The 57,320-nt window shown below is 56.7% G+C and carries 54 protein-coding genes (2 of these 54 only partly in view); 41 read left to right on the forward strand and 13 right to left on the reverse strand.

Annotated features, from left to right (window positions below):
* The 5 genes in view from fliS to P4L78_RS16630 are tightly spaced (at most 41 nt apart) and all read left to right on the forward strand, a layout consistent with a single transcriptional unit that may run on beyond the window.
* On the forward strand, window positions 1-262 hold the 3' portion of the coding sequence (fliS, locus tag P4L78_RS16610; protein WP_283149236.1) for a flagellar export chaperone FliS. It extends 221 nt beyond the left edge of the window; the window shows 262 of its 483 coding nt (coding positions 222-483); its start codon lies off the left edge, out of view; it ends in the stop codon at window positions 260-262.
* Window positions 210-569, forward strand: a complete 360-nt coding sequence (locus tag P4L78_RS16615; RefSeq protein ID WP_283149237.1) for a hypothetical protein — start codon at window positions 210-212, stop codon at window positions 567-569. The genes fliS and P4L78_RS16615 overlap by 53 nt, the downstream gene beginning before the upstream one ends.
* A 41-nt stretch (window positions 570-610) precedes the next feature.
* Window positions 611-1,027 (forward strand): DUF2802 domain-containing protein, encoded by a 417-nt coding sequence (locus P4L78_RS16620; protein ID WP_283149238.1) that lies wholly within the window; start codon window positions 611-613, stop codon window positions 1,025-1,027.
* 3 nt (window positions 1,028-1,030) lie between these two features.
* Window positions 1,031-2,152: a flagellar hook-length control protein FliK gene (locus P4L78_RS16625; protein WP_309329142.1), complete on the forward strand. Its 1,122-nt coding sequence runs from the start codon at window positions 1,031-1,033 to the stop codon at window positions 2,150-2,152.
* Window positions 2,142-2,486: an EscU/YscU/HrcU family type III secretion system export apparatus switch protein gene (locus P4L78_RS16630; RefSeq protein WP_309329145.1), complete on the forward strand. Its 345-nt coding sequence runs from the start codon at window positions 2,142-2,144 to the stop codon at window positions 2,484-2,486. The genes P4L78_RS16625 and P4L78_RS16630 overlap by 11 nt, the downstream gene beginning before the upstream one ends.
* A 17-nt stretch (window positions 2,487-2,503) precedes the next feature.
* Here the strand turns inward: P4L78_RS16630 and P4L78_RS16635 are convergent, their stop codons facing one another.
* A complete protein-coding gene (locus P4L78_RS16635) occupies window positions 2,504-3,886 on the reverse strand; it encodes a sodium-dependent transporter (protein ID WP_309329148.1) in 1,383 nt (460 codons plus the stop codon).
* A gap of 199 nt (window positions 3,887-4,085) precedes the next feature.
* Here P4L78_RS16635 and uvrC point away from each other — a divergent pair, with 199 nt between their 5' ends.
* Window positions 4,086-5,936: an excinuclease ABC subunit UvrC gene (uvrC, locus tag P4L78_RS16640; protein WP_309329150.1), complete on the forward strand. Its 1,851-nt coding sequence runs from the start codon at window positions 4,086-4,088 to the stop codon at window positions 5,934-5,936.
* Between the two features lie 130 nt (window positions 5,937-6,066).
* Window positions 6,067-6,636 carry a CDP-diacylglycerol--glycerol-3-phosphate 3-phosphatidyltransferase gene (gene pgsA / locus P4L78_RS16645; protein ID WP_283149243.1) on the forward strand — a complete coding sequence of 190 codons (570 nt, stop codon included), beginning with the start codon at window positions 6,067-6,069 and terminating at the stop codon, window positions 6,634-6,636.
* A gap of 17 nt (window positions 6,637-6,653) precedes the next feature.
* Here pgsA and P4L78_RS16650 read toward each other — a convergent pair whose 3' ends face one another.
* Window positions 6,654-7,508 carry an HD-GYP domain-containing protein gene (locus tag P4L78_RS16650; protein ID WP_309329154.1) on the reverse strand — a complete coding sequence of 285 codons (855 nt, stop codon included), beginning with the start codon at window positions 7,506-7,508 and terminating at the stop codon, window positions 6,654-6,656.
* A gap of 172 nt (window positions 7,509-7,680) precedes the next feature.
* On the opposite strand from P4L78_RS16650, the gene aroF reads away from it, so the two are divergent.
* From aroF to rfaE1, 12 genes are all read left to right on the forward strand, one after another.
* A complete protein-coding gene (gene aroF / locus P4L78_RS16655; RefSeq protein WP_309329157.1) occupies window positions 7,681-8,697 on the forward strand; it encodes a 3-deoxy-7-phosphoheptulonate synthase in 1,017 nt (338 codons plus the stop codon).
* A 149-nt stretch (window positions 8,698-8,846) separates the two neighbouring features.
* Window positions 8,847-9,554: an META and DUF4377 domain-containing protein gene (locus P4L78_RS16660; RefSeq protein WP_309329159.1), complete on the forward strand. Its 708-nt coding sequence runs from the start codon at window positions 8,847-8,849 to the stop codon at window positions 9,552-9,554.
* Between the two features lie 52 nt (window positions 9,555-9,606).
* The gene (locus tag P4L78_RS16665; protein ID WP_283149247.1) at window positions 9,607-10,479 is read left to right on the forward strand and encodes a prephenate dehydrogenase/arogenate dehydrogenase family protein; all 873 of its coding nucleotides are present in this window, start codon (window positions 9,607-9,609) and stop codon (window positions 10,477-10,479) included.
* 98 nt (window positions 10,480-10,577) lie between these two features.
* Window positions 10,578-11,567 carry an L-glyceraldehyde 3-phosphate reductase gene (gene mgrA, locus P4L78_RS16670; protein ID WP_309329163.1) on the forward strand — a complete coding sequence of 330 codons (990 nt, stop codon included), beginning with the start codon at window positions 10,578-10,580 and terminating at the stop codon, window positions 11,565-11,567.
* On the forward strand, window positions 11,567-12,238 hold the full coding sequence (gene cmk, locus P4L78_RS16675; RefSeq protein ID WP_309329166.1) for a (d)CMP kinase: 672 nt from the start codon (window positions 11,567-11,569) through the stop codon (window positions 12,236-12,238). The genes mgrA and cmk overlap by 1 nt, the downstream gene beginning before the upstream one ends.
* Before the next feature lie 217 nt (window positions 12,239-12,455).
* Entirely contained in the window at window positions 12,456-14,138 is a 1,683-nt protein-coding gene (rpsA, locus tag P4L78_RS16680) for a 30S ribosomal protein S1 (protein WP_283151455.1), read from the forward strand.
* 14 nt (window positions 14,139-14,152) lie between these two features.
* On the forward strand, window positions 14,153-14,437 hold the full coding sequence (locus tag P4L78_RS16685) for an integration host factor subunit beta (protein WP_283149250.1): 285 nt from the start codon (window positions 14,153-14,155) through the stop codon (window positions 14,435-14,437).
* A gap of 238 nt (window positions 14,438-14,675) precedes the next feature.
* Window positions 14,676-14,981: a lipopolysaccharide assembly LapA domain-containing protein gene (locus P4L78_RS16690; protein ID WP_283149251.1), complete on the forward strand. Its 306-nt coding sequence runs from the start codon at window positions 14,676-14,678 to the stop codon at window positions 14,979-14,981.
* 63 nt (window positions 14,982-15,044) lie between these two features.
* Window positions 15,045-16,220 carry a lipopolysaccharide assembly protein LapB gene (gene lapB / locus P4L78_RS16695; RefSeq protein ID WP_309329169.1) on the forward strand — a complete coding sequence of 392 codons (1,176 nt, stop codon included), beginning with the start codon at window positions 15,045-15,047 and terminating at the stop codon, window positions 16,218-16,220.
* 62 nt (window positions 16,221-16,282) lie between these two features.
* Entirely contained in the window at window positions 16,283-16,981 is a 699-nt protein-coding gene (gene pyrF, locus P4L78_RS16700) for an orotidine-5'-phosphate decarboxylase (RefSeq protein ID WP_283149253.1), read from the forward strand.
* Between the two features lie 3 nt (window positions 16,982-16,984).
* A complete protein-coding gene (locus P4L78_RS16705; RefSeq protein ID WP_283149254.1) occupies window positions 16,985-18,301 on the forward strand; it encodes a UDP-glucose/GDP-mannose dehydrogenase family protein in 1,317 nt (438 codons plus the stop codon).
* Window positions 18,279-19,250, forward strand: coding sequence for a D-glycero-beta-D-manno-heptose-7-phosphate kinase (gene rfaE1 / locus P4L78_RS16710; RefSeq protein ID WP_283149255.1), 972 nt, complete (start codon window positions 18,279-18,281; stop codon window positions 19,248-19,250). The genes P4L78_RS16705 and rfaE1 overlap by 23 nt, the downstream gene beginning before the upstream one ends.
* A gap of 71 nt (window positions 19,251-19,321) precedes the next feature.
* Here the strand turns inward: rfaE1 and P4L78_RS16715 are convergent, their stop codons facing one another.
* The 6 genes from P4L78_RS16715 to fdxA form a co-directional block, all read right to left on the reverse strand.
* Window positions 19,322-21,133 (reverse strand): diguanylate cyclase domain-containing protein, encoded by a 1,812-nt coding sequence (locus tag P4L78_RS16715; protein WP_309329172.1) that lies wholly within the window; start codon window positions 21,131-21,133, stop codon window positions 19,322-19,324.
* 185 nt (window positions 21,134-21,318) lie between these two features.
* On the reverse strand, window positions 21,319-21,768 hold the full coding sequence (gene rplI / locus P4L78_RS16720; RefSeq protein ID WP_309329174.1) for a 50S ribosomal protein L9: 450 nt from the start codon (window positions 21,766-21,768) through the stop codon (window positions 21,319-21,321).
* Window positions 21,769-21,785: 17 nt separating this feature from the next.
* Window positions 21,786-22,013, reverse strand: a complete 228-nt coding sequence (gene rpsR, locus P4L78_RS16725) for a 30S ribosomal protein S18 (protein ID WP_283149258.1) — start codon at window positions 22,011-22,013, stop codon at window positions 21,786-21,788.
* Window positions 22,014-22,025: 12 nt separating this feature from the next.
* The gene (gene priB, locus P4L78_RS16730; RefSeq protein ID WP_283149259.1) at window positions 22,026-22,331 is read right to left on the reverse strand and encodes a primosomal replication protein N; all 306 of its coding nucleotides are present in this window, start codon (window positions 22,329-22,331) and stop codon (window positions 22,026-22,028) included.
* Between the two features lie 28 nt (window positions 22,332-22,359).
* Entirely contained in the window at window positions 22,360-22,725 is a 366-nt protein-coding gene (gene rpsF, locus P4L78_RS16735) for a 30S ribosomal protein S6 (RefSeq protein ID WP_283149260.1), read from the reverse strand.
* A gap of 145 nt (window positions 22,726-22,870) precedes the next feature.
* Entirely contained in the window at window positions 22,871-23,194 is a 324-nt protein-coding gene (gene fdxA, locus P4L78_RS16740) for a ferredoxin FdxA (RefSeq protein ID WP_283149261.1), read from the reverse strand.
* 171 nt (window positions 23,195-23,365) lie between these two features.
* On the opposite strand from fdxA, the gene gluQRS reads away from it, so the two are divergent.
* The 14 genes from gluQRS (at window position 23,366) to P4L78_RS16810 (ending at window position 38,819) form a co-directional block, all read left to right on the forward strand.
* Window positions 23,366-24,343, forward strand: a complete 978-nt coding sequence (gene gluQRS, locus P4L78_RS16745; RefSeq protein WP_309329177.1) for a tRNA glutamyl-Q(34) synthetase GluQRS — start codon at window positions 23,366-23,368, stop codon at window positions 24,341-24,343.
* Between the two features lie 244 nt (window positions 24,344-24,587).
* Complete coding sequence (locus P4L78_RS16750) at window positions 24,588-27,365, forward strand: FimV/HubP family polar landmark protein (RefSeq protein WP_309329180.1); 2,778 nt, start codon at window positions 24,588-24,590, stop codon at window positions 27,363-27,365.
* Between the two features lie 70 nt (window positions 27,366-27,435).
* Entirely contained in the window at window positions 27,436-28,017 is a 582-nt protein-coding gene (locus P4L78_RS16755; RefSeq protein WP_309329183.1) for a CbiQ family ECF transporter T component, read from the forward strand.
* A gap of 39 nt (window positions 28,018-28,056) precedes the next feature.
* On the forward strand, window positions 28,057-28,839 hold the full coding sequence (truA, locus tag P4L78_RS16760) for a tRNA pseudouridine(38-40) synthase TruA (RefSeq protein ID WP_283149265.1): 783 nt from the start codon (window positions 28,057-28,059) through the stop codon (window positions 28,837-28,839).
* A gap of 104 nt (window positions 28,840-28,943) precedes the next feature.
* Complete coding sequence (locus P4L78_RS16765; protein ID WP_309329186.1) at window positions 28,944-29,564, forward strand: phosphoribosylanthranilate isomerase; 621 nt, start codon at window positions 28,944-28,946, stop codon at window positions 29,562-29,564.
* The gene (gene trpB, locus P4L78_RS16770; RefSeq protein ID WP_283149267.1) at window positions 29,561-30,772 is read left to right on the forward strand and encodes a tryptophan synthase subunit beta; all 1,212 of its coding nucleotides are present in this window, start codon (window positions 29,561-29,563) and stop codon (window positions 30,770-30,772) included. Before P4L78_RS16765 ends, trpB begins: the two co-directional genes overlap by 4 nt.
* Before the next feature lie 223 nt (window positions 30,773-30,995).
* Window positions 30,996-31,799 (forward strand): tryptophan synthase subunit alpha, encoded by an 804-nt coding sequence (trpA, locus tag P4L78_RS16775; protein WP_283149268.1) that lies wholly within the window; start codon window positions 30,996-30,998, stop codon window positions 31,797-31,799.
* Between the two features lie 17 nt (window positions 31,800-31,816).
* On the forward strand, window positions 31,817-32,692 hold the full coding sequence (gene accD, locus P4L78_RS16780) for an acetyl-CoA carboxylase, carboxyltransferase subunit beta (RefSeq protein ID WP_283149269.1): 876 nt from the start codon (window positions 31,817-31,819) through the stop codon (window positions 32,690-32,692).
* Window positions 32,692-33,975 (forward strand): bifunctional tetrahydrofolate synthase/dihydrofolate synthase, encoded by a 1,284-nt coding sequence (gene folC, locus P4L78_RS16785; protein ID WP_309329191.1) that lies wholly within the window; start codon window positions 32,692-32,694, stop codon window positions 33,973-33,975. Before accD ends, folC begins: the two co-directional genes overlap by 1 nt.
* Window positions 33,962-34,795 carry an SPOR domain-containing protein gene (locus tag P4L78_RS16790; protein WP_309329194.1) on the forward strand — a complete coding sequence of 278 codons (834 nt, stop codon included), beginning with the start codon at window positions 33,962-33,964 and terminating at the stop codon, window positions 34,793-34,795. Before folC ends, P4L78_RS16790 begins: the two co-directional genes overlap by 14 nt.
* Window positions 34,796-34,854: 59 nt before the next feature.
* Window positions 34,855-35,346 carry a CvpA family protein gene (locus P4L78_RS16795; RefSeq protein WP_283149272.1) on the forward strand — a complete coding sequence of 164 codons (492 nt, stop codon included), beginning with the start codon at window positions 34,855-34,857 and terminating at the stop codon, window positions 35,344-35,346.
* 69 nt (window positions 35,347-35,415) lie between these two features.
* Window positions 35,416-36,948 (forward strand): amidophosphoribosyltransferase, encoded by a 1,533-nt coding sequence (gene purF / locus P4L78_RS16800; protein WP_283149273.1) that lies wholly within the window; start codon window positions 35,416-35,418, stop codon window positions 36,946-36,948.
* A gap of 149 nt (window positions 36,949-37,097) precedes the next feature.
* Entirely contained in the window at window positions 37,098-38,282 is a 1,185-nt protein-coding gene (locus P4L78_RS16805; RefSeq protein WP_309329198.1) for an O-succinylhomoserine sulfhydrylase, read from the forward strand.
* A 207-nt stretch (window positions 38,283-38,489) separates the two neighbouring features.
* A complete protein-coding gene (locus tag P4L78_RS16810) occupies window positions 38,490-38,819 on the forward strand; it encodes a multidrug efflux SMR transporter (RefSeq protein WP_309329201.1) in 330 nt (109 codons plus the stop codon).
* 65 nt (window positions 38,820-38,884) lie between these two features.
* On the opposite strand, the gene ppk2 is transcribed toward P4L78_RS16810, so the two are convergent.
* A complete protein-coding gene (gene ppk2 / locus P4L78_RS16815) occupies window positions 38,885-39,712 on the reverse strand; it encodes a polyphosphate kinase 2 (protein ID WP_283149276.1) in 828 nt (275 codons plus the stop codon).
* A gap of 14 nt (window positions 39,713-39,726) precedes the next feature.
* The gene (locus tag P4L78_RS16820; RefSeq protein WP_309329206.1) at window positions 39,727-41,472 is read right to left on the reverse strand and encodes a sulfate permease; all 1,746 of its coding nucleotides are present in this window, start codon (window positions 41,470-41,472) and stop codon (window positions 39,727-39,729) included.
* 272 nt (window positions 41,473-41,744) lie between these two features.
* On the opposite strand from P4L78_RS16820, the gene P4L78_RS16825 reads away from it, so the two are divergent.
* The 8 genes from P4L78_RS16825 to nirD all read left to right on the forward strand — a co-directional run bounded on the left by P4L78_RS16825 (window position 41,745) and on the right by nirD (window position 52,627).
* Complete coding sequence (locus P4L78_RS16825; RefSeq protein WP_309329420.1) at window positions 41,745-43,814, forward strand: carbon starvation CstA family protein; 2,070 nt, start codon at window positions 41,745-41,747, stop codon at window positions 43,812-43,814.
* Entirely contained in the window at window positions 43,807-44,178 is a 372-nt protein-coding gene (locus P4L78_RS16830) for a CstA-like transporter-associated (seleno)protein (RefSeq protein ID WP_309329209.1), read from the forward strand. The genes P4L78_RS16825 and P4L78_RS16830 overlap by 8 nt, the downstream gene beginning before the upstream one ends.
* A gap of 355 nt (window positions 44,179-44,533) precedes the next feature.
* Window positions 44,534-46,522, forward strand: coding sequence for an arylsulfatase (locus P4L78_RS16835; RefSeq protein ID WP_283149280.1), 1,989 nt, complete (start codon window positions 44,534-44,536; stop codon window positions 46,520-46,522).
* A 2-nt stretch (window positions 46,523-46,524) separates the two neighbouring features.
* Window positions 46,525-47,556, forward strand: a complete 1,032-nt coding sequence (locus tag P4L78_RS16840) for a formylglycine-generating enzyme family protein (protein ID WP_309329212.1) — start codon at window positions 46,525-46,527, stop codon at window positions 47,554-47,556.
* Window positions 47,557-47,559: 3 nt separating this feature from the next.
* Entirely contained in the window at window positions 47,560-48,330 is a 771-nt protein-coding gene (locus tag P4L78_RS16845) for a MetQ/NlpA family ABC transporter substrate-binding protein (RefSeq protein WP_309329215.1), read from the forward strand.
* Window positions 48,324-49,235, forward strand: coding sequence for a YkgJ family cysteine cluster protein (locus P4L78_RS16850; RefSeq protein WP_309329218.1), 912 nt, complete (start codon window positions 48,324-48,326; stop codon window positions 49,233-49,235). The genes P4L78_RS16845 and P4L78_RS16850 overlap by 7 nt, the downstream gene beginning before the upstream one ends.
* Window positions 49,236-49,798: 563 nt before the next feature.
* Window positions 49,799-52,222: a nitrite reductase large subunit NirB gene (gene nirB / locus P4L78_RS16855; RefSeq protein ID WP_309329220.1), complete on the forward strand. Its 2,424-nt coding sequence runs from the start codon at window positions 49,799-49,801 to the stop codon at window positions 52,220-52,222.
* An 87-nt stretch (window positions 52,223-52,309) separates the two neighbouring features.
* Complete coding sequence (gene nirD, locus P4L78_RS16860) at window positions 52,310-52,627, forward strand: nitrite reductase small subunit NirD (RefSeq protein ID WP_309329223.1); 318 nt, start codon at window positions 52,310-52,312, stop codon at window positions 52,625-52,627.
* A 107-nt stretch (window positions 52,628-52,734) separates the two neighbouring features.
* Here the strand turns inward: nirD and P4L78_RS16865 are convergent, their stop codons facing one another.
* From P4L78_RS16865 to P4L78_RS16875, 3 genes are all read right to left on the reverse strand, one after another.
* The gene (locus P4L78_RS16865; protein ID WP_309329228.1) at window positions 52,735-54,627 is read right to left on the reverse strand and encodes an MFS transporter; all 1,893 of its coding nucleotides are present in this window, start codon (window positions 54,625-54,627) and stop codon (window positions 52,735-52,737) included.
* Window positions 54,628-54,737: 110 nt separating this feature from the next.
* Window positions 54,738-56,777 (reverse strand): methyl-accepting chemotaxis protein, encoded by a 2,040-nt coding sequence (locus P4L78_RS16870; protein ID WP_283149287.1) that lies wholly within the window; start codon window positions 56,775-56,777, stop codon window positions 54,738-54,740.
* Window positions 56,778-57,039: 262 nt separating this feature from the next.
* Window positions 57,040-57,320: the end of an anhydro-N-acetylmuramic acid kinase gene (locus P4L78_RS16875; protein ID WP_309329232.1), read on the reverse strand. Its footprint extends 823 nt past the window's final position; the window shows 281 of its 1,104 coding nt (coding positions 824-1,104); its start codon lies beyond the right edge, outside the window — the gene reads right to left on this strand; its stop codon occupies window positions 57,040-57,042.

Here is a 57,320-nt window from a genome sequence, read left to right on the forward strand (position 1 = left end):
GCTTGATGTGGAAAAGGGTGGAGAACTGGGGCAGAATCTGGATGCGCTTTATCAACATATGACAGAGCAGTTGCTGCAGGCCAATCTGGAAAACCGGGTCGACATGCTTGATCATGTTGCCAAATTGTTGACCGACCTTAAATCGGCTTGGGATACCATCGAAGCCAATAGCCGCACGGTTGCGCCAGTCGCGCCGCCGGTTCAGGCCGATGCTGCTGCCACCGCCGCCAATCGTGATGCGCTCAGTTATGGTCGCGCCTGATATGCAAGCGGTCTATGGTGAGATGGAAAGCTGCTGTCGGGAGATGGCATCTAGCGCCGGGCAAGAAAATTGGGAGGCGTTTTTGCTGAATGCCGCGCGCTTTACTCAATTGAGCAGTAATCTAGGCGATATTAACTGGAGCGCCATACCTGAGCGCCAGCGCGGTGAGCTGGCTGAGGTAATGCGTTCAGCCCAAGGCCAGATCGATGCTGTTTTGCCATTGGCAGAAGCACGACGTCTGGAGTTGATCGGCTCGATCCGTGAGCTGAAAAACGGGGAAAAAATGCGGCGCGTATACGGAACCTGAACCGGACGTCGCTGAAGTTTCAACTGTCACCGAGGCGGCACGTGAACGGAATCCTGATTACCTGGCCACAATTGCTTTATGCAGGACTCGCGCTGCTGGTGTTTTATGTGGCGGAGCTATTGCTGTTCCTGCGCAAAGCAAATTCTCCGCATCACGTTTCTCGCCAGACCCAGCACCGCGTTGAAGCAATGACGGCAGAGATGTCCGCATTGCGCCAGGAACTGGAGTTGCTGAAAGTGCGGTTGGCAGCAAACAGCATGCAACAAGTCTGGGCAATTGAGCATCATGGCGATGCCGATATCGCAAGTCCGCCATCTTCTACCGAAACCCCATATGCCCACGCCATCCGTATGGCGCGCACTGGTGCCGACTCTGCCGTGGTCGCGCAGGAGTGCGGTATCTCCCGCGGCGAAGCTGACTTGATCGTTGCTTTGTATCGCGCGGAAGGATTGCGCTGATCCATGTTGCCCGGCAATGCCATCCTCACGCTGCAGGCGCTTTATCTCAACAACACCACGAATCCGCCTGATGGCCAGCCCGACATCAGCGCCTTGTTCACGGCTGGCGAGCAGGTATCCGCCACTGTGGTCGGGGCTTTGGGCAATGGCCGCTTTGCCGTGCAGGTAAACAACCAGTTGCTGGATTTGAACTTGCCGACAGGCGCGACCGCGGGTGAGAAGCTGGATCTGACCGTTGTCGCCAACCGACCTACGCTGACTTTTGCATTGGCAAACTCCGCCTCGCCGGATTTTCATCCAGGCGTACAAACCGAGTTCTCCGGCGGCGCTCGCTATTTGTCCGATTTGCTCAGCAATAACGGCAAGGCGGCAACTACTGGAGCACAAAATGCCGCTGCGGCCGCTCCCTTGTTTGACGGCACGCCCAATACCGGGGACCTGGCCACCAAACTGGCGCAAACGCTCGGTCAGTCGGGCTTGTTCTATGAGTCGCATCAAGCGCAATGGGTGGACGGCCAGCGTAGCTTGCAGTCCCTGCAGCAAGAACCTCAAGCCAAACTGCAACTGACGTCCACTTCCGCCAGTGTTGCGGATGCCAAGCCGGATACGACCAATCCCGCCGTTCTGCCCGCCAAAGATGCCAGCCCGCAAGACGCAGCCATGCTCAAGCAAGTGGCTTCCGCCGCAGTGGATGTCACTTCAGCCAGTATCAGCCGTCTGGCCAGTGGGCAGGATCAGCAAGCGGTATTGGCGGGACTGGTACAGCGGCAACTGGATGCCATCGATAGGCAGGCCATCATGTGGCAGGGCCTGGCGTGGCCGGGGCAGCCCATGCAATGGTCGGTTCAGGCCGATGATCACAATCAGAATCAGGCTTATGCCGACCCCGAAGACCGGCAATGGCGAACCACCTTGAACCTGCAGTTGCCACGGCTGGGCCAGATATCCATTAATGCCGTGCTGTCGCAAGGTCAGTTCAATCTGTCATTCAAGGCCGCGCCGGAGACTGTGCAACAACTGCAATCGGCACAATCGGCGCTCGGGACGCAATTTGAAGGCGCCGGACTGGCATTGGCCGCGGTCAGTTTCTCGGCCGCAAGTGCGGAGGCCACGGATGGCGAGTAAGCCCGATGCCCGTCAGCGCGCCGTTGCTCTGGCTTATACCGAGGGTTCTACGCCACGGGTAGTTGCCAGCGGCAAGGGACTGGTGGCGCAGGCCATTATTGAAAAAGCGCGTGAAGCCGGTGTGTTTGTCCACCAATCACCTGAACTGGTCTCGCTGCTGATGCAGCTGGATCTGGACGCACATATTCCGGCGCCGTTGTATCGGGCCGTCGCTGAATTGCTGGCCTTTGTCTATCTGGTTGAGCAGGGGAGTGATATCGCCCCGCCCCAGTTGTCGCTACCCCCAGCTACTGCTGATGCCAGCGATGAGCAACAGCCGGATGCGCTCGTCTGAGCGTATTTGTGTCTTTGTCAGAACACCTTCAAGCCGCGTAACAACACAATCACAATCAGCACTGGCGACACGTAGCGCAGCAGCATGAACACGCCTGTTACTACCGCTTGATTGGCTAGCAGACCACGATTGCTCAACTGGCTTTGCACCCAGTCCCGCCCAATAATCCAGCCCACAAAGACACACAACAGCAAGCCACCGACCGGTAATAGCAGGTTGGAACTGACAAAGTCGTAGAAATCAAAGAAGGTCAGGCCGAATATCGTCCAGTGGGCTGCCGCGCCATTAGAGAGTGCCGCTGGTGCCCCCAATATGGCGATCAACAACACGGTCAGGGCTGTGGCTTTGCGGCGAGACCAATGCAGTCGCTCAGTTAGCGCCGCAACGGGCACTTCCAGTAGCGACAGAATTGCGCCTATCGACGCCAGTGCCGTCAGCACGAAAAACAGCACCATAAAAATCTGGCCACCAGGCATACTGGCAAATACCGCTGGAATGGTCAGGAACACCAGTGCCGGGCCATCCGTGGGTGCGAAATGAAAGGTGAAGACGGCCGGAAAGATGGCAATGCCCGCCAACAAAGAGATGCTTAAATCGGCCAGCATGACGCGGCCAGCGGTGACTGGAATGTTCTGGTCATCGCGAAAATAACTGCCATAGGTGAGCATGGTGCCCATGCCGATCGACAGTTTGAAAAAGGCCAGACCGACCGCAGTGAGAATAACCCCGGCAGATACCTTGGAAAAATCTGGTGCAAACAGAAATTTCAATCCCGCCCCGGCGCCAGATAACGTCAGGCTGCGAATGCACAACACTACCAGCAGCAAGAACAGCACTGGCATCAAGCGTTTGGCGACGGCCTCAATCCCTTTGGAAACGCCCAGCATGATGATGCCGCCAGTCAGCAGTAACACCGCCCATTGCCAGGCCAGGGCAGAAAGCGGATTGGCGATGGTGGCTTTGAATTGCGCTTGGGCTGCGCTGGCATCGCCATGCAACAAGCTGCCCGAAAGGGCTTTGAAGATATACGCAAACACCCAGCCTGCGACCTCGGTGTAAAACCCCAGGATGAGCACGGCGGCCAGCATGCCCATATAGCCAATGATCTTCCAGAACGGCTGGGCAGGGCGCAGTTTTTCAAAGATGCTCACGGCGTTGGCCCGGGTTGCGCGTCCGAGCATGGTTTCGCCAATCATGACCGGCAAACCCAGCAACAACGTGGCTAATAGATAAACCAGCAAAAATCCGGCTCCACCATTGGTACCGGTCAGATAAGGGAATTTCCAGATATTGCCCAGCCCGACTGCGGAGCCCAAAGTGGCCACCAGCACGCCGAAGGTAGAAGTAAAGCCATCACGTTGTGTCATATTGGTCTTGTTCTTGATTTCGATTGGCGTCATTAAATGAGCCTGAGAAGGCTGGATTTGTATCTCAATCATGGTCGGCCAACACGGGCAACGCCATGTATTCATGATCTGAAACAAATCGGGCAAGACAGGCGGCAGTCCTGCGTAATAAGCTACCGCGCCCAAAGATAGGCTTAGCCCTGATCCCGGCCAATTGCTAGAATTGGCGCTTGCTTAAATCAATATGGTTGGTATGTCCGAACAAGCCCCAGTCCAGGAAGACCCGCAAGCGCGTGCCGAGCGCCTGAACGCGTTTGTCAAAGCGCTGCCGCATCTGCCGGGCGTTTATCGCATGCTGTCGCAAGATGGCACCGTGCTGTACGTCGGCAAAGCCATCAGTCTGAAACGGCGGGTCGGGTCGTATTTTCAGAAAAACGATCACAGCCCGCGCATCCGCTTGATGCTGTCGCAAGTAGACCGGATCGAAACCACCGTGGTGCGTTCCGAAGCCGAAGCGCTGGTGCTGGAAAACAACCTGATCAAGGCGCTGGGGCCGCGTTACAACATTCTGTTTCGGGACGATAAAAGTTATCCCTATCTGGTGGTGACCGGCCACAAATCGCCACGGCTAGCTTACTACCGCGGCACGCTGGATAAACGCAACCAGTACTTCGGGCCATTTCCAAACGGTTTTGTGGTCAAAGAAAGCATCCAGCTGCTGCAGAAGGTGTTCAAGCTGCGCACCTGTGAAGACAGCGTTTACGCCAATCGCTCGCGGCCATGTTTGTTGCATCAAATCAAACGCTGTTCCGCACCGTGCGTGAACGCCATTTCGCCTGAGGATTACCGTCGCGACGTGCATAACGCGGTGCTGTTCCTGAACGGGCAGGGCAATGAGCTGCTAGTGGAACTGGAAAGCCGCATGGCTGCAGCCTCGGAAGCCTGGCGCTTTGAGGAAGCGGCGGCGATTCGTGATCAGGTGCAGGCGCTGGCAAAAATCCAGGAAAAGCAGTTTGTTTCCAGCAATACCAGTGAACTCGATGCCGATATCATTGCGGCGGTGGTCAAGGACGGCACGGTTTGCCTGAACCTGGCGATGGTGCGCGGTGGGCGGCACGTGGGCGACAAAAACCTGTTCCCCAGCAACGCCAACGATTACGACGCGGCCGAGGCGCTGGAGGCGTTCCTGGCGCAACATTATCTGGATCGCAACGTGCCCGGCGTGGTGATCTGCACGCCGCCACCGACCAATGTTGAAGTGCTGGTCCAGTTATTGAGCGATCAGGCTAGCCGCAAAGTCATCATCAACAGCAATCCCAATGGCGAACGCCGTGTGTGGCTGGAGATGGCACGCAAGAACGCCGAACTGGCGATTTTGCAGCGTGCGAGCCATTCTGCCAGCCAGGCCGGTCGTTTGCAGGCCTTGATCGAGGCTTTGGATTTGCCCGAAGAAACGGCGCGCATTGAATGTTTTGATATCTCGCACACCATGGGCGAGGCCACGGTAGCTTCTTGCGTGGTGTTTGATGATGGCGATATCCAGACCAGCCAGTATCGCCGGTACAACATTTCCGGGATCACGCCCGGTGATGACTACGCCGCCATGCGCCAGGTGCTGACGCGGCGCTACGAGAAGATCGCGGGCGGCGAGGGCAAAGTACCCGATCTGATCCTGATTGATGGCGGCAAAGGCCAGTTGGCCATGGCCGAACAAGTCATGGCTGAAGTCGGGCTGGCGCAACCGATCTTGATTGGCGTGGCCAAGGGCGAAACGCGCAAGGCCGGGCTGGAACAACTGATCTTCGCCACCACCCACGAAGCCGTGCAATTGCCGCGAGATCACCCCGGCTTGCATCTGGTGCAGCAAATCCGCGACGAATCGCACCGTTTCGCCATTACTGGCCACCGCGCCCGCCGTGCCAAAGCCCGCGTGGCGTCCAGTCTGGAAGAAATCGAAGGCATCGGCCCCAAACGGCGGCAAAAACTGCTGGCCCGCTTTGGCGGATTGCAAGGCGTGAAGGGTGCCAGCGTAGATGACCTGATCCAGGTTGAAGGCATTAACCGCGATCTGGCGGAGAAGATATATTCGGCCTTGCGAGGTTGAACTGGTTGGGTAGCATGTCCTGAGAGGACGTTGTTTCAACGATTCGCGTAAGTTGAAGGCTTAGGCTTTATCCAGATACTGCGCGCACCTGTTAGAATGCTCACTTTTAAGCGACCTGGCTAACTTTGCGATGCCATTTAACCTGCCGATTTTTCTGACGTGGCTACGCGTAGCAGCAATTCCGGTTTTTGTTGGCTTGTTCTATTTGCCCGATTCGGTGATCTCGCTGCCGATGAAAAACATGACAGGTGCCACCATCTTTGCCGTGGCGGCATTGACGGACTGGTTTGATGGTTTTCTGGCCCGACGCTGGAATCAGACATCCTCGTTCGGCGCATTTCTGGACCCGGTTGCTGACAAGTTGATGGTCGCCGCCGCACTGATTTTGCTGGTAGAACTCACCCGCGCGCCGTCCTGGCTGGCCGTGATCATTATCGGTCGCGAAATCACCATTTCTGCGTTGCGTGAATGGATGGCCCAACTGGGCAAGTCCAAAAGTGTGGCTGTGGCTTATATCGGCAAGCTCAAAACTACGGCGCAAATGGTCGCGATTTTGCTGCTGTTATGGCAAAGCAATTTCATTCCGGGCATCTCTACCCAGTGGGTGGGTACATTGGCGCTGTATATCGCTGGCCTACTGACCATCTTGTCCATGTTCTATTACCTGCGCGTGGCAACAGAACAGTTTCGCAGCGCTTGATCGCAGCTAAAGATCGCTCAGGCGGCAACGGCAACTGATTCGCCCAAGCCATTGCGGATCGTCACCGCCATGGCGCGGACCAGGTCTGGATCAAGCTGCAAGGGTGGTGCGGTTTCTTTCTCGTTCAGCGGCGTCAGTAGCCAGTCTTCATGATTGCCAAATACCTTGAGGCGGCTACGACAGGCCGGGCAGGCAATCACTGCGCCGCTGCGAGTCTTCCTCGGGATGGCGATAATCGGCCCGCAACTTGGACACGCCTGCAGTCGCACCCCAGGCTCGGAATGGCCGACCACCTCATCAAATACCCCGGTTTTACCCATACGGATAAATCGCTCTCCCAATTCGGTATCGAATTGCGTGCCGAGCTTTTCCGCGATGATATCCAGCGCCTTGGCAATGGGCATGCCTTGCCGGTAAGGGCGGGTGGAGGTCATGGCGTCAAATGCATCGGCGATGCCGACAATTTTTGCGGCAAGTGGAATATCCGCTGCGATCAACCCGTGTGGATACCCTTTGCCATCGGGCGTTTCATGATGCAAAGACACGGCGTCCATGGCCAGAAAGGCGAGCGGATGGTTGCCCAGCAATTTGGCGCCTATCTCCGGATGAGTACGAATCACCGTGTATTCTTCGTCTGTAAGCGGGCCAGCCTTGTGCAAGATGGCATCCGGGACGCCAATCTTGCCAAGATCATGCAAAAACCCGCCCAGCGTGATCTGGGAGACAGCTTCTGCGGGTAATTCCATGTCCTGCGCCATCAGATACGACAACTGTGAAACGCGCCAGAGATGGCCGCCCGTGTATGGGTCGCGCGCTTCAACCAGCGAAGCCATCACAAAAAGACTGTTGAGCAGGTGTGAGACGAGATCCATACTGGGTTTTCAGCCTTGTCGGGTTAGTGGGCAAGTACGCGTTTCCACAGCATTGGTCGGACGAATTCCGGATTTGTTACGCGCAGCAAAGGCAATTGCCGTTTTACAATTACGGTCTATTTGAGATTCACTTGCACTATGGCATCCGGCGTGCCGGAATACGGAAAAATTTATGATTATCGTAATGCAGACGGGTGCAACTGAAGCCCAAATCAATGGTGTGGTCGGTGAAATCCATAAAGCCGGTTTGCGTGAACATCTTTCGCGCGGCGCGGAATTGACCATCATTGGCGCCATTGGCGATGAAGACAAACTGGATGCGGCGCATCTGGAAATACTGCCCGGTGTAGCGCGGGTAAATCGCATTACCAAACCCTACAAAATCGTTTCGCGTGATACCCATCCGGACGGATCAATCATCCGCGTGCGCGGGATTCCCATCGGGGGCGAGCAGATTCAGGTCATTGGCGGGCCATGCTCGGTAGAAACCGAAGAACAAATGGAACTGGCTGCGCAAGGTGTAGCCGATGCCGGTTGCCGCTTGATGCGCGGCGGCGCGTTCAAACCACGCACTAGCCCGTATGCTTTTCAGGGCTTGGGCGTACAAGGGCTGGAGTACTTTCAGCACGCTGCGCGCAAGCATAATTTCCCCATCGTTACCGAGCTGATGGATGTGCGCATGCTCGACACCTTTATGGAATACGACGTCGACGTCATCCAGATCGGTGCGCGCAATATGCAGAATTTTGATTTGCTGAAAGAAGTGGGGCGCGTCAACAAGCCGATTATTCTGAAACGCGGTTTGTCGGCCACCATTTCAGAATGGCTAATGTCGGCCGAATACATTGCGGCCGGTGGCAATCACAATATTATTTTTTGCGAGCGTGGCATTCGTACCTTTGAAACGGCCTATCGCAATGTGCTGGATGTGACGGCGATTCCGGTTCTGAAACGCGAAACGCATCTGCCAGTGATTGTTGACCCAAGCCATGCCGGTGGCAAAGCGTGGATGGTACCGGCACTGGCTCAAGCCGCTGTAGCGGCAGGCGCTGACGGCTTGCTGATCGAAATGCACCCCAATCCATGTGAAGCGTGGTGCGATGCCGATCAGGCGCTGACACCGGAAGAGTTGAAGAAATTGATGAAGACGCTGGGAGCGATTGCACAAGCGGTGGGCAGAAGTCTGTAAGAGGCAGACTTGGCTGCAATGGGGTGGCACAAGAGTGATTTGGATTACCGATTTGGCATATACGGGTAAAATTCCCGCGATTGGTACAAAACCGATGCCCGTTATGGTGGTCGCATTAGCTCACTTTAATGAAAACAGGAGCAAACTCCATGCGCATTCTTCAAGCCACCGTACTTGCCGCACTGCTCGGTGCTGCCAGTATTGGCGCCCAGGCTCGCTCGTTGCTGGACGGGGATTATCAGCTTGAGTCATGGCGGGTAGCCGGTCAGCTTCAGCAGGAAAAGTCACAGCAGCCGGTGACACTCAAGATTGATGGCAATCATGTAAGCGGGTTTTCGGGATGCAACCGTTTCATGGGGCAAATCCAGACACTGAATGGTTTGAAGATTGGTCCGTTGGCAGGCACGCGAATGGCGTGTGTGCAGCCAGAGGTTGGCGTTAAAGAGAGTGACGTCTTGAAGTTGCTCGATACCAGCAACCAGTACCAGCTGGATCAGCAAGGCCATCTGGTATTCATGACCGCCAATGACGACCGCCTGGTATTTGCTCGCAAAGGCGCTGCCGCCGCCAAATCGGTAACGCAAGCGGCGGCTGCCAACGATGAACGTGTAATCCAGATCGCGCCAGAAACCCGGACTTGCTCGGCGGGCGCGGGCAAAATGGACTGCCTGCAGGTGCGTGAATCGGCCGATCAACCGTGGACCATGCTGTATGGCGGGATCGACGGTTTCAACTACCAGCCGGGTACGCTTTACACCTTGCGGATCAAAGAAACCAAAGTGGACAATCCACCGGCAGATGGGTCTTCCATCAAGCGCAGTCTGGTCAGTGTGTTGACCACGCTGGTCGAGCAATAAACCGTTGCCGGTGGGTCGGCATCAATATCGTTAAAAACCAAGGGCAATTTGAATGAGTGGCGTGCGCAAGCTGGTATTGCTGGGAACGGGTTTGATTGGTGGCTCGTTTGCCCTCGCGCTCAAGCGCGCACGCCTGGTTGAGCGGGTGGTTGGCGTCGGTCGTAATTCGGCCAACCTGACCCGTGCCCTGGAACTGAATGTCATCGATGAAGCCTCGCACGATGCCGCTACTGCTGTGCAGGGTGCCGATCTGGTGTTGCTGGGAACGCCAGTAGGCCAGATGGGTGCCCTGATGCAAGCCATCGCTCCGCATCTGGCTGATGATTGCATTGTGACCGACGGTGGTTCGACCAAACAGGATGTCGCCGGCCTGTTTCGCGCCTTTCTGCCCGGGCATTTGCATCATTGCGTGCCCGGCCATCCAATTGCCGGTTCTGACCTTTCCGGAGCGGCTGCTGCCCAGTACGGATTGTTTGAAGGCCGCCGTGTGGTGCTCACACCTTTTGCCGAGACTGCCCAAAATGCCCTACAGCAGGTAGAAACCTTATGGCAGCAATGCGGGGCACGGGTGTATACCATGACCCCTGAGCAACACGACGGCATTTTTTCTGCGGTCAGCCACGTGCCGCATCTGCTGGCCTTTGCCTATATGAACGCGGTTCTGGCCAAGACCGATGCCCAATCCTGCCTCGATTTTGCTGCCACTGGTTTTCGCGATTTCACCCGCATCGCCGGTTCGCATCCGGATATGTGGCGCGATATTGCATTGGCTAACCGCAGCGCAATCCTCGGTGATCTGCGTTCGTGTGCCACACAATTACAGCAGGTGATTGCGCTGGTAGAGGCGGGCGATGAGGCCGGAATGGCCGAATATTTTTCGACCGCAAGCCAGGCGCGCGTCGCTTGGGGCCAGCGTAATAAATAAGTTTTTTGGGTGCTTTAAACTAAAAGCCGCCTGCTCTTTGCGGGCGGTTCTCGTTGGGGCTTGATGTATGGACCAACAAAAATAACAGGACAAGAACGATGACTTATCTTGCAAGCAAAACCCGTTATGACCGCATGCCTTATCGCCGTTGCGGCAAAAGCGGCCTGAAATTGCCAGCACTGGCACTCGGGTTGTGGCATAACTTTGGCGACAACAAGCCCTACGAAACCTCGCGCCAGATGGTGCTGGAGTCGTTTGATGCCGGCATCACGCACTTTGACCTGGCCAACAACTATGGCCCACCTCCCGGTTCGGCTGAGTCGACTTTTGGCCGCGTGCTGACTACTGATCTGAAGGCGTATCGCGATGAGCTGATCATTTCGACCAAGGCGGGTTGGGAAATGTGGCCAGGCCCTTACGGTGACTTCGGTAGCCGTAAATACCTGATGGCCAGCCTGGACCAAAGCCTGCAGCGCATGGGCCTGGACTACGTGGATATTTTCTATTCGCATCGTCCTGATCCAGATACACCGCTGGAAGAAACCATGGGCGCGCTGGATGCCATCGTGCGTCAAGGTAAGGCGTTGTACGTCGGTATCTCTTCGTACTCGGCTGACCAGACTCGTGAAGCATCGCGCATCCTCAAAGAACTGGGTACACCGTGCCTGATTCATCAGCCATCGTTCTCGATGTTTGATCGCTGGATCGAAAACGGTTTGACCAAGGTACTGGATGAAGAGGGCATTGGTTCCATCGCCTTCTGCCCACTGGCACAAGGCCTGCTGACCAGCCGTTATCTGAATGGCGTCCCCAAGGATTCGCGCGCTGCCGATACAGGCAACCCTTTCCTGACTGCAGACAAGGTTGATGCTCGCCTGGCGCAAGTCAAACTGCTGAATGATCTGGCAGTGGCACGCGGTCAGACGCTGGCGCAAATGTCGCTGGCATGGGCACTGCGTCAGGTCACCACCGTGATCATTGGTGCCAGCCGTGTCGAGCAAATCCATGAAAATCTGGGTGCGGTCGACAATCTGGAATTCAGTGCTGATGAACTCGCACGTATCGAAAGCATCCTGGCAGGCAAGTAATGCATAGTTTGTTGGTACCTGTTATTGCTATTGATGGCCCGTCTGCGTCCGGTAAAGGTACCGTGGCGCAGCGGGTGGCTGCCGCGCTGGGGTTTCATTATCTGGATTCCGGCGCGCTGTACCGGTTGGCTGCGTTGGCAGCAGGCCGGGCTGGCGCGGCGTGGGATGACGAAAACGCGGTGGCTAATGTGGCGCAAACGCTGGATGTGCGCTTCGTGGGTGAGCACATTCTCTTGAACGACATTGATGTGAGCACGGCGATCCGCACCGAGGCAATTGGCGTGGGCGCGTCCAAAGTGGCAGCGTTTGCCCAGGTGCGGGCCGCCTTGCTGGAGCGTCAGCGCGCCTTTGCTCAAGTACCCGGCCTGGTGGCTGATGGCCGCGATATGGGCTCGGTGGTATTTCCGCAGGCTGCGCTCAAGGTTTTTCTCACCGCCAGTGCGCATGTTCGGGCCGAACGCCGCTACAAACAATTGATCGCGCGCGGTGAAACGGCTGATCTGGAAGCCATTACCGCCGATCTGGAAGCACGCGACGCCCGTGATCGCGCCAGAACCGTCGCGCCACTCATGCAATTGCCCGATGCCCACTTGCTGGAAACGTCCGATCTGGGTGTAGAAGAGGCGGTTGCGCAAGTTTTAACATGGTGGCAAGCGGCAAATCATCGCTAAACACTTGAACAAGTTGAGAGATTTCTCTAGAATCTCTAGTTTCCCGGATTGGATGGTATGACCATATCATTTCGTCCGGCATCCCGCGCAAGCGGAAAACTGGTGGCTGGCGGCGCGCAAAGCACTGTTGGCCTGGTTTAACGAACCCCCCTCTGGGCGTCAGTCCGGAGATGCTGGAACCTTTCATTTCATGACTACTGCAACTTTTAACGACTCCATGGAAAGCTTTGCTGCGCTTTTCGAGGAAAGCCTCACACGCCAGGAAATGCGCGCTGGTGAAGTGATTACCGCCGAAGTCGTCGGCATCGATAATAACTTCGTGACCGTGAATGCCGGTCTGAAGTCGGAATCCCTGATTCCGCTGGAAGAATTCAAGAACGATAACGGCGAAGTCGAAGTCAAGGTTGGTGACTTTGTTCCCGTCGCTATCGACAGCCTGGAAAACGGCTACGGTGAAACCAAGCTCTCCCGCGAAAAGGCCAAGCGTCTGGCTGCGTGGATCGAGCTGGAAGACACTCTGGAGAAGGGCCTGGTCATGACAGGCGTGATCTCTGGCAAGGTCAAGGGCGGTCTGACTGTGATGGTCAACGGTCTGCGTGCTTTCCTGCCGGGTTCGCTGGTCGACATCCGTCCGGTGAAAGACACCACTCCGTTCGAAGGCAAGCAAATCGAATTCAAGGTGATCAAGCTCGATCGCAAGCGCAACAACGTTGTTGTTTCGCGTCGCGCCGTGCTGGAAGAATCCCTGGGCGAAGAGCGTCAGAAGCTGCTCGAAACCCTGCGTGAAGGCGCGGTGGTCAAGGGTATCGTCAAGAACATCACCGACTACGGTGCGTTCGTTGACCTGGGCGGCATCGACGGTCTGCTGCACATCACCGACCTGGCATGGCGTCGTGTGAAGCACCCGTCCGAAGTTCTGGCAGTTGGCGATGAAGTTGAAGCCAAGGTCCTGAAGTTCGATCAAGAGAAGAACCGCGTTTCGCTGGGTCTGAAGCAACTGGGCGAAGATCCGTGGGTGGGTCTGTCCCGTCGTTACCCGCAAGGCACCCGTCTGTTCGGCAAGGTTACCAACCTGACCGACTACGGCGCGTTCGTTGAAATCGAACAAGGCATCGAAGGTCTGGTGCACGTGTCTGAAATGGATTGGACCAACAAGAACGTTCATCCGTCCAAGGTTGTTGCTCTGGGCGACGAAGTTGAAGTCATGATCCTTGATATCGACGAAGAAAAGCGTCGTATCAGCCTGGGCATGAAGCAATGCATGGCTAATCCTTGGGATGAGTTTGCAGAAAACTTCAAGAAGGGTGACAAGCTGAAGGGCGCGATCAAGTCGATTACTGACTTCGGCGTTTTCGTTGGTCTGCCAGGTGGCATCGATGGCCTGGTTCACCTGTCCGACCTGTCCTGGAATGTGACTGGCGAAGAAGCCGTTCGCAACTTCAAGAAGGGTGACGAAGTTGAAGCACTGGTTCTGTCGATCGACGTGGACAAAGAACGCATCTCCCTGGGCATCAAGCAACTGGAAGGTGATCCGTTCAACAACTACGTGGGCACTAGCGACAAGGGCGCCATCGTCAAGGGTACTGTGAAGTCCCTGGATGCCAAGGGTGCCGTGATTGCTCTGACCGAAGAAGTTGAAGGCTACCTGCGTTCGACCGAAGTTTCCCGTGACCGCGTGGAAGACATTCGTTCCGTACTGAAGGAAGGCGATGCTGTTGAAGCCATGATCATCAACGTTGATCGCAAGAACCGTTCGATCAACCTGTCGATCAAAGCCAAGGACATGGGCGATGAGAAAGATGCAATGACTCGCCTGTCCACGACTGCTGACAGCAGCACTGCTGGTACAACCAACCTCGGCGCATTGCTGAAGGCCAAGCTGTCCGGCTCCAACGAATAAGGGAACGAGGCAGCATGACGAAGTCCGAACTCATATCGAAACTCACCTCCCGCTACCCGCAACTGGTGACAAAAGATGCTGAGTTGGCCGTCAAGACCATTCTCGATGCGATGGGCAAGAGCCTGGCTCAAGGTCAGCGCATCGAGATCCGTGGCTTTGGCAGCTTTGACCTCAACTATCGCCCGCCGCGAGTGGGGCGCAATCCGAAATCAGGCTCTCGAGTCGAAGTTCCGGAAAAATTTGTGCCACATTTCAAAGCAGGCAAGGAATTGCGCGAGCGCGTAGACGAGCTCCTGTGATATCCCTGTTGTCATCCGACAGCACACAAAAACGGCCCCTTCGCGGGCCGTTTTTTTTATGTGCAAGCGAAACCGTTTTTAACAGCTTTGGCTGATATGGCCGCCCGTAACGGTTTAATGAGTAACAGTGAGCGGCTCATCGATACAGCATTGTTACTAATGCACGGGAAAACCTGACATGGCTGGTTGCCGTGAATCGGCTACAATATCGGCATAATCCAATCTGCATGGAATAACGATGCGTTATGTCTACGGGCTCCTCAAACTGATTGTGTTTGTTGTGTTGTTGGGATTCGCCATGCGCAATGGTGCGTCAACATCACTGCGTTTCTTTGCGGGCTATGAATGGACCGCCCCGCTTTCCATGATTTTGCTGGTGTTCTTTGTGGTCGGCGTGGCATTGGGTTTGCTCGCTTCATTCACGCGTGTCGTGCGTATGCGGCGCGAGCTGGTTTCTTTGCGCAAAGAATTGCGTGTCCGGGCAGCCGCGCCGGTGGCGACTGCCGAAGCCGTGGCTGTTGAACCACCGCGCGATGCATTCTGACAGCGCTTGTTCCAATCCTCAGAATAACGATAATGCCGGCTTGAACTGGCCAGGTTAATTCCAATGGTAGATTCCCAATATTGGTGGTTGATTGCGTTTCCAGCCTTTTTTGCTTTGGGCTGGCTGGCTGCACGCATTGATATCAAACACGTTTTATCTGAAACACGTTCTTTGCCGGCCGCTTATTTCAAAGGGCTCAATTACCTGTTGAATGGCGAAACCAATCGTGCGGTTGAGGTATACGTAGAAGTTGCCCGCCACCACGTGGAAACGGTAGAACTGCAATTTACGCTGGGGCATCTGTTTCGCCGTCGCGGTGAACTGGAGCGGGCAATTCGCATGCACCAGAAATTGCTGGCCCGCCCCGAATTGAATGTCGCCCAGCGACAGCAAGCGCAATTTGAATTGGCGCAGGACTTTATGGCCGCCGGTTTGTTTGACCGCGCCGAAGCGATTCTCACCGAGTTGCAACACACCGATTATGCGCGCCAGGCGCGTACCGAATTGCTCGGCGTTTATCAGCAGGAAAAGGCATGGCGCAAAGCCATTGAAATCGCCCAGCAATTACGTGATGACAGCCATACATATCAGCATGAAATTGCCCAGTTTCACTGCGAACTGGCGGAGCAAGCGATCGCTCGCTCGCAACCAGACGACGCACGTGTCGAACTTGAAGCGGCATTGACTGCCAATCGCCAGTGCGCGCGTGCCCGTTCCCTGCAAGGGGAAATGGCCATTCAGGCGGGCGAGGCGGCGATAGCCATCGAATGCTGGCTGGCCATTGAAACACAGGATCCGCATTATCTGGCGTTGATCGCCCGTCCGTTGCTGGCTGCCTATGACGGAATGAATCGCGCCGAAGAAGGTACACGCCTGATGGTGCGGCTGTTAAGCCAATACCCAGATCTGGATGTGCTTGATCTGACTTACGAGCGACTCATGACCCAGAAGGGCATGGACGACGCCTACGCTTTCGTGCGCGAGCGTTTGCGCAGCCATCCGACCATGCCGGGTTTGCGGCGTGTGCTTGAAACGCATTTACTGGTTGCGCCCGACGATCAGAAGGCCGACCTGGAAATTATTGTCAAACTGCTGAACGAGGCTACACGTGAGCAGTCGATGTATTACTGTAGTCATTGCGGGTTTAAGGCAAGGCAGTATTTCTGGCACTGTCCGGCCTGCACGGAGTGGGAAACATTCGCTCCTGTGCGTGGCCAACGCAGTCGCAATCCGCAATAAACCCCGCCCTGACGCGGCCCGCGATGGCGGGCTGCGCGCTTACTGTGAGCAGAGCAGAATCTATGTTGCATGACCCCAAAATCATTGTTGCCCTCGATTACGCCGATGCCGCCTCGGCGCTGGCATTTGCTGACCGCGTAACGCCGCAGCAATGCCGCCTGAAAGTGGGCAAAGAATTGTTCACCAGTGCCGGTCCGGCGGTGGTCGAAGGCCTGGTTGATCGCGGATTTGAAGTCTTCCTGGATCTCAAATTTCACGATATTCCGAATACCGTAGCGCATGCCTGCAAGGCAGCGGCGCGTCTGGGGGTGTGGATGGTGAACGTCCACGCGCTGGGCGGACGCAAAATGATGGAAACCACGCGTGAAGCGCTGGAAGCCTTGCCGCAAAGGCCGCTTTTGATTGCCGTCACTGTTCTCACCAGCATGGACGCCGGGCAACTGGCTGAAGTCGGTCTGCCCTCACCCGAATTGCAAGTCGAGCGGCTTGCCCGGTTGACCCAGTCCAGCGGCCTGGATGGCGTGGTGTGTTCGGCACAGGAAGCGGGCCGCCTCAAGACCTTGTGCGGCGCCGATTTCAAGCTGATTACGCCGGGTATTCGCCCGGCCAATGCCGCGCTGGATGACCAAAGCCGGGTGATGACACCGCAGGCCGCGCTGGCAGCCGGCTCAGACTATCTGGTGATTGGCCGGCCAATCACGCAAAGCGTAGATCCTTTGGCTACGCTGCAACAAATCAATCAATCGATCAAGGAAGCCTGATTCATGAAAATCTCAGTGGTTGGTACTGGCTATGTGGGCTTGGTAACTGGCGCCTGCCTTGCCGAGTATGGCAACGACGTGGTGTGTCTTGATCTGGACCAACGCAAGATCGACCTGCTGCGCTCGGGTGGTATACCGATTTTTGAACCGGGCTTGGACGATATCGTCGCGCGCAATGTGGAAGCAGGGCGCCTGCGTTTCACTACCGATATCAACGAATCAGTCGAGCACGGCACCGTGCAGTTTATCGCCGTGGGCACGCCGCCCGGCGAAGACGGCTCGGCTGATCTGCAATACGTACTGTCTGCCGCGCGCAATATTGGCCGCGCCATGACTGACTACAAAGTGATTGTCGACAAATCGACCGTGCCGGTTGGTACTGCGGGCAAGGTGAAAGAAGCTATCGCTGAAGAACTGGCCAAGCGCGGTCTGACGCTGGAATTCAGCGTGGCCTCGAACCCGGAATTCCTCAAGGAAGGCGCTGCGATTGAAGACTTCATGCGCCCGGACCGCATTGTGGTCGGCGCTGAAGATGATCGCGCCATCCGTATCATGCGCACCATTTATCAGCCGTTCCAGCGCAATCATGAGCGCATGCTGGTGATGGATATCCGTTCCGCCGAACTGACCAAGTACGCCGCCAATGCCATGTTGGCGACGCGGATTTCGTTCATGAACGAACTGGCCAATCTGGCGGAAAAGCTGGGAGCCGATATCGAACTGGTGCGCAAAGGCATTGGCTCGGACCCGCGCATTGGTTACAGCTTTCTGTATCCGGGTGCTGGCTACGGCGGCTCGTGTTTCCCCAAGGACGTGAAGGCATTGTGCCGCACGGCCAACGAATACGGCATGGACCTGAAAGTGCTAACCGCCGTGGAAGAGGTCAATGACGAGCAAAAAGGTCTGTTGGTCAAGAAGGTCACCAAACGCTTTGGCGAAGACCTGAAGGGTCACCACTTCGCAGTTTGGGGGCTGGCATTCAAGCCCAAGACCGACGATATGCGTGAAGCACCGAGCCTGGTGGTGATTGATGGCTTGCTCAAGCGTGGCGCCACGGTCAGTGCCTTCGACCCTGTGGCCATGAACGAAGCAAAGCATACGCTGGGCGATTCCATCGTCTATGGCAAGACCTTCATGGATGTACTGGACAACGCCGATGCGCTGCTGATCGTCACTGAATGGAAAGAATTCCAGGTGCCGGATTTCAACGCCATCAAGGCGCGCCTGAAGCAGCCAATCGTATTTGATGGCCGTAATCTGTTTGAACCTTCTGTCGTACGTGAACACGGATTTGAATATGACGCCATCGGCCGCCTCTGAGACATCCCAAAGCGCGCTGCGCGAGGCGATGAGCCGTGCTCGCGTGCTGGTTGTGGGTGACGTCATGCTGGACCGCTACTGGTTCGGTGACGTCAAACGTATTTCGCCGGAAGCGCCGGTGCCAGTGGCGCACATCCGCAAGACTGAGGAGCGAGCCGGTGGTGCTGCTAACGTGGCGCGCAATATCGCCGCGCTGGGCGGTAAGGCAACGTTGCTCGGTGTGGTCGGACAGGACGAAGCGGGCGATACACTTGAACGTCTGATGCAGGAAGAGGGCGTGGCGACGTCGCTTTATCGTGATCCGGATATTGCCACTACCGTGAAGTTGCGGGTATTGGCACGCCAGCAGCAATTGCTGCGAATCGATTTCGAAGAGGCGCCCAGCCACGAAATCCTGGCGACCAAGCTGGATGATTTCTGCCGCATGCTGCCAGACACCGACGTGGTTATCTTGTCCGACTACGGCAAGGGCGGCTTGCACCATGTATTCGACATGATTGCTGCGGCTCGTGTGGCGGGCAAGCCAGTACTGATTGATCCGAAAGGTGAGGACTATTCGCGCTACCGCGGTGCCACGCTGATTACGCCGAATCGCTCGGAGTTTCGTCAAGTGGCCGGTGAATGGCGTGATGAAGCGGACTTGGTGGCCAAAGCGCAATCCATGCGCGAGCAACTGGATCTGGACGCATTGCTGGTTACCCGTAGCGAAGAGGGCATGACGCTGTTCCGCAAGCAGGGTGTGGCGCACATGCCAACAGTGGCTCGCGAGGTGTTTGACGTGTCGGGTGCGGGCGATACCGTGATCGGCACCATGGGCTTGATGCTGGCCGCTGGCCTGGATTTGCCGCAAGCAATGCAATGGTCGAATCTGGCTGCAGGCATTGTGGTCGGTAAACTGGGCACGGCAGTTTGCCATCTGGACGAGTTGTTTACCCAAAAGGCGAGCTGACCAAGCTGGTACGGGTGATTTACGCCAATAAAAAGGCCGACATCGTCGGCTTTTTTATTGGCAGTCAGAGATCAGGCAGTGGCACCTGGTGCTGGCGGATGCTCGATTTCCACCCTGTTTTTGCCGGCTTTTTTGGCGCGGTACATTGCCGCGTCAGCGCGGTCTATCGCCCAATTGCCGGGCTCACCCGGCTGCAATAGCGTCACGCCAGCACTGAAGGTAATCAATATCTTTTCGTTGTTGTGCAGGAAAAAGCGGCGAGTCAGTTCGCGTTGCAGGCGCAGCATGGCGGCAGAGCCCTCCGTCAGACTGGTTTCCGGCAGCAACAAGACGAATTCCTCACCGCCATAGCGGGCAATGCGGTCAGTGGGGCGCAGCAGGGATTTGACCACCGCCACGAGGTGAATCAGCGCTTTGTCACCGGCGCTATGCCCACGACTGTCATTCAGGCGTTTGAAGTCGTCCAGATCAAGTAGCACCAACGCCAGCGGGCTGCCGTGGCGCTGGGCGCGGGCAGCCTCAATGACAATGCTTTCTTCGAGCCCGCGACGATTCAAAGCACCGGTAAGCTGGTCTTCACGAACCTTCTCGCTAACTGAGCGCAGTTCATTTTCCAGTTGTTGAATCCGCGCCTGGGCTGCATCAGCCTCGGCGCGGGATTCCAGCAATTCATCGCGGGTACGTACCACGTCCAGCTTCATTGAGCGCGTATCCTGGGTCAGGTTATCCAGAACGTCTTTCAAATCCGCCAGATTATTGCTGCGTTCGATCTGATCGCTGTAACGGTTGATCCGGGTGTGATACTGGTCGGTGCTGTCGGCAATGGTGCCCAACCGGTCGATGAAAGAGGTCAAGACGGACTTGAGTGAGGTCTGTGCTTCACGCAGGCCCTGCTTGAGCACGCTTTGCTTGTAGATCACCTCTTTCAGACCCGCTTCGGCGTCATAGATCAGTCGCATGTCCAGCGGTTGCGACATGATGTTTTGCACCACGGCGATTTGGCCGTGCACCCATTCTTCGTCGACGATGATCTCGCCAATATTGTCGGTCAGCAGGCGCAACAGATTAAGCAAACCATCACACAGGCGCTCTTCCTGGCCGTTGGTGAGCTCTAGCCGGATCCAGAATTTTTTCAGGCGTGGCACAAACTTGCGCAGGTCATTCTCGGTTAGCACACCTTCAACTTCGCGCGCCAACGACGATGCGTCAATGGCCAGATCGGGATGATGCGTCAAACGTGCTGCCAGCCCCAGATCAAGTGCTTGGGCCAGGGCTTCGCGCCATTCTTCCCAATTGGCCAGGCGGGGATTGTTTTCGGCGACTTCCATGATTGGTGCAATTGCACCGGCTGGAAGGACTTCTTCAACCGGATCGACCGAGTCGATCGACCCGCCAGAAGTTTCCGTCCAGGAGCGGACCAGTCCATCCAGTTTTTCATTCAACGCGGCAGGGTCGGCACCGAAGTTGATAAGTACTTTTTCCAGCGAATCCTGCTTGCGACTGGTGGGATAGGCTGGATTGCGCAGTTCCCACTGGCGCATGAATTCGCGTAATAAATCGGCCCAACTGCGTGTCAGTTGGGCCTGCCCGCCTTGCAGGTCCACGCATTTGAAAATCAGTTCTGGCGCGCGCTCCCAGTCTCCGGCGCGAATGGCGCGGCGGAACTGATCCAGATTGCGTAGTAATTCGGGGGATTGCCGTGGCAATTGCGCCAGTTTTTCTTCCAGCACCCGTGCTAATGGATTAAGGCGCTCTTCTTCCGGAGTACCCGCAATGCTGTGAAAGATTTCTTCGTAATGGTCCGGTGTCGGCGAAATACGGCGAATGGAGAGCTGCTTTAGCGTTTCCCGTGCTACATCGGTCGGGTTTATATTGGTGCTCATTCGCGTACTGTCCTTGTTCGCCGCGGCGATTGAAGGGCTCAATTATAATGACTGGCGCGATATTTGGTATGTGCAACAGCCAGGTGTTGCAAGAGTGGGGTACAGCGGAATGATAGACGTAAAAACGGGGAGCTATGCTCCCCGTTTGTATCATTACAGACCGGCAAGAAACCGGTCAGAAATGCTTATTGCTCGCCAACAACGGTAACCTTGACTTCAACAACCACGTCGTGGTGCAGAGCCAGGGAAACGTCGTATTCACCGATGGCTTTGAAAGCGCCATCCGGCAGACGAACTTCAAATTTCTTCACTTCAAAGCCAGCAGCGGAGAACGCTTCAGCAATGTCAGTGTTGCCAACGGAGCCGAACAGGCGACCGTCAACACCAGCCTTCTGGCTGATGGTAACGCTAGCGCCTTGCAGCTTCTCGGCACGGGCTTGTGCGGCAACCAGGATATCAGCTTGCGCTTTTTCCAGGTCAGCACGGCGTGCTTCGAATTCTTTCAGGTTGGCGTCGGTTGCACGCTTGGCTTTGCCTTGCGGGATCAGGAAGTTACGGGCAAAGCCGTCTTTAACTTTGACCACATCGCCCAGGCCACCCAGATTTGCTACTTTTTCGAGCAGAATGATTTGCATATTTTATTCTCCCCGGCTTAGTGCAGATCGGTGTACGGCAGCAGCGCGAGGTAACGAGCGCGCTTGATTGCTGCAGACAGTTGGCGTTGGTATTTGGCTTTGGTGCCAGTAATACGTGCTGGAATGATTTTACCGTTTTCAGCAATGAAATCTTTCAGGAGCGCGGTGTCCTTGTAGTCGATTTCTTTGATGCCTTCAGCGGTAAAGCGGCAAAACTTCTTGCGCTTGAAAAGGTGGCGAGACATGGTATCTATCCTTTAATTCAACAATTCGTACTGTTCGATATGCAACACGAGCCGGCGGCGAAGTTTTTGTCCCATGCTTACCAAAAAGCCTGCGACTCTGACTTGTTGACCAATTTGCAGTTTGCTTAATGCCTGAGCAGTGGGGCCAGAGGCTCTGGCCGGTGCTTCCAGCGTTACCCGCCGGGGCATTTCATTTTCCAGTTGCTCCGATTCATGCAACAAAACCAGTTCCAGAATCGGGATGCCTGCTGGCGTAATGCGCAGGGCCTGCATTTCAATCAGGGTGCCGTTTAAAAGTACCCGGTTGCTTTTCGTCACGTCGTTGCGTTAGCAAGTCGACCAGCCATTAAACGGCTTGGTCTTCCTGTGCCGGAGCGGACAACGACTTGGACTTCTCTTCCTTCATCATCGGGGAAGCTTCAGTCACTGCGTGTTCCATCTTGGTAGTCAGATGGCGCAGTACGGCGTCGTTGAACTTGAAGGCGTGTTCGAGTTCGTCCAGGGTTTCCTGGCCGATTTCGACGTTCAGCAGAACGTAGTGAGCCTTGTGGATTTTCTGGATCGGGTAAGCCAGTTGACGGCGGCCCCAGTCTTCCAGACGGTGGATCGTGCCGTTGCCGGTAGCGATCAGGGATTTGTAGCGCTCGATCATTGCGGGCACTTGCTCGCTTTGATCAGGGTGCACGATGAATACAATTTCGTAATGTCGCATGTGTGCTCCTTACGGTTTAATAACAGCCTGCCGCGTGCGACGCCGGTCAGGCAAGGGGTGAACACGCAACTATATATGAAAAACCCGGCCCCATGCAAGCTGCTGGGCCGGGTTTTCTAATTGGATGCTGCCAATCGGTACGGATTTAGCGTTCGATCTGGTCGATCTTGTCGGTTACGCCAGCCCAGGTTTCGTGGTCTGGTTGCGGATCTTTCTTCTCGACGATGGCTGGCCACAGCTTGGCCAGTTCTGCGTTGAGCGGAATATAAGCCTGCATATCGGCCGGAACGTCATCTTCGGCATAGATGGCCTCAACCGGGCATTCGGCCACGCACAACGTGCAGTCGATGCACTCGTCCGGGTCAATCACCAGGAAGTTCGGGCCTTCGCGAAAGCAATCTACCGGGCAAACATCAACGCAGTCGGTGTACTTGCATTTGACACAGGCGTCGGTGACAACATAGGTCATGGCGTATCCTTTTTCAGAGCGGAGCGAGTAGGCGTTAATCGGTCAGCGCGAGGTGGTGCGCGCTGACGCGTGATATAAAATGCGGCTATTTTATAACAAAGCGGCGCCAAGGCTGAACTACTCGTGTTCAAAACAATGAAAACCCGCCATCTTCAAGGCGCGTGCCCCCCCATGTTTTCGCTGAAGAGCACTGTTGCTGCGCGTCGATCCGTTGCCTTCACGGTCGACCCGGCGGCGCCAAACGGTTATCGCGGGCGGTTTGCGCCCAGCCCGACCGGCGTGCTGCATGCCGGTTCGCTGCTCGCCGCAGTTGCCAGTTATCTCGATGCGCGCGCCAACGGCGGGCAATGGCTGGTGCGCATGGAAGATCTCGATGGGCCGCGTTGTATTCCCGGTGCTGCCGAGCGGATCTTGCAGCAACTCGACAGCTGGGGAATGCATTGGGACGGAGAGGTGGTCTACCAGAGTCAGCGCACTGCCTTGTACCACGACGCTTTGAGCATTCTGCAAGATGGCGGACATGTATACACGTGCAGTTGCACCCGCAAAGAAATTGCCAGCGTGGCGCACGCCGGGGTGGATGGCCCCGTTTATCCGGGCACTTGCCGCAACGGACTCAAGCCGGGCGCCAAGGCACGGGCATGGCGGCTCAGGGTGCCCCAATCTGGTGTGATTTCTTTTACCGACCGGATTCAGGGTGCGCAGCTGCAGACATTGGCCGAAGAGGTTGGTGATTTTGTATTGCAGCGGGCTGACGGATTGTTTGCATATCAATTGGCCGTGGTGGTCGACGATGCGCTGCAAGGCATAACACATATTGTCAGAGGCGCTGATCTGCTTGATTCGACCCCCCGTCAGCAATACTTGCAGCAATTACTCAATTGCCCGTCTCCTGAATATGCGCATATCCCGGTACTGGTTAATTACAAGGGCGAAAAGCTTAGCAAGCAAACCCTCGCACCCGAGGTGTTGTCAGAAAATCCGGTTCCGGTGCTTTGGAATGCACTTTTGTTGCTGGGACAAAATCCGGATCCGGCTCTCCTTTCTGCCTGTTTACAGGATTTCTGGTCGTCTGCCGTGAACAAATGGGATTTGCGTTCAGTGCCCGTCGGGCGTCGGGTTCAATCCGATGGTCGGCTGTATGAGTGAATTATCTGTTGTTTGAAAAATAACAATTGCTTATTAAATTTGACAATTCTTATTGAATTGGCGATTTTTCGGATTATCCACTACTGGTAATCAGTGTGCTTGCTGCTTCACCTTGCGTCTTTTTGGCGTCGGGTGTTATGTTCGCGGCCCGGAATTTATGAATTTGCCAACCCTGTTTTGGGTTGGTCTATGCGAAAGAAATTGGGGGAAGTCTGTGCCTATCAAACCTGGAGTCAAAGCCTGCGTGCTAGCACTGATGCTGGCAGCGCCGTGGAGTGCCCAAGCGGCGGGGCTGGGACGTTTGAATGTCTTGTCCGGACTCGGACAACCGTTCCGCGGGGAAATCGATCTGGTTGCCGTGCAGCCAGAAGAGGCTGATTCGTTGGTTGTTGGCCTGGCGCCGCCTGATGCTTATGGCGCTGCGCAAGTGCCTTATCCATCGTCGTCGCTTGGTCTGCGTTTCAATATCGACAAGCGGGCCAATGGCCAGTACTTCGTGACTGTTTCTTCCAGCCAGGCCATCAGCGAGCCGGTTCTGGGGTTGCTGGTCGATCTGAACTGGGCGTCTGGTCATATCCAGCGCGAATACACGGCGCTGATTGATCCGGTCGGTTACGGCTCGGGCAACAATGCCAGCGGTACGGCGGCATCGGGTACGACTGCTAGCCACGCGCTGACTGGCGCCATTACCCCGGCTCGTCCGCAAACGGGCAGCTCAGGGACATCCCGCAAAGGTCGCAAGGCGCAACACGCACCTGCTGCGGCGGCAAGCAACGACACCAGCACCACCACGACGCCGGCAGCTTCGGCTGGCGCACAAGCCGGGGCAGATAGCTATACCGTCAAGGCTGGCGATACCTTGTCTACCATCGCTCATCAGGTTCAGCCGGATGGCGTGAGTCTTGAACAAGTATTGGTCAGCCTGTACCGCAGCAACGAAGATGCGTTCAACGGCAACATGAACCGCCTCAAGCGCGGCAAGATTCTGCAGATTCCGTCGGCTGCCAAGATGGCAGAAGTGACGCGTGGTGAAGCTTCCAAAGAAATTCATCTGCAATCGCAAAACTGGCACGCATATCGTCAGCAAGTAGCCGAAAACGCTAGCAAGACGCCGGCGGAAGATACGCAAAACCAAAGCACCAGCGGCAAGATCGGTGCCAAGGTTGAAGACAAGGGCGCAACATCCGGCCAGCAAAGCAAGGATGTGCTCAAGCTGTCGAACGGCAGCAAGACCGGCGCTGCCGGTGCTGGTTCGAGTGAAGAAGACAAAGTTGCCCACGAAAAGGCGTTGAAAGACGCGCAAGCCCGGGTAGACAGTCTGCAAAAGAATGTCAAAGACATGAAGGGCCTGTTGGCACTGCAAGGCAAGGCGGTGGCTTCGCAAGCTTCTGCCGTTGCTGCGCCGGTCGCATCTGCCGTGGCTGCTGCATCGCAAACCGCCGCAGCGGCTGTCGCCGAAGCCAGCGCCACTGCCAGCGCTCCAGTGGCTGAGCCCGTTGCGTCGGCTGTGGCCGCCAGCAAGCCAGCGCGTCACCACGTGATGCCAGCTCCGGCGCCGGTTGCCGAACCGTCATTCTTTGATTCGCTGATGGAAAATCCGGTCCTGCCGGGTGCTGGTTTGCTGGTGTTGTTGCTGGGCGCGGGTGCGTTTGTTTATAACCGCCGCCGCAAAAAACCGGCTGCCTTTGATGACAGCATCATCACCGGTGGTGACCTCAAGCCCAACACGGTGCTGGGTCAGACTGGCGGTGCGGTCATCAGCACGCAACCGACAGAAAACTCATTCCTGACGGACTTTAGCCGCCAGGGTCTGGGCACTATCGATACCGATGAAGTGGACCCGATTGCCGAAGCTGAAGTGTATATGGCCTACGGTCGTGACGCTCAGGCTGAGGAAATCCTCAAGGATGCGTTGGCTCGCGATCCATCGCGTAACGAAATCCGCCTGAAGTTGCTGGAAATCCACGCGGCACGCAAGGACAAGACTTCGTTCGAAGAAGTGGCATCTGATCTGTACGCCAACCAGAACGGTCGCGGTCCGGTTTGGGAGCAAGCTGCCTATATCGGGCATAACCTTGATCCGGAAAATCCGCTGTACTTGCGGACCGAAGCTGCTGCACGTGCTGCTGAAGCGCATCCTACCGGCGCAAGCGGCACGGCGATCGCTGCCGGTGCGGCAGTCGCTGGCGCGGCAGTGGCAGGGCTGGCGGCAGAAGCTGCTCACCACGATCACAACCTGGACTTTGATCTGGGTCTGGATCATCCGGCCGCTACAACTCCTGTGGTTGAGCATGTAGCACCGATTGAAGTTGCCGCTCCTGCGGTCGCTCAATCCGAAGCGATGATTGATCCGCTGGCGGATCTTGATCTGGGCCTGGATATGCCGGCTGCAACGCCAGCGCCGGTTTCAGAACAAGCCGTTCCGGCTCCGGCGGTGCATGAAGACCTGGCTTCTGGGCTGGACTTTGATCTGGATTCTTTTGACGTTCCAGCAACTGCCGCTGAGCCAGAAACCCACGAAGTAACCGATGCCCTTGCCGATCTGCATTTGCCGCACGCAGACGACGATGAGTTGGTGTTCCCGCTGGATGAATCGCTAAGCGAAGAACATCTGGAAGCTTCGTTGCCAGAAATTGCGCCCGCTGATCTTGATCTGGATTTGCCAGGTTTTGAATCGACCGCAACTCCGGCCACGCATCACGCTGAACCTGCAGTCGCTGACGATCTTGGGCTGGATTTCAGCTTTGATCTGAATGACGAGTCTGGTGCAGTAGCAACGCCGACCGCATCTGGTATAGCTCCGGCACCGTCGTTTGATTCCACTTTTGGCGCTTTGCAAAGTGCGGATGAATCAACAACCGACTACGGCAGTGATGATCCGGTGCAAACCAAGATCGACCTGGCTCGCGCCTATATCGATATGGGTGATGTTGAGGGTGCTCGCGAGATTCTGCATGAGGCCGAAGCTGAAGGTAGTGCGCAGCAGAAACAGGAAGTGCGTGGTCTGCTGAATGGCTTGTAATTGCGGTAAACGACGTTTGCGGGATGTGTGAAGCTTGCATCCCGCAAACGCAATTCTCTGCTGGATATGGGTGGCGTGCTGGTTGCAGTTGTTGCAGCCCACGCCACTTGTCGTTGTAACTGCGCTACTGGTGACGGTGACTCTGTGGCAAGAGCGCGCGCGCATGCTGCGTATGTTGCGGCGAGTGCGCGTGCTGCTTGCGGCCATCATCCTGGTTTACGGCTGGTCGACGCCGGGTTTGTATGTCTGGCCGGGCTGGTTGTCGCCAACGCGTGAGGGTCTCTGGTTTGGTTTGATCCAGGGTTTGCGTCTGCTGGCGGTGTTAACCAGCCTGCAATGGTTGCTGCGGACATTAAAACGCGATGATCTGTTTGCCGGGGTTTACCTGCTGGCCGCGCCGCTAGGCTGGCTGGGTGTAAATCGGCAGCGCTGGGCGCTGCGTCTGGCGTTGACTATGGACTATGCCGAGACCTTGCTGGCCGAGCGCCAGGACTGGCGTAGTTTGTGGCAACAACTGGCAAATCCGGCAGCCGATAAGCCAGAAAACGCGGTAGTCGTCGATTTGCGGATTCGCGCGCTTTCACCGGTACAGACCAGCCTGATGTTCCTGCTGCTGGTCGGCATCGTGCTAACCTTACTGTTTTTGCGCTGACCCAAGTGCAGTCATCCTCATTCTTCTGACCCGAAACCCATGAAATACGCGCTTGCCATTGAATATGACGGCCGGGCCTTTTATGGCTGGCAAGTTCAGCCCGATCGGCCGACCGTACAAGCCGCGGTGGAAGCCGCCATTTCGCGCATGGCGGGCCATGCCTTGCGCGTGCACGCGGCTGGCCGTACCGATACTGGTGTGCATGCCAGTGGTCAGGTCGTGCATTTTGAGACCGAGGTCAATCGCCCGCTCACCGCTTGGGTGCGTGGCGTAAACAGCTTTTTGCCCGATGGCGTAGCAGTGCGCTGGGCACAAGAAGTGCCGGAAGAATTTCATTCGCGCTTTTCTGCCACCGGTAGGCACTACCGATATCTGCTGCTGAATCATCCGGTGCGCCCCGCGTTGTGGTCGGGCAGGGTGGGTTGGACTCATTCCGCGCTGGACATTGATGCGATGCGCCAAGCAGCGGTGTTGTTGCTAGGGACACACGATTTTTCCAGCTTCCGGGCGGCGGAATGCCAGGCCAAAACGCCGGTCAAAACCTTGCGCAGGATTGAATTGATTGAGCAGGGCACGTTGCTCGCGGTCGATTTTGAGGCTGATGCCTTTTTGCATCATATGGTGCGCAATCTGATGGGCGCGTTGTTACACATTGCCAAAGGCAACGCGCCGCCAGAATGGATTGTGACTCTGCTGGCCCAGCGCAACCGCAGCGTGGCACCGCCTACTTTTATGCCAGATGGCTTATATCTGACTGGTGTGAGTTATCCTGCACAATTCGGCCTGCCAAGCGAGCCTGATCCGCGTTATGGCTTGATCTAGCTGGATTGGCGGGGTATTGGCCTGATCTTGCTAGCACATAGAATATTTTTGTCCTTGCTGCTTTCGCAGGGATATTCATCGAGAACAATCTGGAACAGCCACTCATGAGCCTGCCTCGCATCAAGATCTGCGGTCTGCGGGATGCCGAAACAGCCAGAACGGTCGCCGCAATGGGCGCAGACGCCATCGGTCTGGTGTTCTACGCGCCCAGCCCACGCAACGTGAGTATCGAGACCGCGCAGACAGTGCTGGCGGCGCTACCGGCGTTCGTTACCAGTGTGGGACTGTTTGTAAACGCGGATGCAGAATGGCTGCGTGACCTGCTGGAAGTACTGCCGTTAGACCTGCTGCAGTTTCACGGCGATGAGTCACCGGCGTACTGTCGAAGTTTCGGGCGACCTTATATCAAAGCGGTTCGCGTAAAACCTGACACAAATTTGTTAGAATACGCCGCCCAATACCGTGACGCGCGCGGTTTGCTGGTGGATGCCTTTGTAGAGGGCACGCCTGGCGGTACTGGTGAAGCTTTTGATTGGTCATTGATTCCACAGGATTTACCGCTGCCACTGATCTTGTCCGGTGGCCTGCACCCGGACAATGTTCGGGAGGCAATTGCGGCGGTAAACCCTTGGGCAGTTGATGTTTCCAGTGGTGTGGAAAGCACCCGTGGCATAAAAGACCTGAGCAAGGTTGAACAATTTATCAAGGCGGCGAGACTCGCATGAACGACTTCCTTCGTTACCACCAGCCCGATTTGCAAGGTCACTTTGGCCAGTTTGGCGGCCTGTACGTTGCCGAAACGCTGATGCCAGCGCTCGATGAGCTGCGTATCGAATATGAAAAAGCCAAGGCTGATCCAGCCTTCATGGCCGAGTACAACTATGAGTTGGCCCACTATGTTGGCCGTCCGTCGCCGATTTATCACGCCAAGCGCTGGTCCGAAGCCTTGGGTGGCGCACAGATTTATCTGAAGCGTGAAGACCTGAATCATACCGGCGCGCACAAGGTAAACAACACCATCGGCCAGGCCTTGCTGGCTCGCCGTATGGGTAAAAAACGCGTGATTGCCGAAACCGGCGCGGGTCAGCACGGCGTGGCGACGGCCACTGTGGCGGCGCGTTACGGTCTGGAATGCGTGGTGTACATGGGCGCTGAAGACGTCAAACGCCAATCACCCAATGTGTTCCGCATGAAGTTGCTGGGCGCGACCGTAGTTGCCGTTGAGTCGGGCTCCAAAACGCTGAAAGACGCCATGAACGAGGCGATGCGTGATTGGGTGACCAACGTCGATAGCACTTATTACATTATTGGCACCTGCGCAGGCCCGCACCCGTACCCGATGCTGGTGCGTGACTTCCAGTGCGTGATTGGCGAAGAAGCCAAGGTGCAGATGGTCGACATGATTGGCCGTCAGCCCGATTACGTGGTGGCATGTGTCGGCGGGGGCTCCAACGCCATTGGTATCTTCCATCCGTATATCGAAGTGCCTGGCGTGCGGCTGATTGGCGTTGAAGCCGGTGGTGATGGCGTCGAAACCGGTCGTCATGCTGCGCCGCTGACCGCCAACGTCGGCACTGGCGTGCTGCACGGCAATCGCATGTATCTGATGCAGGATGAAAACGGTCAGGTTGCCGACACGCATTCGATCTCCGCTGGTCTGGATTATCCAGGCGTGGGCCCGGAACATTGCTACCTGAAAGACATTCACCGCGCCGAGTATGTGGCGGCGAACGACAACGAAGCGATTGCAGCATTTCACGATCTGAGTCGTTTTGAAGGTATCATCCCGGCGCTGGAATCCAGTCACGCTCTGGCGCATGCCAAAAAGCTCGCTCCGACGCTGCCGAAAGACCAGGTCATTCTGGTGAATCTGTCTGGTCGTGGCGACAAGGATATTCCGACCATGGCCCGTATGGCCGGTATCGAACTCTAGAGCGACTGACAAAACCCTGCTGGCTGCGTTGTGCTCGCTTGCCGTACTATTTTGTACTGTCTGCGCATCGCACGCCTTGTGCCCGTATGGGTACACCGCTTCGCTGGGTTTTGTCACCCACTCTTTTGTAGAGAGTTAGATAGAAGAACGTGACGACATGCGGCGTTGGCTTTCATCGGCCAATGCCGCACAATCCTTCCAAATTACGAACGCATACGAGAATATGTCCCGAATCCAGACCACCTTTGGCGCGCTGAAACAACAAAATCGCCAGGCATTGATCCCGTTTATTACTGCTGGCGATCCTCGCCCTGGTATTACCGTTGAGCTGATGCACGCGCTGGTGAAGGGCGGGGCAGATGTGATTGAACTGGGCGTGCCGTTTTCCGACCCAATGGCCGACGGCCCGGTGATCCAGCGTGCCAGTGAACGTGCCCTGGCGCACAAAGTCAGCCTGCGTAACGTGCTGGAAATGGTGCTTGAGTTCCGCCAAACCAACAATCAGACCCCAGTGGTGCTGATGGGTTATGCCAACCCGGTTGAACACTGGGGTTATGAGTCTTTTGCCAAGGCAGCTCATGCTGCAGGCGTGGATGGCGTACTGACGGTAGATATGCCGCCAGAAGAAGCCGAAGACCTGGCGCGCATCTTCAAAGCCAATGATATTGATCCGATTTTTCTGCTGGCGCCAACCACGCCGGTATCGCGCATTCAGGCGGTAGAGCGGTTGGCCAGCGGTTATGCCTATTATGTTTCGCTCAAGGGGGTGACCGGTGCGTCCAACCTTGATGTTGCCAATGTGGCCGAACGTCTCGCTGTAATCAAACAGCATCTGAGCGTACCGGTCGGCGTGGGCTTTGGTATCCGTGATGCCCAAACCGCCCGCAGTGTTGCGCAGATTGCCGACGCCGTGGTGATTGGTTCGCGTCTGGTGCAGGAAGTGGAAGCGGGTGAGGAAGGTCTGGCTGAGCGCCTGACCACATTCCTTGCCGGTATTCGTTCTGCCATTGATACCGCTCGCGCCTGAGTAAGGAGTACCAAGTAATGAGTTGGCTGCAAAAACTGCTTCCGCCCAAGATCAACAAACCGCGTGAGCCGGGCAAATCGGCCGTGCCGGAAGGCCTGTGGCACAAGTGCTCGGCCTGTGGTGCCGTGCTGTACCGCACTGATCTGGAAAAAAACCTCGATGTTTGCCCCAAGTGCAACTACCACAATCCGGTGTCGGCCCGTCGCCGTCTGGATTTGCTGCTGGATGCAGAAGGGCGCTTTGAGATTGGCGCAGAAGTACAGCCAGTCGATCCGCTCAAGTTCAAAGCCATCAAGCGTTATGGCGACCAACTGGTTGCTGCGCATGAAGCCACTGGCGAAGACGACGCAATGGTCGTGATGCAGGGTTCCATCCTGACCGTGCCACTGGTTGTGGCCGCATTTGAATACAAGTTCATCGGCGGTTCGATGGGCTCGGTAGTCGGCGAGCGCTTTGTTCGCGGTGCCAAAACGGCGCTGGAAAACAAACTGCCGTTTGTGTGCGTCTCCGCTTCGGGCGGCGCGCGGATGCAGGAAGGTCTGAATTCACTGATGCAGATGGCCAAAACCAGCGCCATTCTGACTCGCCTGTCCGATGAAGGTCTGCCGTTTATTTCGTTGCTGACCGACCCGACCATGGGTGGCGTTTCGGCTTCGTTTGCCTTCCTGGGCGATGCCGTACTGGCTGAACCAGGTGCACTGATCGGTTTTGCCGGCCCGCGCGTGATCGAACAAACCGTGCGCGAAACCCTGCCGGAAGGCTTCCAGCGTTCCGAGTTCCTGCTGCAAAAGGGCGCGATCGACATGATCGTGGACCGCCGTGAACTGCGCCAGAAGATCGCCTCGCTGGTTACTTTGTTCTCCAGACAACCTGCCGTGACACAAGCCAGTTAATGCCGCTTTTCAATGCCGAAACCCTGGCCGAATGGCTGCAGCACCTTGAGGGGCTGCACCCTTCGGCCATTGACATGGGCCTCACCCGCGTTGCCACGGTGCGCGATGCGATGGGCTTGAAGCCTACCTTCCCCGTATTGACGGTTGCCGGTACCAACGGCAAAGGCTCGGTCTGCGCCATGCTTTCGAGCATGTTGCGGGCGTCGGGCTACAAGGTGGGCACGTACACCTCGCCGCATCTGCTGGATTACAACGAGCGCGTGCGCATCAATATGCAGCCCGCTGCGGATGTTGATCTGGTTGAGAGTTTTCGCGCCATTGAACAAGCGCGCGGCGACGTTACGCTGACCTATTTCGAGTTCGGCACACTCGCCGCCATGCGCCAGTTTATTGACGCTGGCGTTGACGTGGCGGTCATGGAAGTCGGGTTGGGCGGGCGACTGGATGCGGTCAATGTGTTTGATCCAGATGTCGCCGGCGTTGTCAGCATTGATCTGGATCACCAGTCTTATCTGGGCGATACCCGCGAGGCCATCGGCGCTGAAAAAGCCGGTATCTTCCGCGCTGGCAAGCCTGCGCTGTGTGCGGACCCAAATCCACCGCAATCATTGCTTGATGTGGCAGAAAAGGTCGGCGCGCCATTGCAACTGGTTGGTCGTGACTTCGGCTTCATGAAAGAAGGCGAAGGTAATCAGTGGATGTTCTGGGGGACGCACGGCAAGCATCACGCTTTGCCGATCCCGGCGCTGCGCGGCTCTTATCAGATGGGCAATGCCACACTGGCTATTGCCATGCTCGACGAAATTCGCCCTCAATTACCGGTGGGCATCAGTGATATCAAACGCGGTTTGCTGGAAGTTGAATGGCCTGCGCGCTGCCAGGTTTTGCCGGGCCGCCCGCAAACTGTGCTGGACGTGGCACACAACCCGCACGCCGCCCGCGCTTTGCGCCTGGCGCTGGATCAAATGGGCTATGCCGCCAAAACCCACGCCGTGTTTGGCGCCATGTCGGACAAGGATATTGCCGGTGTGGTGAGCGCACTGGCCGACCGCATCGATCACTGGTATCTGGCTTCCCCGCAGTTGCCGCGCGCGGCCAGCGTAGAGCAATTGCAGGCCGCTATTGAGAGCGTTGCCCCTCAAGCACACACCTCGGGATTCACATTGGTGAAAGACGCATGGAATGCGGCCTGTGAGCAGGCCGGTGATAATGATAGAATCCTTGTCTTTGGATCCTTCTACACCGTCGCGGAAGTGATGGCTGCACAGCATGGCTCGAGATAACGCTCCCGACGAACTACAACATTTGCGCAAACGTGCCCGCCGTCGTCTGGTCGGTGCGGTTGCTCTGGTCCTGTTTTCCCTCACCGTTCTGTGGACGGTGCTGGACTCTCAACCTCCGGCGAATCTGGCAGCACAACATCCGGTCGAGATCATTGCCAGCGCGCCCAGCTCCGGTAATGCTTCCGATGTGATGGTGGTGCCTGCAATGTCGGCATCCGTGGCGGCAGCCAACCAGCCAGACGGGCTAACACCGCCAGCGCCGGTTGCCGCAACTCCGGCGCCTGTGGTTGCTGCGGCCAACACCAAACCCAGCGAGACTGGCCAGACCACGCATGCGCCCGACGCGCTGCCAGGCAAGCTCTCTCGCGTGCAGGGCGATGATGCAGCGGCTGCTCCGCCTAAAACACACACTCCGACGCCAACGCCAGCCAAACTGGCGACTGCAAAGCCCAAGCCCACTGCTGCGCCAGAAAACAAGTCCGCGGATAAACCAGCACCCAAGGCCAGAGAAGTTGATCCGGAAAGCATTTTGAATGGCACTGACGGTGGCTCCACCGCACCGGTTACAACCAAGGCGGATGCGGCTCCGGCAACCGGGCATCATTACGTACAGCTTGGCGCGTACGGTAACGCAGACAAAGCCAAAGAAGTTGTCGGCAAGCTAAAAGCAGCCGGGCTGCCCGCGTTCTCCGAAAAAATCACCACCAGTACTGGCACGCTGACTCGCGTACGCGTCGGCCCGGTCTTGGCAAGCGAAGCGTTTAACGTCTCCAAAAAATTGAGCGGCATGGGTTACCAAGGCCAGGTGGTCAGTAAATAAACGATGCGGGCATTCACCTACCTCTCGCGCGCCAACCGATTGATGACGGAACAGCAATCGTGACCGGGTTCGATTACATCGTTCTCGGCATTCTAGGCTTATCCATTCTGCTTTCCGTCATGCGCGGCCTGGTTCAGGAGGTCATGGCGCTGGCCGGTTGGGCCGTGTCAGCCTGGCTGGCCTTTCATTATTCAACTTTGGCCGCACCTTATATGCCAGCAGCCATTCCCAGCCCGGAATTGCGTTACCTGGCGGCATTGGTGCTGGTGTTTTTTGCTTCCTGGATTGTTTGCTCGCTATTGCGGTTGACGCTGGCCCAGTTCCTGAAAGTGAGTGGCTTGCGCCCGCTGGATCGACTACTTGGCGCCGGCTTTGGGCTGGTGCGCGGTTTTTTGTTTGCATTGATGCTGGTGTTGATCGCCGGGCTGACCAGCCTGCCGAAAAGCCCGTTGTGGCGCAATGCAATGTTCAGCCCGCTGTTTGAGCAGGCTGCAGTAATGGCGCTACCCTGGTTACCCCAGGATCTCGCCGGACATATTCATTACGACTAAGGCTCCGCTTTCTAGAGGGCATGGTCGGTTTTCGCTGATCTGGTTTTGCACGTTTCGAGAGGCAATAGCATGTGTGGCATTCTGGGCATAGTCGCCAAAACTCCGGTAAACCAGTTGTTGTACGACGGTTTGCTGGTTCTGCAGCATCGTGGCCAGGACGCAGCGGGGATTGTTACCGCTGAGGACCAGCGTCTGCACATGCACAAAGGTCAGGGGCTGGTGCGCGACGTATTTCGCACCCGCAACATGCGTTCGCTGTGGGGCAACGTCGGCATTGGCCACGTGCGCTACCCAACAGCTGGTTCTGCCTCCAGCCTGGCTGAATCGCAACCGTTTTACGTCAATAGCCCGTTCGGGATCGTGTTGGCCCACAACGGCAACCTGACCAACGACGCCCAACTGAAAGACGAGATGTACCGCACCGATTTGCGGCACATCAACACCAATTCGGACTCCGAAGCGCTGCTGAACGTGTTCGCCCACGAATTGCAGAATCGCACCAAGGGTTTCGAGCTGGATGCCGATACCATTTTTGATGCGGTAGCCGCTGTTCACAAACGCGTGAAGGGCGCATATGCCGTAGTGGCGATCATCGCCGGTTACGGCATTGTCGCTTTCCGCGATCCACATGGCATTCGCCCACTGACGCTGGGTACGCACGAAACTCCCGCAGGGACTGAGTATCTGGTCGCATCCGAATCAGTAGCGCTGGACACCCTGGGCTTCAAGCGTGAGCGCGATATTGATCCGGGCGAGGCCATCTACATTACCTTTGGCGGCGAGATGTTCAACCGCCAATGCCACCCGAAGCCCAATCTGGTGCCGTGTATTTTTGAACACGTTTACTTTGCCCGTCCAGACACCATCATCGATGGTATTTCGGTGTACGAAGCGCGTCTGAAAATGGGTGAATACCTGGCGCGCAAGATCGAGCGGGTGATTCCGGAGCTGGATATCGATGTGGTGATTCCGATCCCGGATACCAGCCGTGCTTCGGCGCTGCAATTGGCTATCAAGCTGAACTTGCCGTACCGCGAAGGCTTTATCAAAAATCGCTATATTGGCCGTACGTTTATCATGCCAGGCCAGGCGTCGCGCAAGAAGTCGGTCCGCCAGAAGCTCAACCCAATTGGCGTCGAATTTGCTGGCCGTAGCGTATTACTGGTAGATGACTCCATCGTGCGTGGCACAACCTCCAAGGAGATTGTGCAAATGGCGCGTGAAGCGGGTGCCCGCAAGGTTTACCTGGCTTCTGCTGCGCCTCCTGTACGTTTCCCGCACGTCTATGGCATTGATATGCCGACACGTGCCGAGCTGATTGCCACCGGCCGCACCGATGCACAAATTGCCGAGGAAGTCGGCGCAGATGCGGTTATCTATCAAGACCTCACCGACCTGATCTCTGCTTGCCGTGAAGCCAGCGGCGGTAAAATCCAGGAGTTCGAGACTTCCTGTTTTGACGGCAAGTACATCACCGGCGACATCACCGATGATTACCTGGATCAACTGGAAGCCAAGCGTTTGTCGCCGCTGTCCAACAAGTCCAGCGACGGCATGCTGCTGGATATGAACATCGGTGTAGCAGAACAAAATCTGATCTGAACCGGGCGCGAATAAACCCGGCAAAATGTCAGGCGAATAGTTAGATGAGTTAGTTACATACACAAAGGGGGAGCTTCAGGCGCCCCTTTTGTGTCAGTACCTTCGGTTAAGCACACGGCGCGCAAGCCGACAAAGCATAAGGACCAGATATGGCAGATCTCGATTACAGCAATTTGCACCCGGATACGCTGGCAGTGCGGGCTGGCACTCATCGCACAGAATTCGGCGAGCATTCGGACGCCATGTTTCTGACCTCCAGCTTTGTGGTTGAGACGGCCGAAGAAGCCCAACTCAAGTTCACCGGGCAAGTGCCGGGGTTTATCTATTCCCGCTTTACCAATCCGACCGTGAGCGCGTTTGAAGAGCGTCTGGCTGCCATGGAAGGAGCCGAGCGCGCAGTGGCAACGGCATCGGGCATGAGTGCGATTCTGTCGCTGTGCATGGCGCACCTGAAATCGGGCGATCATATTCTGGCTTCGAGCGTGTTGTTTGGCTCAACCATGCAGTTGTTCAACAACTATCTGGCCAAGTTTGGCGTTGAAGTCACCTATGCCTCGCCGGTTGATCTGGCCGAATGGCATGCCGGTGTGCGGCCCAATACCCGCATGTTTTTCCTGGAAACCCCATCCAATCCGTTGATCGACGTGGCGGATATTCGCGCCATTGCCGACGTTGCTCACGCGAATAATGCGCTGTTGGTGGTGGATAACTGTTTCTGCTCGCCCGCGTTGCAACAACCACTCAAACTCGGCGCCGATATCGTGGTGCATTCAGCCACCAAATATATTGATGGCCAAGGCCGCGTGCTGGGCGGTGCGGTAGTAGGTAGCAGTGCGCTGATCGAACCGGTTTATCTGTTCCTGCGCACGGCCGGGCCGACGTTGTCGCCATTCAACGCCTGGGTATTGCTCAAGGGTCTGGAAACACTCTCATTGCGCATGAAAGCGCACTCGGAAAACGCCATCAAACTGGCCAGCTGGCTGGAAACCCATCCAGAGGTTGAGCATGTGTATTACTCCGGGTTGAAATCGCATCCGCAGCACGAACTGGCCAATCGCCAGCAATCCGGCCATGGCGGCGTGGTGTCTTTTGATGTGAAGGGTGGCAAGGATGCCGCGTGGCGCATTATCGACCGCGTGCAACTGATGTCCCGCACTGCCAATCTGGGTGATGTGCGCACCACCATTAGTCATCCAGCCACGACCTCGCACGGTCGCTTGACCCAGGAAGCGCGTAATCGTGCCGGGATTGGCGACGGCTTGATCCGCATCTCGGTGGGTCTGGAACACATTGGTGATTTGATAGCCGATCTGGAGCGCGGTTTCTCGGCGTGATTACGCGGCGGGTTGCTCTGGACGCGTAAATATTTGCCCGTTGCAACTCTGGCCCGCCCCTTAATTGGGCGGCATAATTGATGCTCTACATCAAACAAAATAAACAAACCCGCCACAATGGCGGGTTTGTTTTTCTACAGGCTGCAAGGACGACCTTGCAGTCGTCATCGCATTGGGGACGGCCTCGCTTTTTTTATGGAGGTTGTCATGTCCCCGAATGTTCTCGCCTGGGTTGCCCTGTTTTTTGCCGGTTTGCTTGAGGTCGGCTGGGCGCTGGCCCTCAAGGCCTCACACGGTTTTTCCAGACCGCTGCCGACCGCCACTTTCATCGTATTGATTTTTGGCAGCATGGGTTTGCTGGCTTATGCCATCCGCACGCTGCCGCTGGGCACAGCCTATGCCATCTGGACTGGCATTGGCGTGCTGGGGTCAGTTGCGTGCGGGATCTTGTTCTGGGGCGAGGGATTGTCGTTACTGCGACTGGCATCCGTGGCCATGCTGGTGCTTGGCATGGCAGGATTGAAGCTCACCAGTTAACCGGCGGTGGCGATAGGGCATTGGCGGGCCGGACATTGCCCGCCAATTCGGCCAATTTACCAAGTCTAATAGCGCTCTTCAATTTTCCGGTACGGATACTCAGGCTGCACGTAATCCCCAGCTTTCTGGCGTTTGGGCAGGCTGATTTTCTGCTCCGGGACTTTCTCGTACGGAATGTGCCGCAGAATATGGCTGATCACATTCAGCCGGGTTGTCTTTTTGTCATCTGACTGTATGACATACCAAGGCGCCCAGGCCGTATCGCTGCTTTTGATCATGTCATCGCGGGCGCGCGAGTAGTCGTACCAATGGCTATACGACGCCACATCCATCGGCGAGAGCTTCCAGGTTTTGCGCCCGTCAGTGATCCGGTCTTCCAGGCGCCGGGTTTGCTCATCCATGCTCACGTCCAGCCAGTATTTCAGCAAGATAATGCCGGAAGCGACGACGGCTTTTTCCAGAATCGGAATTGAGGCGAGAAACTCTTTGGTTTGCTCTGGCGTGCAAAAGCCCATCACGCGCTCGACGCCAGCGCGGTTGTACCAACTGCGATCAAAGATCACCACTTCGCCTGCTGCGGGAAGATGGCTGACGTAACGCTGCATATACATCTGGCTTTTTTCACGCTCGGTTGGCGCGGGCAGGGCAACGACCCGAAAAACGCGTGGACTGACCCGTTCGGTGAGCGCCTTGATGACACCGCCTTTACCTGCACCGTCGCGACCTTCAAACAAAATGCAGACCTTCAGGCCTTTCTGTTTCACCCATTCCTGCAGATGCACCATTTCTACGTGCAAATCAAACAAGTGCTTTTCGTATTCCTTGTTGCCGAGTTTTTCACGTACTTGCGGGGCGGCGGAGAGTGCTGGCTCTTCGCGTTTCTTCTTTGACATGATGACCTCACGGATCAGGGTTGGACTGACACTGCATCGGGCGGACTATCGGGAAAGACCTCGCGCCAGGCTTGTAGCGCCGCCCGCCGATTGCTGAACAGTTTGTGGCGCAAATCGCCTTTCAGTTTGAACTTATGGGTTTGTAGCCACTGTTCCATCATATGCTGGCGGCCGCAAAAGGCCAGGTTAATGCCTTGTTCTTCCAGCGCATCGTTCAGCTCCATAATGGTGATTGCCCCGGTCAGATCGACCATGCTGATCGGGTGAGCATCAATCAATACCCAACGCACTGGTTCGCTGGCGTTCTGCACCAGTTGCTCAACGCATTGCCGAAAGTAGCTGGCGTTGAAAAATATCAGCGGCGCTTCAAAGCGGAACACCAGCAAGCCTGGCACCGGGCGTGCTTCCGGGTAATACAAATTACTGTGAAAGTCGCCATCGTCAGCCAGTGCCATCGGGTAGCTGGTCGGGCGTGCCACTTGTCCCAGAAACCGCAGCAACGCAATCATGATCGCAAACAGAATGCCCGGCATGATGCCCAGAATCAGCACCGCGGCAAACGTGCCCGCCGCGATGGCGCATTCGGCACGACTCACCCGATAAAGCGTGAGATACGCTTTGAAATCCATCAAGCCGAGTGAACTGAAAATCAGGATCAGTGCGAGTGCCGCAGTCGGCAGTGCCGCCAGTGGCACCGACAGCAACAGCAAGGCCAGCAAAATGGCGAACGCCGCAAAGATTTGCGCCATGCGAGTGCGGCTGCCGGAGGCGTCATTGACTGCAGTGCGCGAATCCGCCCCGGTAACAGCGAAGCCTTGCGACAGCGCGGACACAATATCGACGATGCCCAGCGCAACAAATTCCTGATTGCCGTCGATCTGATAGCCGTTTTTTGCTGCAAAGCTGCGAGCCGTGAGCATGCCGCTACTGAAGCTGACGAAGGCCAGCAAAGCCGCCGAAGGCAGAATTGAACCCCAGTCTTCATGCGGTAGCGCTGGCCAGTGCAGGCGCGGCACCGACGAGGGAATATCACCCACCGTCACTACATGGCGCGCATCCAGATCGAACAAAAACGACGCAGCGATGGCCACTGCCGCGACCACCAATGCCACCGGGCCATTGGGCCGCAGTTGCTTCAGGACGATATACAGCACGAACAAAGCCAGTGAAAGCCATAGCGTGGGCAAATGTGGATGGGCCAGTTGGGGCACCAGCGAGATTATCTGTCCGACTACATCCTTGCTGGCGACACTCACGCCCCAGACCTTGCCCAACTGCCCGACGATGATGCTGACAGCTACGCCGTTCAACAGACCGGTCAGAATAGGGCGTGACAACAAGTCCGCCAGGAACCCAAGGCGCAGCCGCCCCGCCAGCAGGCAAAACAAGCCCGTAAACAAGGTCAGGGAAATGGCCAAAGCGTGATAACGCTCAGGATCACCTTGCGCCAGTGGCCCCAAGGCTGCGGCGATCACTGCACAGGTGGCCGCATCCGGCCCGACAATCAGTTGGCGGGAAGAGCCGAAAAAAGCGTAGGCAATCATCGGCAGGATGGCGCTGTACAACCCGACCACCGGGCTGAACCCGGCCAGTTGTGCATAGGCAATACAAACCGGCAGCGCAACTGTGGCGACCGATACGCCTGCAATCAGGTCAGGCCGAAGGTCTGCCCGCGAGTAATGTCTGATATCCGGTAAACCGGGTATCAAGTGAGCCAGGCGGGCCCGCATCAGCGGCAACGAACGCGAAAAATTGAGCATCTATTCTTTGAATGTTTTGACCGCTGTTAGCCAGTCCTGGCGGGAATCAGGCTGGTTTTTCTGTATTCATTATTGCAGGCCAGATCAAATATGAAAGAAATGCGTTTGGAATACTGAAAAAAGAACAGAACGGCGGTTGGCCACCTGATTTGACGCCGCAAGGATGAATTGTGTAGTTCATGTTGATAGACTACATATGCATGGCAAATAGTCATGTCGCAGGCTCTGCGCGGCCGCACCCAGTCGGCCGCACACAAAAAAAGGGGAAAATGATGGGTCGTAGCAAGGAGTGGTTAATCTGGATCGTGGTAGCGATCCTGGGCGCTTTTGCTTTTGGTGTGCTGGCGTTAAGCCGGGGCGAGCACGTAAACGCAGTATGGATGGTGGTGGCTGCAGTAGCCTGCTATTCCATCGCTTACAGGTTTTACAGCAAGTTCATCGCCAACAAAGTCTTTGAACTGGATGACCGTCGCATGACGCCAGCCGAGCGCCGCAATGACGGGCTCGATTACGTCCCCACCAACCGCTGGGTGCTGTTTGGCCACCACTTTGCTGCCATCGCCGGCGCTGGCCCCTTGGTCGGCCCAATCCTCGCGGCACAGATGGGGTATCTGCCGGGTACGCTGTGGATTTTGATCGGCGTAATGCTCGCCGGAGCCGTGCAGGATTTCCTGGTACTGTTTATTTCCACCCGGCGTGATGGCCGCTCGCTGGGCGAAATGGCCAAACAGGAACTCGGGCCGTTTGCTGGCGTTATCGTCATGCTCGGCGCGCTGGGCGTGATGATCATCATCCTGTCTGCGCTCGCATTGGTAGTGGTCAAAGCATTGGCTGACAGCCCATGGGGCGCATTTACCATCGCCGCGACCATTCCGATTGCGCTGTTTATGGGCATTTACATGCGCTACATCCGGCCAGGTCGCATTGGTGAAATCTCGGTGATTGGCTTTGTGTTGATGATGCTGGCCATTGTTTACGGTGGCGATATCGCTAAAGACCCGAATTGGGGTCCGTTCTTTACCCTCAATGGCCCGCAAATGGTCTGGGCACTGGTGATTTACGGTTTTATTGCTTCGGTCTTGCCGGTCTGGCTGCTGTTGGCTCCGCGCGATTATCTGTCTACCTTTCTCAAGATCGGCGTGATCCTTGGCTTGGCCATTGGCATTGTGTTTGCGGCGCCTGACCTGAAAATGCCGGCAGTCTCGCGCTTTATTGATGGTTCCGGCCCGGTATTTGCCGGTAGTTTGTTCCCGTTTCTGTTCATCACCATTGCCTGCGGTTCGATCTCCGGGTTCCACGCGCTGGTCGCTTCCGGCACCACGCCCAAGTTGATTGAGCGCGAAAGTCATATGCGCATGATTGGTTACGGCGCGATGCTGATGGAGTCGTTTGTCGCCATCATGGCGCTGATCTGCGCTTCGGTGATCGACCCGGGCGTGTACTTCGCCATGAATTCGCCTGCCGCGCTGATCGGCAAGACGGTGGTAGAAGCGTCAACCGTCATCAATGGCTGGGGTTTTGCCATTACGCCAGATGCTCTGACGTTGATCGCACAAGAGGTAGGCGAGAAGTCCATCTTGTCGCGCGCGGGCGGTGCACCTACTTTTGCGGTGGGCATGGCACACATTATTTCGGAAATCTTCAATAGCCGGGCATTGATGGGTTTCTGGTATCACTTTGCCATTCTGTTTGAAGCGTTGTTCATTCTGACTGCGGTTGATGCGGGTACCCGCGCTTGCCGCTTCATGGTGCAGGATCTGGCAGGCGTAGCGATTCCTGGTTTGGGTAAATCCCGTTCGTGGCTCGGTAATCTGATTGGTACAACCATTGCGGTTGCCGGTTGGGGTTACTTTGTTTATCAGGGCGTGATCGACCCTCTGGGCGGCATCAACACCTTGTGGCCGCTGTTTGGCATTGGCAACCAGATGCTCGCTTCCATGGCGCTTATTCTGGGCACCGTCGTGCTGTTCAAGATGAAAAAAGAACGCTATGCGTGGGTCACTATCTTGCCTACGGCGTGGCTGTTTATCACCTCAATGACGGCAGGTTGGCAGAAGATTTTCCATGAAAACCCAAAGATTGGTTTCCTGGCGATTGCCAACAAGTTCAACGCTGCTGCCAGCCAGGGCACCATCATTGCCCCGGCTAAAACCGTGGAGGACATGCAACGCATTGCCTTCAATAACCAGATCAACGCGGCGTTGTGCGGCTTTTTCATGATTGTGGCGGTAGTGATGCTGATATCCGCCTTCCTTAATATCCGTAAAGCGCTGGCATCACGGCAACCTACGGCGAGAGAAGCCGATGCCAAATGGCGCGGCGAGGCGGCCAGCAATGCTTGATCTATCTCCGTTTTTGGGGCGGCGCGAATCGCCACCCCCTGTTGCGGGCGCGGTGAACGTTTACGATCACTACCTCGCTGATCATGCCTCACGTCACGATACGGGCGTGCCGATGAGTGCCGCCGAGTTCGAGCGTTACAGCTTGGGTTCTGACTGGCTCACCGGCCTGAAAGATGCCGCAAAGAAAGTCGTGCAGACCTGCCGGCTGATGGTGGGCATTCATGACTACGAGTATTACCTGCAGCATATGCGGGAAAGGCATCCGGACGCTGTGCCGATGAAGCGCGATGAGTTTTATCGTTATTGCCTGGAGGCTCGCTATCCGAGCGCGGATCGGCCGGGTGGCGGCAAGTGCCCATGCTAGGAGCGTGAGTATCGTCCGATACGAAACGGTCAGCGTAAGGCTGACCGTTTTTTTTCAGTGGGATCGGTACGTGTATCGCGATGGCGCATGGCAAGGAGTCTGAAATGCATACATTCGCTCGGGCGACACGAAGTCTTCGGCACTGGTAACCCACGGGAAGCGCGGGCCCAAGGTACATGAATTGTTGCAAATATAAGCCATTTTCATTTTTTATCAGGGCTCAGGCGCTCCCTTGATTCCGTTAAGTAAATCTCACTTTATAATTACAGGTAATTAAAATCATATTTAATATTCTTTAATTGATTAAGTGGCCGCCATTACCATCGCGCAGTTTTCAACTACGCGACGCACAAAGATGAGCCATCTGCCACCGTATTCCCTTCGCAATACCTTATTTGGCATTGCTCTGATCGGCAGTGCTGCCCTGGCAGGTTGCGGGTCGGACTCCAGCACCCTGACCAATGGCAACCCCTCCGCACCCTCGGCTACGCCAACGCCCACCGTTACGCCTACGCCAGTACCGGTTGCACAGAAGAAGCCCAACATCCTGTACATCATGGCCGATGACCTGGGGTATTCAGACATCCACGCCATGGGCGGCGAGATTGATACGCCCAATCTGGATGCACTGGTCAGCACCGGGCGACTACTCACCAACCACCATGCCGGTACCGTATGCGCAATTACGCGTTCGATGCTGATTTCCGGCACCGATCATCATCTGGTGGGTGAAGGCACGATGGGTGCGCCCAGCGACGAACGTAAAGGTTTGCCGGGTTATGAGGGCTATCTGAATGATCGCGCGTTATCGGTGGCGCAATTGCTCAAAGACGCGGGTTATCACACCTACATGGCGGGCAAGTGGCACCTTGGCTCAGGCATAACGGGCGCGGCGAGTGGCTCGGGCCAGACACCCGACCAATGGGGGTTCGAGCGCAGTTATGCGCTGCTGGGCGGCGCGGCAACAAACCACTTTGCCCATGAAGCGGCCAATTCCAGAAATTACACGGAAGATGGCGCCTACGTGCAGCCGGGTCAACCGGGCCAGCCCGGTGGGGCTGGTGGCTCGCCAGCAGTGTTTTATTCCACCGACTTTTACACACAAAAGCTGATCAGTTATATCGACTCGCAGCATGGCGATGGCAAACCGTTTTTCGCCTACGCGGCCTACACCTCGCCGCATTGGCCTTTGCAGGTGCCGGAACCTTATCTGCACCAATATGCCGGCAAATATGACGCAGGCTACGATGTGATCCGTGCTGCGCGAATTGCACGACTGAAGTCACTTGGGCTGATCCCCGCCGATTTCACCCCCAGTGCCGGTTTTGCAGAGACGTTGACACGTTCTCCGGCCACGGCCAACAACGGCACGGCCAGCGCCAAATATATCAACGCACTGAATGGTCCAGCTCAAGGGTTTACCGACTATGGCCAAGGCTACGTCAACAAAAAGTGGGCAGATCTGACACCGGCAGAGCAAAAAGCCCAAGCGCGTTATATGGAAATCTATGCCGGGATGGTGTCTAACCTGGATCACAACATTGGCTTGTTGATCCAGCATTTGAAAGACATCGGCGAATACGACAACACCTTCATCATGTTCCAGTCTGACAATGGTGCCGAAGGCTGGCCGATTGATTCCGGGGCGGACCCGAAAACGACGGATGAAGCCAACGCGCAGGAGCCGGTGTATTCAACGTTGGGCACTGATAACGGTCTGGTCAGTGCCAAACGTCTGCAATACGGGTTGCGTTGGGCTGAAGTCTCCGCCACGCCGTTGCGCCAGCTAAAAGGCTATATGGGTGAGGGCGGCGTCTCGGTGCCGGCGATTGTGCATTTGCCGGGACAAACCGCTTCGCAGCCTCTCATCAATACCTTTACCCACGTCACCGACAATACGGCAACGTTCCTGGCGCTAGCTGGAACCACACCGCCAAGCGAGCCCGCGCCGCCATTGATTGACACCCTGACCGGGGTTGATCACAACAAAGGCAAGGTGATCTACAACAACCGCTATGTTTATCCGGTCACTGGGGTTTCGTTCCTGGCATTGCTGCAAGGCAAAGCAAGCCCGCCGCTGCATACGCAGGCATTTGGCGACGAATCCTACGGGCGCGCTTATCTGCGCAGTGCGGATGGCAAGTGGAAAGCCTTGTGGACGGAACCGCCAAGCGGCCCGGTGGATGGCCATTGGGAGTTATTCGACATCCTGAATGACCGGGGTGAAACCAACGATTTGTCCGGCGCCAATCCCACTGTAATTAACGGGCTGGTGCAGCAGTGGCAAACGTATCTTTCCGGGGTAGGTGGCGTGGAGCCATTGCAACCCAAGGGATACTACTGAACATGCCAGCAGCGATTGTTTTACGTCGCCGCTGGCTTGCCATAACTGTGCTGCTCGCCGTCGCGGCGGGTGGCACAGCCTGGCGGGTACAGGCCCACACAACGCCGACACCGGTACTCGCCAATCTGGGCAGTCCGGCGCAATGCGCGCGCTACAGCGGTTTGCCCAGCGGCTGGGGTGAAGGCAAGGAGGCCGGGATGGTGCATCTGGCTAGCGGTGATTTCACTTTTGGCACAAAGCTGGGGTATCCGGACGAACGCCCACAAGGCGATGGCCGCACTCATGTGGATGCTTTCTGGATCGACCAGACCGAAGTCACCAACGCCCAATTTGCCAGTTTTGTGAAAAAAACAGCATATATCACCGACGCCGAGCGTCAGGGCGGCGCGGTGGTATTTCACGTGCCTACCGACCAGGAACTGCACGCGCGTCCTTATGCATGGTGGACATGGGTAAAAGGAGCTGACTGGCGACATCCTGCCGGTCCGGGAACTAGCGTGCAGGGGCTGGATAATCACCCGGTCACGCTGGTTACCCAGGCTGATGCGCTGGCCTATGCACATTGGCTAGGCCACGAATTGCCCACGGAAGCCGAGTGGGAATACGCGGGCAAAGCGGGGCATGATGGGGCGAAGCTGGAAACAGCACCGAAATACGCCAACGGCAAACCATCGGCCAACTATTGGCAGGGCGTGTTTCCGCAAGTCGATACGGCCAGCGATGGTCACGCCGGGCTTGCCCCGGTGGGTTGTTATCAGCCCAGCGATTTCAAGTTGTACGACATGATCGGCAATGCGTGGGAGTGGACACGCGATGTCTATAGCGGCGAACACCAGTTCCACAGCAATGGTGATACCGCCGCTGTAGCCAACCAGGCAATCACCCGTGAATCAGATACGCCGATGGTGATCAAAGGCGGTTCGTTTTTGTGCTCGCCTGACTATTGCGTGCGTTACCGCGCCTCCTCGCGAGAGGCGCAGGAAGCTGACCTGCCAGCGTCGCATATCGGGTTTCGGACCATCAAACGGGGCTAGGGCATGCAGATTAAGTGGATGGCCGGATTTGCCGGACTGGCGTTGGTGCACGGCATGGTGTGGGCTCAGTCGGCACGGATTGGCGTCCTGCCCGGGATAGACGAAGAAGTCATGCAGCAAGCTGCGCAAGTGGCGGCCGGAAAAGGGCTTACCCTGCAGATCAAATCCTATTCCAATGCTGGGCAACTTGAGCGGGCGTTGGTTAGTGGTGAGATTGATGGCGCAAGCGTGCCGGATGCGCCAACTCGCGCGATCTGGCAACAACACAGTCAGCGCCCACTCAGAGAACTGGGCACCAGCATCACCTTGCCAATGGGCTTGTATTCGCGGCACTTTGCCAGTTTGCGGCAGTTACCTGTTGGTGCAAAGATCGGCATTCCGAAGGAGCCACAAGCACAGAGCAGGGCGCTGGTACTGTTGCAAAACTACGGGCTGATCCAGTTCCGTGATGATGCTGGTTTGCAAGCGCGGATTCGCGATATCACGGTCAATACTCGCCATTATCAACTTGTGGCTTTGCCACAGGCCCAGTTGTGGCGAGCGCTGCCGACACTGCCACTGGTGGCGCTGACGGGTGACTTTGCCATGCAGCGGGGTTTGTTCCCGGCGCGCGACGCTATAGGAATGGAGGACGCCCGCTCGCCGTGGGAGGGTGTACTTGCGGCGGCTTCGCCTGGAGACTGGTCGGCGCAATGGCTGTTGGCTTATCAATCGCCAAAGGTGGCCGCCTTTGTGCTCCAGCGTTACCAGGACTCTGTACGGCGGCCATGGTGAGTCACTCTGCAGACTGGTCACTACAGTGCAATGGTTGTGGCCGCTGCTGCAATTCGCCGCCGCTGCTTTCGCTGCCGGAACTATTTCATCACCGACGCCGATTCATCGGCTGCTTGAGCGTGCGGCGTTTGCCTGCGCACAGCACCAGCGCGCAGCGTGAACTGGCCGGGCAATTGTTGCCAGGAAGCGCGGCGGCAGGCGTGGTGTTGCTACTGCAGGGCTATACCTGGCCCAGTCAACAACGCTGCCCAGCATTGGGGCCGGATCAGCTTTGCGGCGTGCAGTACGACCGCAAGCCGCTGACTTGCCGGGTGGTGCCGCTCGACGCATTGACACCAGATTCCGAGCAATCGCCGTTGCTGGCGGAACGGGCGGCGCAATCGGAGTGGCTGGGAGCAGATTGCCTGCGCCCGTTTACGGCCAGCGCCACTGGGCAGATTCTGCTGCGACAGCATCGTGTTGAGGATACGGACTACCTTGCAGCGCTGGCGCAGCGTCGGAGAGATCTGCAACTTGAGCGACAGTACTGGGGCGATGCCATTCACGCCATGCTGTTGCCAGAACTCGCAGGTACGTCGCGCTTGCCCGTGCAGGGCTATATTTCCTTGCCGTTGGTGCCGATACTGGCGCACCTCGCAGTACAGTCCAACGCACTGCGCTTGCAATGCCAGCTTTTTTTGGTCGATCAACTGACACTCATCAACAGCCGGATCAGCTCTGCTATCGCCAGCAAAAACCCGCAAGACCGGGCCTCGACCCAAGAGCTGCGTGGCTTTGCCGACGCCTACCAGCTCCTGCTTGGGCATTTGCAGCGCGATTCGATCGCAAAAACGACTTTGTCTGGCGATGCTAGCTTGCAATGGCTGCTGGGTCTGGCAGAGCCGCAGCCCGGCGTTACAACGTAGCCGGTTTGGGGTTACGGGAGCTAAAAACAAAAACAGCGCGATCATTCGCGCTGTTTTTCATACCCAAGCGGCCATGTAGCGCATATCAGCACCAGTCGCCGCGCAACTCTCGAACCGTGCTTGCCAGCCGCTTCATATGCCGTGCCGATGAAGCGCGATGAGTTTTATCGTTACTGCCTGGAGGCTCGTTATCCGAGCGCGGATCGGCCGGGCGGTGGCAGGTGTTCATGCTGAGATATTGGTGATCGCAATAGTCTTGAAATGATAAATCGCAACGGCCGACAGCCATCTGTCGGCCGTTTTTATATGTAAATTTTGCTTCTCAATCTCCGCTGAAATTGGCGGCGGCTGGGTGTTCTAGTTCTTATGGCCTAGTTGGTTTAGGTCATCAGGTGTGCCAAACGATCAATATATACAAAATGCATAATTTGCCGCTTGAGTGTTGATATTAATCAATATTTTGACGCGAGCTATTTACCTGTTCGTCATCTTTTTATTTCCGGATCATTCTCCCAATCAACATATTTTGGCTGTCGGCAGCGCCCGCCGACGAGGAGTGATCTGTGCAAAAACAGCGACTGGTATTGATCGGCAACGGCATGGCCGGCATTCGTGCGATAGAGGAAGTGCTCAAGCATGATGCGGCTCGATACGAGATCACCGTCATTGGCGACGAGCCCTGGGGCAATTACAACCGCATCCAGCTCTCGCCGGTACTGGCTGGCGAGCAGAAGCTTAAAGACATCATCCTGAACGATCTGGACTGGTATGCCAGCAATGGCATCCGCTTGATCAAAGGCATGGCCGCCACGCAGATCGACCGCGCTGGTCAGTACGTGATTCTGGCCAGCGGTGAGGCGATCAGCTATGACAAGCTGATTATCGCTACCGGCTCGCGCCCATTCATGTTGCCGATTCCGGGTGCTGACCTCGATGGCGTGATTGGTTTTCGCGATATCAAAGACACCGAAAAAATGGTGGTCGCAGCGGCCTTGTATCGCCACGCCGTAGTGATCGGCGGCGGCTTGCTGGGGCTGGAAGCGGCTCACGGCCTCAAGTTGCGCGGCATGGAAGTCACGGTAGTGCACTTGGGCGAATGGCTGCTGAACCGGCAACTGGACCAAAGCGCCGGGCGATTGCTGGAAAAAGCCATGCAACAGCATGGATTGAAACTCAAGCTGGGTATCAGTGCCGACGCCTTGCTGGGCGATAACGGTCGCGTAACGGGCGTGCGCCTGACCACGGGCGAGGTCGTCGAGGCTGACCTCGTCGTGATGGCCGCCGGGATCGTACCCAATGCCGCGTTAGGTCAAGCGGCGGGTCTGAATGTCGAGCAGGGCATTGTCGTCGATGATTGCTTGCAGACTTCGGACGAACATATCTACGCCTTGGGCGAGTGCGTTAGCCATCGCGGCATGTCGTATGGGCTGGTCGCGCCCTTGTTTGAAATGGCCAAGGTGCTGGGCAATCAACTGGGCGGTTGTGGCAAGCAGCGCTACACCGGCACCATGACGTCGACCAAGCTCAAAGTCACCGGTATCGATCTGTTTTCCGCCGGGGAATTCTTTGGCGGTGAGGGCTACGACGAACTGGTGCTATCGGACCCGGCTGCAGGCATTTACAAAAAGCTGGTACTTAAAGACAACCTGCTGGTGGGGGCCTGTCTGTTTGGCGATACCAGCGATGGCGCCTGGTATTACCAGTTGCTGCGCCAAGGCCGCAATATCGCTGATCTGCGCGCAGGTTTGCTGTTCGGGCAGCAAGATCTGGGCGATGCCGGTACTTCCGGTGCCAGCCGCGCCGGCGGTTTGCCAGACGACGCGGAAGTCTGCGGCTGTAATGGTGTTACCAAGGGCGTGATCGTCAAGGCGATCAAGCAAAAGGGTTTGTTCACAGTGGATGACGTGAAGAAACATACCCGTGCCGGTGCGTCGTGCGGTTCCTGTACCGGTCTGGTCGAGCAAATTCTGATGAGTACCGTCGGTAGTTCTTTCCAGGCGGCGCCCAAGCGCAAGGCCATGTGTGGGTGTACCGAACACACGCATGAAGAAGTCCGTGCAGCGATTCGTGATCAGCATCTGATTACGCTCAGCGACACCATGCGGGCACTGCACTGGAGCACGCCTGATGGCTGCCCGAGCTGTCGTCCGGCACTGAACTACTATCTGATCTCAACCTGGCCGGGCGAAGCCAAAGATGATCCGCAAGCGCGGCTGGTCAACGAGCGTATGCACGCCAATATCCAGAAAGACAGCACGTTTGGTGTGATACCGCGCATGTGGGGCGGCGTAACGACACCCGATGAGCTGCGCAAGATTGCCGACGTGGCGGATAAATACGCGGTGAAGATGGTCAAGGTTACCGGCGGTCAGCGTCTGGATTTGCTGGGCGTGAAAAAAGAAGACCTGCCCAAAATCTGGCAAGACCTCGATATGCCTTGTGGCATGGGTTATGCCAAGGGTTTGCGCACGGTTAAAACCTGCGTCGGCAAACAGTTCTGCCGCTTTGGCACGCAAGACTCCACCGGTATGGGTATTGCGCTGGAAAAAGCGCTGGACCGGATGTGGGCACCGCACAAGGTCAAGCTGGCCGTGTCGGGTTGTCCGCGTAATTGTGCGGAAGCAGGCATCAAAGACGTTGGCATTATCGCGGTGGATTCCGGCTGGGAAATCTACATCGGTGGCAATGGCGGTATCAAAACCGAAGTCGCCGAGTTTTTGATCAAGCTGAAAACAGAAGACGAGGTCATGGAATACACCGGCGCCTTCCTGCAGTTGTACCGCGAAGAAGCCAATTATCTGGAGCGCACTGTGCATTTTATGCGGCGCGTGGGCATGGATTACATCAAAGCGCAGGTACTGGAAGACGCAACCCGTCGCCAAGCCTTGTGGGCGCGCCTGCAACTGGCATTGGCCGATGAGCCCGACCCATGGCAGGCCCGTATCGGCGAAAGTGCCGCCGCCCAGTTTGCCGACTTGCCCCAGTAATTCCGGACCAGACCGGTTTTGATCGGACCAGATCAACTCGCTTAATTGGTAGTCGCTACAACAGGCGGCTGCAGAAGGATGAAAATCATGACTCAACAATGGCAGCGCATTTGCGCTCTGACTGACATCCCAACGCAAGGTGCGCGGGCGGTACAACTACCGGACAGGGCGCCGATTGCCATCTTTCGCACCACGGGTGACCGGGTGTTTGCGCTTGATAACCGCTGCCCGCATAAAGGTGGCGAGTTAAGCCATGGCCTGGTTTATGGTGAAACGGTGGCGTGCCCCATGCATAACTTCAAAATTGATCTGAAAACCGGCCAGGCTTTGGCCCCGGAACAAGGGCAGACTGCATGCCACAGTGTGGAAGTGCGGGATGGCGAGGTGTGGCTGGCCCGGAGCTAACCACCAATGGATCAATGAGTAAGCGTGAGGCTTGAAACAACAACGGCGTGGTTCAGTCCACGCCGTTGTTGTTTTGTGCGCAAACTCAGACGGAGCTGAGTCGCCGCTTAGCGCCAGTCGCCACGCAAAGCGCGCACATCTGCTTCCAGCCGCTGGCGCGTGGCCGCTTCTGGCGGTACCGGCTCACCGACGACAAAGCCAATCTTGGAGAAGATGCCGCGAGGCATTTTCATCATGGCAGCACCGTCTTTGCGGCTGAAAAAGCTCCCCCACAACCCTTGCAGCGCCAAAGGAATGACCGGCACCGGCGTGCGGCGGATGATTTCTTCTATCCCTGGGCGGAAGGTCTGGATTTCGCCGTTCCGGGTAATGCCACCCTCGGGGAAAATACATACGACTTCGCCTTGCTGCAGATACTCTGCCACCCGGTCAAAAGCCTTGGTTTTCATGGTCGGGTCTTCTTTGGCTGGGGCAATGGGGATTGCGCCAGCGGTTTTGAAGATGAACTTGAGAATCGGGGTTTTGAAAATGCGGTGATCCATCACAAAGCGCACCGGACGCCGCACCGCACCTGCCAGAATCATGGCGTCCATAAAGCTGACGTGATTGCAGACCAGCACGCAGCCGCCTTCATCCGGGATGCGCTGTAGGCCTTGCGAACGCACGCGATACAACAGGTGGGTGAGAATCCACACCAGGAAGCGCATCAGGAACTCGGGGATCAGCGAATAGATATATAGCGCTACCAGCACGTTCATCAACGCAACGGTTAGCAGCAAACCTGGAATGGACAGACCTGCTTTGAGCAGCACGATACTCATGACCGACGCCACCACCATGAACAAGGAGTTCAGGATGTTGTTGGCAGCAATGGCGCGCGAAACAAAGTCTTTTTCCGAGCGTGTCTGAATCAGCGCATACAGCGGCACAGTGAAGAAGCCGCCAAACACACCCAACAGCAGCAGATCGGCCATCACGCGCCAGTGTTTGGCTTCGTGGATGAACGACACCAGGTCGTAAGTGCTAACCGGGCTGTGGCCCACCGCAAAATACAGATCGACCCCGAACAACGACAAGCCAATCGAACCAAACGGCACCAGCCCCAGTTCAACGCGATGCCCGGACAGACGTTCGCACAACACCGAGCCCAGCCCGATCCCGACCGAGAACATGGTCAGCAGCAGGGTGAACACCGTGGCATTGCCGCCCAACACATGCGCGGTCAGCGGTAGCAGGTAAGTGAGATACACCGCGCCAAAGAACCAGAACCAGGATAAGCCCAACAGACTGTTGAACACGGTTTTGTTGCCGCGCGCGTGCTTGATAATGCGCCAGGTTTCTTTGGGCAGATTCCAGGAAATTTTAAGATTGGGCGCAGGAGCCGGGGCGGGCGGCATGCTCCGACTGGCTATCCAGCCGATGATGGCAACGCCGACGCAAGCCCAGACAATCAGCTGTTCGCCGTGCGGTTGATGCTGGACGATGGTGGCGCCAGCAATCTGGCCCAGCAAAATTGCCACAAACGTCGCACCCTCGATCAGCCCGTTGCCACCCATCAATTCATGTTCGCGCAGGTATTGCGGCAATACCGAGTATTTGAGCGGCCCAAACAGCGTTGAATGCACGCCCATCATGAACAGGCAACCCAGCAATACCGGCACGTTGTGCTGCCAGAAGCCGTATCCGGCGGCGGCCATGATACAGATTTCAAGGACCTTCACGCATTGCGCCAGAAACGCTTTGTCGTACTTTTCTGCCAGTTGCCCGGAGATGGTCGAAAACAGAAAAAAGGGCAGGATGAAAATACCTGCTGCGGCGCTCACCAGCGTATCGGTACTCATGCCCGCGGTAGTCAGGCCGCGAAATACCAGCAGCACCACCATGGCTTGCTTGAACAGATTGTCGTTGAACGCGCCGAAAAACTGCGTAATGAACAACGGCAAAAAGCGCCGGGTCCGGAACAGGGCAAACTGGTTGTGCTGGTGGTCGTGCTGGGGCATGAAAGGGGCTCCGGAGCAAAGTCCGGCGTAGTCTACCGGAATGCGGGCATCATGCCAGAGCCATGCTTTCCGGGCGTGGCAAAAGTGCCCAATCTGAACGTACGTGAAGATTACATCTGGAACTGCGCCAGTTTGCTGCGCAAGGTTTGCGCTTGTTCGCGCAACTGGCGGGCGGCGGTACGGTTGTCTTCTACCAGCGCTGCGTTACTTTGCGCCGTTTGCGCTACCGACTCCACATTACCGGCCAGAATGGCGCTCGCAGAGGATTGTTCACGCGTGGCGTGGGCGATGTCATTCACAATGCCCGCCGTGCGCTCGGTGTGTGCCGCAATGGTGCTGAGCGCGGAGCCCGTTTCGTTGGCCAGCGCTACGCCGCTTTGCATCTGATCGGACACCGCCACAATTTCACCGGCGACCAATTGGGTGTCGCTAACCATGCCGCCAATCAAGGTGCTGATCTCACGCGTGGCATTGCCGGTGCGTTCCGCCAGCTTGCGCACTTCATCGGCCACCACCGCAAAGCCGCGACCTTGTTCGCCCGCGCGGGCGGCTTCAATCGCCGCGTTCAAAGCCAGCAAGTTGGTTTGATCGGCAATGTCCTTGATGACTTTGACAATGCCGGAAATCTCGTTGGACCGCTCGCCCAGACTGGCAATGCGCTCGGCTGCCAGGCGCGAGGCATTGGAGAGCGTGTGCATCTGCTTCTCCATGCGCCCGACCACATTGGTGCCTTCCTGCGACGATCCTTGTGCTTCGCGCGCGGTGCTGGCAGCGTCGCCCGCATGATCGGCAATATGGCTGATACTGACGGTAATTTGCTCTACGGTTGCGGCCATGCTGGAGGCAGATTCGCTTTGCTGGCGGCTGTCGGTGGCAATTCGCGAGATGGCGTTGTCGAAATGGCCGGTGGCTTGATCCACTTCGCCCGCAGTGTTGCGTACGTCCTGCATCAAACCCTGTAATGACACCGCCGCCTGATTGAATTGCACCGTGATGCGGTCCATTTCGTTGGCGCTGGGCCCTTCACGCACGACCGGGATACGCGCAGTGAGGTCGCCCGTGCCAAAGCGTTCAATGGCGCGGACGACGTTGGCCAGCGGGCCAAGGCGATGCTTGAGGCCGACATACAGCATTCCCAATGTTAACAACGCCAATACAACGCTCACCATAATCAGTCGATTGCGCAGCACAATGCTGTGGCCGGTGAACTCGTCGGTGAAGCTGCCACTGGCGACGATCCAGTTCCAGTTGGGAACGGTGGCGTAGGCCACCATTTTGTCTTCTTCCGCGTCGCCGTGGGCGGGATTGGCCAGCGGGTAATGCACCAGACCTTCTTTCTGGGCCAGCATCTGTTTGTACATCCAGACAAGCTTGCCGCCGTTGGTTTCGGTAACCAGCTTGCCTTCGTTTTTCGGATGAATAACGTAGCGGGCGATTCCGTCATCGTTGGTGGGCGCAACTGCGTAGACATAACCGCTATCGCCCACTTTGAGGCTGGCCAGCATCTGGCGCAGGGTAGTGACTTCAGGGGTGAGATCGGCCCGTGCCTGAACCCAGCCCGCGACCTGGCCTGCGGCATTCTTGATGGGTACGGCGTTGGTCATGTAATAGCGGCCATTGCGCATGACCAGACCGGAGAACGTTTCGCCTGAACTGATGGCTTTGGCAATCGGGTCATCTGCCTTGACCTCGCTGCCGATCATCAATTTGCCGCTAGCGTCTTTCAGCAAGGTGTTGACCCGCACAAATTTGCCAGCTTCGTTTTTGGCGACGATGGCGGTGTCGGCACCGGTATGACCACGAAACTGCTCCAGCAGCGTGGTGTCCTGACTTAATACGTGATCACCAGATTTGACGACAGGCAGACCGGTTTCGGTTTTATCCGTTGTAACCACAATCTCGCCCGGTAGCTGCCGCACAAATTGGTCTAGCAATCCTTTGCTGCGGGTTTGCGCATCCATATAAGCCAACTGGAAGGTGTCTTTAACCAGCTGCAATTGCGTGGTGAGGTTGTTTTCGGCAATGGTTCGCGCCGTTTGCTGGACATTGATGCTGGTGTACACCACCAGCCCACCGAAAACCACGATACAGACCAGTGTTCCCAGAATCAGAAACTGCGTAACAAGCGGGCTGCGGCGAATGGCGAACATGGGCAGAGTCTCCTCCCGGTCACATTGCAGCGGTGCCGGAATAATTTGTTTAATCACTTCAAATGTATATCGCCAGCGGGCGGAGTCAGCCCCGACCCGAAACAGGCCAACTTGCACGCCAGAAGTGCAGTCGGCCCGGCGCTGGGGCAGGGTGCTGATTTCAGCATGGCTGATATGCACGCATCATGCAGATTCTTTTATCAGAAATACATGATGCTGCAGGCAAAACGCGACAGAAATTGCTAGCGCAGGAGGAGGAGGATCAAGCTGGCCAGATGGCACCCAGAATGCGCGGACCATGCGCGCCGGTTACTTCCGGCAAATTGGCCGGTTGCCGCGCCAGGCAGCGCCAGGCCAGCCAGGCAAAGGCATAGGCTTCTACCCAGTCCGGATCAACACCCAGTGCAGCGGTGGTTTCCACACGTTGGCTTGGCAACCATTGGCGCAATTGCTGTTGTAGATGCAGGTTGTGAGCGCCTCCACCGCAGAGATAAACCGAAGTGGCGTGCGGCGCATGCGCGCGGATTGCATCGGCAAGGGTCC

The organism is Silvimonas sp. (assembly GCF_031291215.1).
GTDB classification, from domain to species: Bacteria; Pseudomonadota; Gammaproteobacteria; order Burkholderiales; family Chitinibacteraceae; genus Silvimonas; species Silvimonas soli.

What these genes read in the sequence shown, in the direction of transcription:
- P4L78_RS16850 (WP_309329218.1), top strand. Translation starts at nt 48,324, where the DNA reads ATGGTGAGTCACTCTGCAGACTGGTCACTACAGTGCAATGGTTGTGGC.
- rfaE1 (WP_283149255.1), top strand. Translation starts at nt 18,279, where the DNA reads ATGACGCCATCGGCCGCCTCTGAGACATCCCAAAGCGCGCTGCGCGAG.
- fdxA (WP_283149261.1), bottom strand. Translation starts at nt 23,194, where the DNA reads ATGACCTATGTTGTCACCGACGCCTGTGTCAAATGCAAGTACACCGAC.
- P4L78_RS16830 (WP_309329209.1), top strand. Translation starts at nt 43,807, where the DNA reads ATGCTTGATCTATCTCCGTTTTTGGGGCGGCGCGAATCGCCACCCCCT.
- P4L78_RS16660 (WP_309329159.1), top strand. Translation starts at nt 8,847, where the DNA reads ATGCGCATTCTTCAAGCCACCGTACTTGCCGCACTGCTCGGTGCTGCC.
- P4L78_RS16705 (WP_283149254.1), top strand. Translation starts at nt 16,985, where the DNA reads ATGAAAATCTCAGTGGTTGGTACTGGCTATGTGGGCTTGGTAACTGGC.
- accD (WP_283149269.1), top strand. Translation starts at nt 31,817, where the DNA reads ATGAGTTGGCTGCAAAAACTGCTTCCGCCCAAGATCAACAAACCGCGT.
- P4L78_RS16765 (WP_309329186.1), top strand. Translation starts at nt 28,944, where the DNA reads ATGAGCCTGCCTCGCATCAAGATCTGCGGTCTGCGGGATGCCGAAACA.
- rpsF (WP_283149260.1), bottom strand. Translation starts at nt 22,725, where the DNA reads ATGCGACATTACGAAATTGTATTCATCGTGCACCCTGATCAAAGCGAG.
- P4L78_RS16650 (WP_309329154.1), bottom strand. Translation starts at nt 7,508, where the DNA reads ATGGATCTCGTCTCACACCTGCTCAACAGTCTTTTTGTGATGGCTTCG.
- truA (WP_283149265.1), top strand. Translation starts at nt 28,057, where the DNA reads ATGAAATACGCGCTTGCCATTGAATATGACGGCCGGGCCTTTTATGGC.
- rpsA (WP_283151455.1), top strand. Translation starts at nt 12,456, where the DNA reads ATGGAAAGCTTTGCTGCGCTTTTCGAGGAAAGCCTCACACGCCAGGAA.
- P4L78_RS16845 (WP_309329215.1), top strand. Translation starts at nt 47,560, where the DNA reads ATGCAGATTAAGTGGATGGCCGGATTTGCCGGACTGGCGTTGGTGCAC.
- P4L78_RS16810 (WP_309329201.1), top strand. Translation starts at nt 38,490, where the DNA reads ATGTCCCCGAATGTTCTCGCCTGGGTTGCCCTGTTTTTTGCCGGTTTG.
- gluQRS (WP_309329177.1), top strand. Translation starts at nt 23,366, where the DNA reads ATGTTTTCGCTGAAGAGCACTGTTGCTGCGCGTCGATCCGTTGCCTTC.
- P4L78_RS16870 (WP_283149287.1), bottom strand. Translation starts at nt 56,777, where the DNA reads ATGTTCGCCATTCGCCGCAGCCCGCTTGTTACGCAGTTTCTGATTCTG.
- P4L78_RS16805 (WP_309329198.1), top strand. Translation starts at nt 37,098, where the DNA reads ATGGCAGATCTCGATTACAGCAATTTGCACCCGGATACGCTGGCAGTG.
- lapB (WP_309329169.1), top strand. Translation starts at nt 15,045, where the DNA reads ATGGTAGATTCCCAATATTGGTGGTTGATTGCGTTTCCAGCCTTTTTT.
- P4L78_RS16825 (WP_309329420.1), top strand. Translation starts at nt 41,745, where the DNA reads ATGGGTCGTAGCAAGGAGTGGTTAATCTGGATCGTGGTAGCGATCCTG.
- P4L78_RS16835 (WP_283149280.1), top strand. Translation starts at nt 44,534, where the DNA reads ATGAGCCATCTGCCACCGTATTCCCTTCGCAATACCTTATTTGGCATT.
- P4L78_RS16685 (WP_283149250.1), top strand. Translation starts at nt 14,153, where the DNA reads ATGACGAAGTCCGAACTCATATCGAAACTCACCTCCCGCTACCCGCAA.
- rplI (WP_309329174.1), bottom strand. Translation starts at nt 21,768, where the DNA reads ATGCAAATCATTCTGCTCGAAAAAGTAGCAAATCTGGGTGGCCTGGGC.
- nirD (WP_309329223.1), top strand. Translation starts at nt 52,310, where the DNA reads ATGACTCAACAATGGCAGCGCATTTGCGCTCTGACTGACATCCCAACG.
- folC (WP_309329191.1), top strand. Translation starts at nt 32,692, where the DNA reads ATGCCGCTTTTCAATGCCGAAACCCTGGCCGAATGGCTGCAGCACCTT.
- cmk (WP_309329166.1), top strand. Translation starts at nt 11,567, where the DNA reads ATGCATAGTTTGTTGGTACCTGTTATTGCTATTGATGGCCCGTCTGCG.
- aroF (WP_309329157.1), top strand. Translation starts at nt 7,681, where the DNA reads ATGATTATCGTAATGCAGACGGGTGCAACTGAAGCCCAAATCAATGGT.
- ppk2 (WP_283149276.1), bottom strand. Translation starts at nt 39,712, where the DNA reads ATGTCAAAGAAGAAACGCGAAGAGCCAGCACTCTCCGCCGCCCCGCAA.
- mgrA (WP_309329163.1), top strand. Translation starts at nt 10,578, where the DNA reads ATGACTTATCTTGCAAGCAAAACCCGTTATGACCGCATGCCTTATCGC.
- P4L78_RS16615 (WP_283149237.1), top strand. Translation starts at nt 210, where the DNA reads ATGCTGCTGCCACCGCCGCCAATCGTGATGCGCTCAGTTATGGTCGCG.
- trpA (WP_283149268.1), top strand. Translation starts at nt 30,996, where the DNA reads ATGTCCCGAATCCAGACCACCTTTGGCGCGCTGAAACAACAAAATCGC.
- P4L78_RS16625 (WP_309329142.1), top strand. Translation starts at nt 1,031, where the DNA reads ATGTTGCCCGGCAATGCCATCCTCACGCTGCAGGCGCTTTATCTCAAC.
- purF (WP_283149273.1), top strand. Translation starts at nt 35,416, where the DNA reads ATGTGTGGCATTCTGGGCATAGTCGCCAAAACTCCGGTAAACCAGTTG.
- P4L78_RS16865 (WP_309329228.1), bottom strand. Translation starts at nt 54,627, where the DNA reads ATGCCCCAGCACGACCACCAGCACAACCAGTTTGCCCTGTTCCGGACC.
- pyrF (WP_283149253.1), top strand. Translation starts at nt 16,283, where the DNA reads ATGTTGCATGACCCCAAAATCATTGTTGCCCTCGATTACGCCGATGCC.
- P4L78_RS16840 (WP_309329212.1), top strand. Translation starts at nt 46,525, where the DNA reads ATGCCAGCAGCGATTGTTTTACGTCGCCGCTGGCTTGCCATAACTGTG.
- P4L78_RS16715 (WP_309329172.1), bottom strand. Translation starts at nt 21,133, where the DNA reads ATGAGCACCAATATAAACCCGACCGATGTAGCACGGGAAACGCTAAAG.
- P4L78_RS16665 (WP_283149247.1), top strand. Translation starts at nt 9,607, where the DNA reads ATGAGTGGCGTGCGCAAGCTGGTATTGCTGGGAACGGGTTTGATTGGT.
- pgsA (WP_283149243.1), top strand. Translation starts at nt 6,067, where the DNA reads ATGCCATTTAACCTGCCGATTTTTCTGACGTGGCTACGCGTAGCAGCA.
- P4L78_RS16635 (WP_309329148.1), bottom strand. Translation starts at nt 3,886, where the DNA reads ATGACGCCAATCGAAATCAAGAACAAGACCAATATGACACAACGTGAT.
- P4L78_RS16790 (WP_309329194.1), top strand. Translation starts at nt 33,962, where the DNA reads ATGGCTCGAGATAACGCTCCCGACGAACTACAACATTTGCGCAAACGT.
- rpsR (WP_283149258.1), bottom strand. Translation starts at nt 22,013, where the DNA reads ATGTCTCGCCACCTTTTCAAGCGCAAGAAGTTTTGCCGCTTTACCGCT.
- P4L78_RS16690 (WP_283149251.1), top strand. Translation starts at nt 14,676, where the DNA reads ATGCGTTATGTCTACGGGCTCCTCAAACTGATTGTGTTTGTTGTGTTG.
- uvrC (WP_309329150.1), top strand. Translation starts at nt 4,086, where the DNA reads ATGTCCGAACAAGCCCCAGTCCAGGAAGACCCGCAAGCGCGTGCCGAG.
- trpB (WP_283149267.1), top strand. Translation starts at nt 29,561, where the DNA reads ATGAACGACTTCCTTCGTTACCACCAGCCCGATTTGCAAGGTCACTTT.
- P4L78_RS16630 (WP_309329145.1), top strand. Translation starts at nt 2,142, where the DNA reads ATGGCGAGTAAGCCCGATGCCCGTCAGCGCGCCGTTGCTCTGGCTTAT.
- P4L78_RS16820 (WP_309329206.1), bottom strand. Translation starts at nt 41,472, where the DNA reads ATGCTCAATTTTTCGCGTTCGTTGCCGCTGATGCGGGCCCGCCTGGCT.